The sequence below is a fragment of the Mycobacterium botniense genome (genome assembly GCF_010723305.1).
In the GTDB taxonomy this organism is placed as follows: Bacteria; Actinomycetota; Actinomycetes; order Mycobacteriales; family Mycobacteriaceae; genus Mycobacterium; species Mycobacterium botniense.
On the sequence record NZ_BLKW01000002.1, the window covers coordinates 572784 to 628083 of the forward strand.

Annotated in this window: 55 protein-coding genes, 1 tRNA gene and 10 pseudogenes (2 of these 66 only partly in view); 28 read left to right on the top strand and 38 right to left on the bottom strand. The window is 66.1% G+C overall.

The genetic code is table 11. The features are described 5' to 3' along the window. A pseudogene (locus G6N08_RS02905) lies at nt 1-94 on the bottom strand (SDR family NAD(P)-dependent oxidoreductase); its annotated part reaches 508 nt to the left of the window's first position; the annotation flags it as partial. Between the two features lie 78 nt (nt 95-172). On the opposite strand from G6N08_RS02905, the pseudogene G6N08_RS20480 reads away from it, so the two are divergent. After that, nucleotides 173-305 (top strand): annotated as a pseudogene (locus tag G6N08_RS20480) (AraC family transcriptional regulator); the annotation flags it as partial. A 136-nt stretch (nt 306-441) separates the two neighbouring features. Here the strand turns inward: G6N08_RS20480 and vapC are convergent. From vapC to G6N08_RS02940, 6 genes and pseudogenes are all read right to left on the bottom strand, one after another. Beyond that, the gene (gene vapC / locus G6N08_RS02915; RefSeq protein ID WP_163754089.1) at nt 442-840 is read right to left on the bottom strand and encodes a type II toxin-antitoxin system VapC family toxin; all 399 of its coding nucleotides are present in this window, start codon (nt 838-840) and stop codon (nt 442-444) included. After that, nucleotides 837-1034 carry a type II toxin-antitoxin system VapB family antitoxin gene (locus G6N08_RS02920; RefSeq protein ID WP_163754092.1) on the bottom strand — a complete coding sequence of 66 codons (198 nt, stop codon included), beginning with the start codon at nt 1032-1034 and terminating at the stop codon, nt 837-839. The genes vapC and G6N08_RS02920 overlap by 4 nt, the downstream gene beginning before the upstream one ends. 413 nt (nt 1035-1447) lie before the next feature. Beyond that, nucleotides 1448-1751: pseudogene (locus G6N08_RS20485) on the bottom strand (glycoside hydrolase domain-containing protein); the annotation flags it as partial. A gap of 47 nt (nt 1752-1798) precedes the next feature. Further along, a complete protein-coding gene (locus tag G6N08_RS02930; RefSeq protein WP_163754095.1) occupies nt 1799-2206 on the bottom strand; it encodes a type II toxin-antitoxin system VapC family toxin in 408 nt (135 codons plus the stop codon). After that, nucleotides 2203-2463 (bottom strand): type II toxin-antitoxin system Phd/YefM family antitoxin, encoded by a 261-nt coding sequence (locus G6N08_RS02935; protein ID WP_163754098.1) that lies wholly within the window; start codon nt 2461-2463, stop codon nt 2203-2205. Before G6N08_RS02935 ends, G6N08_RS02930 begins: the two co-directional genes overlap by 4 nt. 124 nt (nt 2464-2587) lie before the next feature. Beyond that, a pseudogene (locus tag G6N08_RS02940) lies at nt 2588-2827 on the bottom strand (type II toxin-antitoxin system antitoxin MazE5); the annotation flags it as partial. 141 nt (nt 2828-2968) lie between these two features. On the opposite strand from G6N08_RS02940, the gene G6N08_RS02945 reads away from it, so the two are divergent. The 5 genes from G6N08_RS02945 (at nt 2969) to G6N08_RS02965 (ending at nt 4570) form a co-directional block, all read left to right on the top strand. Then, nucleotides 2969-3223 (top strand): type II toxin-antitoxin system Phd/YefM family antitoxin, encoded by a 255-nt coding sequence (locus G6N08_RS02945; protein WP_163754104.1) that lies wholly within the window; start codon nt 2969-2971, stop codon nt 3221-3223. Further along, a complete protein-coding gene (locus tag G6N08_RS02950) occupies nt 3216-3629 on the top strand; it encodes a type II toxin-antitoxin system VapC family toxin (protein ID WP_163754107.1) in 414 nt (137 codons plus the stop codon). Before G6N08_RS02945 ends, G6N08_RS02950 begins: the two co-directional genes overlap by 8 nt. Nucleotides 3630-3835: 206 nt before the next feature. After that, nucleotides 3836-4030 carry a type II toxin-antitoxin system VapB family antitoxin gene (locus G6N08_RS02955; protein WP_163754111.1) on the top strand — a complete coding sequence of 65 codons (195 nt, stop codon included), beginning with the start codon at nt 3836-3838 and terminating at the stop codon, nt 4028-4030. Further along, nucleotides 4027-4398 (top strand): type II toxin-antitoxin system VapC family toxin, encoded by a 372-nt coding sequence (locus G6N08_RS02960; protein ID WP_163754113.1) that lies wholly within the window; start codon nt 4027-4029, stop codon nt 4396-4398. The genes G6N08_RS02955 and G6N08_RS02960 overlap by 4 nt, the downstream gene beginning before the upstream one ends. A 4-nt stretch (nt 4399-4402) precedes the next feature. Next, nucleotides 4403-4570 (top strand): hypothetical protein, encoded by a 168-nt coding sequence (locus G6N08_RS02965; RefSeq protein ID WP_163753144.1) that lies wholly within the window; start codon nt 4403-4405, stop codon nt 4568-4570. A gap of 79 nt (nt 4571-4649) precedes the next feature. On the opposite strand, the pseudogene G6N08_RS02970 reads toward G6N08_RS02965, so the two are convergent. Together G6N08_RS02970 and G6N08_RS02975 are read right to left on the bottom strand one after the other, a co-directional pair. After that, nucleotides 4650-4981 (bottom strand): annotated as a pseudogene (locus G6N08_RS02970) (type II toxin-antitoxin system PemK/MazF family toxin). Beyond that, nucleotides 4978-5229 (bottom strand): annotated as a pseudogene (locus tag G6N08_RS02975) (type II toxin-antitoxin system VapB family antitoxin); the annotation flags it as partial. The pseudogenes G6N08_RS02975 and G6N08_RS02970, both read right to left, overlap by 4 nt. Before the next feature lie 79 nt (nt 5230-5308). On the opposite strand from G6N08_RS02975, the gene G6N08_RS02980 reads away from it, so the two are divergent. After that, complete coding sequence (locus tag G6N08_RS02980) at nt 5309-6901, top strand: serine/threonine-protein kinase (protein WP_163754119.1); 1593 nt, start codon at nt 5309-5311, stop codon at nt 6899-6901. Nucleotides 6902-7244: 343 nt separating this feature from the next. Here the strand turns inward: G6N08_RS02980 and G6N08_RS20980 are convergent, their stop codons facing one another. From G6N08_RS20980 to ctaD, 4 genes and pseudogenes are all read right to left on the bottom strand, one after another. Continuing rightward, nucleotides 7245-7910, bottom strand: coding sequence for a glycoside hydrolase domain-containing protein (locus G6N08_RS20980; protein WP_281352725.1), 666 nt, complete (start codon nt 7908-7910; stop codon nt 7245-7247). Beyond that, nucleotides 7906-8784 (bottom strand): annotated as a pseudogene (locus G6N08_RS20985) (glycoside hydrolase domain-containing protein); the annotation flags it as partial. The pseudogene G6N08_RS20985 and the gene G6N08_RS20980, both read right to left, overlap by 5 nt. Nucleotides 8785-8934: 150 nt before the next feature. Next, nucleotides 8935-9660, bottom strand: coding sequence for a peroxiredoxin (locus tag G6N08_RS02990; RefSeq protein WP_246216585.1), 726 nt, complete (start codon nt 9658-9660; stop codon nt 8935-8937). 60 nt (nt 9661-9720) lie between these two features. Then, nucleotides 9721-11463, bottom strand: coding sequence for an aa3-type cytochrome oxidase subunit I (gene ctaD / locus G6N08_RS02995; RefSeq protein WP_163754121.1), 1743 nt, complete (start codon nt 11461-11463; stop codon nt 9721-9723). A gap of 227 nt (nt 11464-11690) precedes the next feature. On the opposite strand from ctaD, the gene G6N08_RS03000 reads away from it, so the two are divergent. From G6N08_RS03000 to G6N08_RS03025, 6 genes are read left to right on the top strand one after another with little or no spacing between them, the layout of a single operon-like run. Continuing rightward, a complete protein-coding gene (locus tag G6N08_RS03000) occupies nt 11691-12905 on the top strand; it encodes a YeeE/YedE thiosulfate transporter family protein (RefSeq protein WP_163754124.1) in 1215 nt (404 codons plus the stop codon). After that, a complete protein-coding gene (locus G6N08_RS03005; RefSeq protein WP_163754127.1) occupies nt 12902-13129 on the top strand; it encodes a hypothetical protein in 228 nt (75 codons plus the stop codon). Before G6N08_RS03000 ends, G6N08_RS03005 begins: the two co-directional genes overlap by 4 nt. Nucleotides 13130-13131: 2 nt before the next feature. After that, nucleotides 13132-13413: a YgaP family membrane protein gene (locus G6N08_RS03010; protein ID WP_308494696.1), complete on the top strand. Its 282-nt coding sequence runs from the start codon at nt 13132-13134 to the stop codon at nt 13411-13413. Beyond that, on the top strand, nt 13322-14269 hold the full coding sequence (locus G6N08_RS03015; RefSeq protein WP_163754130.1) for a sulfite exporter TauE/SafE family protein: 948 nt from the start codon (nt 13322-13324) through the stop codon (nt 14267-14269). Before G6N08_RS03010 ends, G6N08_RS03015 begins: the two co-directional genes overlap by 92 nt. Before the next feature lie 44 nt (nt 14270-14313). Then, nucleotides 14314-14670: a DsrE family protein gene (locus tag G6N08_RS03020; protein ID WP_163754133.1), complete on the top strand. Its 357-nt coding sequence runs from the start codon at nt 14314-14316 to the stop codon at nt 14668-14670. Between the two features lie 42 nt (nt 14671-14712). Beyond that, a complete protein-coding gene (locus G6N08_RS03025; protein WP_163754135.1) occupies nt 14713-15987 on the top strand; it encodes an NAD(P)/FAD-dependent oxidoreductase in 1275 nt (424 codons plus the stop codon). A gap of 29 nt (nt 15988-16016) precedes the next feature. On the opposite strand, the gene G6N08_RS03030 is transcribed toward G6N08_RS03025, so the two are convergent. The 4 genes and pseudogenes from G6N08_RS03030 to G6N08_RS21400 form a co-directional block, all read right to left on the bottom strand. Then, nucleotides 16017-17423, bottom strand: a complete 1407-nt coding sequence (locus G6N08_RS03030; protein WP_163754140.1) for a dihydrolipoyl dehydrogenase — start codon at nt 17421-17423, stop codon at nt 16017-16019. 85 nt (nt 17424-17508) lie between these two features. Beyond that, nucleotides 17509-18570 carry a metallophosphoesterase gene (locus tag G6N08_RS03035; RefSeq protein WP_246216586.1) on the bottom strand — a complete coding sequence of 354 codons (1062 nt, stop codon included), beginning with the start codon at nt 18568-18570 and terminating at the stop codon, nt 17509-17511. Between the two features lie 181 nt (nt 18571-18751). After that, nucleotides 18752-19717, bottom strand: a complete 966-nt coding sequence (locus G6N08_RS03040; RefSeq protein ID WP_163756591.1) for an Acg family FMN-binding oxidoreductase — start codon at nt 19715-19717, stop codon at nt 18752-18754. 182 nt (nt 19718-19899) lie between these two features. Beyond that, nucleotides 19900-20082 (bottom strand): annotated as a pseudogene (locus G6N08_RS21400) (transposase); the annotation flags it as partial. A gap of 2 nt (nt 20083-20084) precedes the next feature. Here G6N08_RS21400 and G6N08_RS03050 point away from each other — a divergent pair. Together G6N08_RS03050 and G6N08_RS03055 are read left to right on the top strand one after the other, a co-directional pair. Continuing rightward, the gene (locus G6N08_RS03050; protein WP_246216587.1) at nt 20085-20834 is read left to right on the top strand and encodes a transposase; all 750 of its coding nucleotides are present in this window, start codon (nt 20085-20087) and stop codon (nt 20832-20834) included. Further along, entirely contained in the window at nt 20831-21403 is a 573-nt protein-coding gene (locus G6N08_RS03055) for a DUF6262 family protein (RefSeq protein WP_246216588.1), read from the top strand. Before G6N08_RS03050 ends, G6N08_RS03055 begins: the two co-directional genes overlap by 4 nt. Before the next feature lie 1282 nt (nt 21404-22685). On the opposite strand, the gene G6N08_RS03060 is transcribed toward G6N08_RS03055, so the two are convergent. Beyond that, a complete protein-coding gene (locus G6N08_RS03060) occupies nt 22686-23564 on the bottom strand; it encodes a hypothetical protein (RefSeq protein WP_174813241.1) in 879 nt (292 codons plus the stop codon). Between the two features lie 248 nt (nt 23565-23812). Here G6N08_RS03060 and G6N08_RS03065 point away from each other — a divergent pair, with 248 nt between their 5' ends. Further along, a complete protein-coding gene (locus G6N08_RS03065) occupies nt 23813-23992 on the top strand; it encodes a hypothetical protein (protein ID WP_163753146.1) in 180 nt (59 codons plus the stop codon). Nucleotides 23993-23994: 2 nt separating this feature from the next. Here the strand turns inward: G6N08_RS03065 and G6N08_RS03070 are convergent, their stop codons facing one another. After that, a complete protein-coding gene (locus tag G6N08_RS03070; RefSeq protein WP_170301255.1) occupies nt 23995-25542 on the bottom strand; it encodes a molybdopterin-dependent oxidoreductase in 1548 nt (515 codons plus the stop codon). A gap of 519 nt (nt 25543-26061) precedes the next feature. Between G6N08_RS03070 and G6N08_RS03075 the strand changes: the two genes are divergently transcribed. The 5 genes from G6N08_RS03075 to G6N08_RS03100 all read left to right on the top strand — a co-directional run bounded on the left by G6N08_RS03075 (nt 26062) and on the right by G6N08_RS03100 (nt 30789). Further along, nucleotides 26062-27330, top strand: a complete 1269-nt coding sequence (locus tag G6N08_RS03075) for a DEAD/DEAH box helicase (protein ID WP_163756599.1) — start codon at nt 26062-26064, stop codon at nt 27328-27330. Nucleotides 27331-27538: 208 nt separating this feature from the next. Further along, a complete protein-coding gene (locus G6N08_RS20490) occupies nt 27539-27763 on the top strand; it encodes a hypothetical protein (RefSeq protein WP_163754146.1) in 225 nt (74 codons plus the stop codon). Nucleotides 27764-27837: 74 nt separating this feature from the next. Beyond that, complete coding sequence (locus G6N08_RS03085) at nt 27838-29400, top strand: alpha/beta hydrolase (protein ID WP_246216589.1); 1563 nt, start codon at nt 27838-27840, stop codon at nt 29398-29400. Further along, nucleotides 29397-30077, top strand: a complete 681-nt coding sequence (locus tag G6N08_RS03095; RefSeq protein ID WP_163754154.1) for an LppA family lipoprotein — start codon at nt 29397-29399, stop codon at nt 30075-30077. Before G6N08_RS03085 ends, G6N08_RS03095 begins: the two co-directional genes overlap by 4 nt. A gap of 31 nt (nt 30078-30108) precedes the next feature. After that, nucleotides 30109-30789, top strand: a complete 681-nt coding sequence (locus tag G6N08_RS03100; protein ID WP_371868946.1) for an LppA family lipoprotein — start codon at nt 30109-30111, stop codon at nt 30787-30789. Nucleotides 30790-31023: 234 nt separating this feature from the next. Here G6N08_RS03100 and G6N08_RS03105 read toward each other — a convergent pair whose 3' ends face one another. From G6N08_RS03105 to G6N08_RS03130, 6 genes and pseudogenes are all read right to left on the bottom strand, one after another. Beyond that, nucleotides 31024-31503: a DUF309 domain-containing protein gene (locus G6N08_RS03105; RefSeq protein ID WP_163754157.1), complete on the bottom strand. Its 480-nt coding sequence runs from the start codon at nt 31501-31503 to the stop codon at nt 31024-31026. Nucleotides 31504-31567: 64 nt separating this feature from the next. Next, complete coding sequence (locus tag G6N08_RS03110; RefSeq protein ID WP_163754161.1) at nt 31568-31957, bottom strand: hypothetical protein; 390 nt, start codon at nt 31955-31957, stop codon at nt 31568-31570. A 113-nt stretch (nt 31958-32070) separates the two neighbouring features. Continuing rightward, nucleotides 32071-33008 (bottom strand): annotated as a pseudogene (tnpB, locus tag G6N08_RS03115) (IS607 family element RNA-guided endonuclease TnpB); the annotation flags it as partial. Continuing rightward, nucleotides 33008-33118: pseudogene (locus tag G6N08_RS03120) on the bottom strand (IS607 family transposase); the annotation flags it as partial. The pseudogenes G6N08_RS03120 and tnpB, both read right to left, overlap by 1 nt. A 217-nt stretch (nt 33119-33335) precedes the next feature. Continuing rightward, nucleotides 33336-33737 (bottom strand): PIN domain-containing protein, encoded by a 402-nt coding sequence (locus G6N08_RS03125; protein WP_163754164.1) that lies wholly within the window; start codon nt 33735-33737, stop codon nt 33336-33338. Further along, nucleotides 33734-33961, bottom strand: coding sequence for a type II toxin-antitoxin system CcdA family antitoxin (locus G6N08_RS03130; RefSeq protein ID WP_163754167.1), 228 nt, complete (start codon nt 33959-33961; stop codon nt 33734-33736). Before G6N08_RS03130 ends, G6N08_RS03125 begins: the two co-directional genes overlap by 4 nt. A 547-nt stretch (nt 33962-34508) precedes the next feature. On the opposite strand from G6N08_RS03130, the gene G6N08_RS03135 reads away from it, so the two are divergent. Then, entirely contained in the window at nt 34509-36848 is a 2340-nt protein-coding gene (locus G6N08_RS03135) for a PGRS repeat-containing protein (protein WP_443093836.1), read from the top strand. A 63-nt stretch (nt 36849-36911) separates the two neighbouring features. Here the strand turns inward: G6N08_RS03135 and G6N08_RS03140 are convergent, their stop codons facing one another. Next, complete coding sequence (locus tag G6N08_RS03140; RefSeq protein ID WP_218033331.1) at nt 36912-37727, bottom strand: phytanoyl-CoA dioxygenase family protein; 816 nt, start codon at nt 37725-37727, stop codon at nt 36912-36914. Between the two features lie 243 nt (nt 37728-37970). On the opposite strand from G6N08_RS03140, the gene G6N08_RS03145 reads away from it, so the two are divergent. Beyond that, complete coding sequence (locus G6N08_RS03145) at nt 37971-40346, top strand: lysylphosphatidylglycerol synthase transmembrane domain-containing protein (RefSeq protein WP_163754176.1); 2376 nt, start codon at nt 37971-37973, stop codon at nt 40344-40346. 15 nt (nt 40347-40361) lie between these two features. Here the strand turns inward: G6N08_RS03145 and G6N08_RS03150 are convergent, their stop codons facing one another. The 5 genes from G6N08_RS03150 to G6N08_RS03170 form a co-directional block, all read right to left on the bottom strand. Further along, a complete protein-coding gene (locus tag G6N08_RS03150) occupies nt 40362-41303 on the bottom strand; it encodes a class I SAM-dependent methyltransferase (RefSeq protein ID WP_163754178.1) in 942 nt (313 codons plus the stop codon). Nucleotides 41304-41387: 84 nt separating this feature from the next. Beyond that, a complete protein-coding gene (locus G6N08_RS03155; RefSeq protein ID WP_163754182.1) occupies nt 41388-42134 on the bottom strand; it encodes a Mut7-C RNAse domain-containing protein in 747 nt (248 codons plus the stop codon). A gap of 47 nt (nt 42135-42181) precedes the next feature. After that, nucleotides 42182-43267, bottom strand: a complete 1086-nt coding sequence (locus tag G6N08_RS03160) for a galactokinase (protein WP_163754185.1) — start codon at nt 43265-43267, stop codon at nt 42182-42184. Beyond that, nucleotides 43264-44340, bottom strand: coding sequence for a galactose-1-phosphate uridylyltransferase (gene galT / locus G6N08_RS03165; protein WP_174813242.1), 1077 nt, complete (start codon nt 44338-44340; stop codon nt 43264-43266). Before galT ends, G6N08_RS03160 begins: the two co-directional genes overlap by 4 nt. Before the next feature lie 70 nt (nt 44341-44410). Beyond that, a tRNA-Tyr gene (locus G6N08_RS03170) sits at nt 44411-44496 on the bottom strand. Between the two features lie 71 nt (nt 44497-44567). On the opposite strand from G6N08_RS03170, the gene G6N08_RS03175 reads away from it, so the two are divergent. The 3 genes from G6N08_RS03175 (at nt 44568) to G6N08_RS03185 (ending at nt 47725) form a co-directional block, all read left to right on the top strand. Next, complete coding sequence (locus G6N08_RS03175; RefSeq protein WP_163754192.1) at nt 44568-45059, top strand: YajQ family cyclic di-GMP-binding protein; 492 nt, start codon at nt 44568-44570, stop codon at nt 45057-45059. Nucleotides 45060-45129: 70 nt separating this feature from the next. Beyond that, nucleotides 45130-46674: a flavin-containing monooxygenase gene (locus G6N08_RS03180; RefSeq protein ID WP_163754195.1), complete on the top strand. Its 1545-nt coding sequence runs from the start codon at nt 45130-45132 to the stop codon at nt 46672-46674. A gap of 25 nt (nt 46675-46699) precedes the next feature. Then, entirely contained in the window at nt 46700-47725 is a 1026-nt protein-coding gene (locus G6N08_RS03185) for an NAD(P)H-dependent glycerol-3-phosphate dehydrogenase (protein WP_163754199.1), read from the top strand. Here the strand turns inward: G6N08_RS03185 and G6N08_RS03190 are convergent. The 4 genes from G6N08_RS03190 to grcC1 form a co-directional block, all read right to left on the bottom strand. Continuing rightward, nucleotides 47722-48750, bottom strand: a complete 1029-nt coding sequence (locus G6N08_RS03190; protein ID WP_163754202.1) for an LLM class flavin-dependent oxidoreductase — start codon at nt 48748-48750, stop codon at nt 47722-47724. The two genes, G6N08_RS03185 and G6N08_RS03190, sit on opposite strands and share 4 nt — an antisense overlap. 144 nt (nt 48751-48894) lie before the next feature. Then, nucleotides 48895-49239 (bottom strand): type II toxin-antitoxin system HicB family antitoxin, encoded by a 345-nt coding sequence (locus G6N08_RS03195; RefSeq protein ID WP_163754207.1) that lies wholly within the window; start codon nt 49237-49239, stop codon nt 48895-48897. An 87-nt stretch (nt 49240-49326) separates the two neighbouring features. Next, complete coding sequence (gene htpX, locus G6N08_RS03200) at nt 49327-50190, bottom strand: zinc metalloprotease HtpX (protein WP_163754210.1); 864 nt, start codon at nt 50188-50190, stop codon at nt 49327-49329. Nucleotides 50191-50258: 68 nt separating this feature from the next. Further along, entirely contained in the window at nt 50259-51266 is a 1008-nt protein-coding gene (gene grcC1 / locus G6N08_RS03205) for a nonaprenyl/(2E,6E)-farnesyl/geranylgeranyl diphosphat synthase (RefSeq protein ID WP_163754214.1), read from the bottom strand. 15 nt (nt 51267-51281) lie between these two features. On the opposite strand from grcC1, the gene menJ reads away from it, so the two are divergent. Next, nucleotides 51282-52508, top strand: coding sequence for a menaquinone reductase MenJ (gene menJ, locus G6N08_RS03210; protein ID WP_246216590.1), 1227 nt, complete (start codon nt 51282-51284; stop codon nt 52506-52508). Between the two features lie 16 nt (nt 52509-52524). Beyond that, on the top strand, nt 52525-52866 hold the full coding sequence (locus tag G6N08_RS03215; protein ID WP_163754217.1) for a DUF732 domain-containing protein: 342 nt from the start codon (nt 52525-52527) through the stop codon (nt 52864-52866). Nucleotides 52867-52926: 60 nt separating this feature from the next. Here G6N08_RS03215 and G6N08_RS03220 read toward each other — a convergent pair whose 3' ends face one another. The 3 genes from G6N08_RS03220 to G6N08_RS03230 all read right to left on the bottom strand — a co-directional run. Beyond that, nucleotides 52927-53619 carry a demethylmenaquinone methyltransferase gene (locus G6N08_RS03220; protein ID WP_163754220.1) on the bottom strand — a complete coding sequence of 231 codons (693 nt, stop codon included), beginning with the start codon at nt 53617-53619 and terminating at the stop codon, nt 52927-52929. Nucleotides 53620-53636: 17 nt separating this feature from the next. After that, nucleotides 53637-54764: a glycosyltransferase family 4 protein gene (locus tag G6N08_RS03225; RefSeq protein WP_163754223.1), complete on the bottom strand. Its 1128-nt coding sequence runs from the start codon at nt 54762-54764 to the stop codon at nt 53637-53639. Nucleotides 54765-54853: 89 nt separating this feature from the next. Beyond that, a protein-coding gene (locus tag G6N08_RS03230) for a DUF3592 domain-containing protein (protein ID WP_246216591.1) crosses the window boundary here: on the bottom strand, nt 54854-55300 show its 3' portion. It continues 57 nt past the right edge of the window; only the last 447 of its 504 coding nucleotides appear in the window; the start codon falls outside the window, past its right edge — the gene reads right to left on this strand; its stop codon occupies nt 54854-54856.

Genomic DNA, 55300 nt, shown 5'->3' on the forward strand with positions numbered 1-55300 from the left:
CCTGGCCGAAGTGCGCGACGACGTCGTCGGCGTACGCCAACACCGCCGCCCGCGCGGCGACGTTGAGCCGGCCCGACTTCACCTGCGCGCCCAGCATCTACAAGTTCAGACCGGCCGCCGTGACAATGATGTCTGCCTCGAGCTCCCGCCCCAACTTCAGCAAAATTCCTGCGTCCGTTACCTCACCGAACCGGGATTGCATCAGCCAGATCGCCGGCCTGCTCGGCTACACCGAGCAGAGCGCGCTCAACCGTTCGTGTCGACGCTGGTTCGCAAAGACACTGCGGGGGTGCCGGGCGAGCGGGCTGAGCGACGTGTCTACCCGGGTGCCTCGAGACATGACACACGCAAGCTTTCCCATGGCGCGAGCAACCATGAACGCGGGCAAGGTTTTTCACTGGAAGACGGCACGACGACGTTCGGGAAAAGTGCGCGCCGCCGTCAGCCGGTCCAGATCCGAAGCGGTGTGCAGGTGGCGAGGCGGTCAAAGTCCTCGTCGGCGTGCAACAGTGGGGCACCGGTGCGCACGCAGGGAGCGGCGATCAAACAGTCGAGAGTCTTACGGACGGTGACGCCGGCGCGCCGCGCCGCGCGATACAGCGTGGCCGCGAGGACGAAATCATCAAGATTCTGCAGGCGAAGGATCGGGAAAGCGCGCAGATGCCGCTCCACCAGCGCCGCCTCCCGATCCGACCGCAGCCCTTGCAGGATTTCGGTGAGGACGATGTCGGTGAGCGCGATAGGTTCTCCGGATTCAATAAGCTCGACACAACGCTGGGCCTGCGGTGTGGGGGTGTCGTTCAGGACGTCGATCCACACACTCGTGTCAACGACGATCACGAGCGGCCGCGACGACTCTCGGCCAGGTTGCCCTCCCAGTGCACCTTCCCGCGCAGATCGAGAATGCCGATCTGGCGATGCCGGGCGACGAGTTCACGCAGCGCCAGGTTCACCGTGTCGCGCTTCGTCCGGGTGCCGACCAGGCGCTGCGCTTCGCGCAAGGCGTCGTCGTCGATGTCGATGTTCGTCCGCATACACATTAACTTACACCATGTTGTGTGTACCTTCCGGTCGCCGAGACCTGCGTGATGTCGTATGTGATAGCGAGTTGGGAGCCGGCCCTTACTCCCGCGCGGTGGCTGGTGTGACCGATGTGGCTGATGTGGGCTCGGGTCGCCGCGAGATCACCGGTGCCGTGCGTGGTTACCACGATGAGCTCACCGGATTGAACGATGGCGGCGCGGACGACACGGCTGTGCCCCACCCCGTGGCGGGGTGGCGGAGAGCGACAACATCAGGTCGCCGCCGGCGCGCAGGATCGACTCCGGAAGAAACGTCTGATCGATAGGCTTGCCGTCGACGCTGAGCCCATTGATGTACGTCAGACCGTTCGACGCGCCCGGCGCGAAGACCCTGATGGATGTCCCTGCGGGAAGCGCGATTTCGGTGCGATCGAACGCGGTGTGCCGTCGAACCCCAGATAGCGGCCGTCGGCGTCGTGAAACGTGTTGGGATGCAACAGCGAATGCAACAGCGCGGTGTAGAACGTCTTCACCTGGTCGCCACGGGCACCCGCCCCGACTGCGCGACAGCGCGGCGTGCCACGCGCTCGATGCGGCGGCGCGCACCGCGTCGAAACCCGCACCACCCTCGGCGGCCAGGTTGGCTCGCGCCCCCTCCACACTCACGGAAGACAACGCGGTACGCACCTCGAGCACCGAGCCGGGCGCAAACTCCACCCATCCCTTACTGCACACCCGCCACGCGCGTGGGCGTTTCGAGCCGCACCGGCAGGAGGCTAGACCTTGATGATCGTGAGACCGGCCGCGCCGTCGAGGGCGGCAAAGTCGTCGTCCCGGGTGATGACCGGCAGCGCCCGTGACGCAGCGACGGCGGCGATCCACAGATCGTTGATCCGGACTCGCCTGCCAGTTTCGGCCAGGTGGATGCGCAGCCGCGCCCACATCCGCGCCGCTTCATCGTCGACGGGCAGTGTTTCCATGTCGGCAACAAGCTGCAGGGTCGCGAGCCGTTGCGCTCGAATATCAGTCGTGCCGGCGGCCAGCACGCCGGCGGTGAGTTCGGCGAGGGTGACCACAGTCGTGGCCACCTCGGCGGGGATCAATCGCTCCTCGAGTTGACGACCCGTTTCGGTGGCAATGAACACCGACGTGTCGAGCACCCCCGCTGCGGGCGTCTCGCTCATCGGAGAGGGCCAAGATCGTCGGTGGTGTCACCGGCCAGCGCCGCGAGGTCGTCGCGCAAACCCGGATCGGCTTGTGCACGAGGTAATCGCTGCAGGAACTCGGTTTTGGTCAACCAGCGCCGCCCCGATGGCCGAGCCGCGCTGAGCACTGCGACGGGCCGGCCCTTGACAGTGATGGTGATGTCTTCGCCGGCTTGGACGCGGCGCAGCACTCCTGCCGTATCGTTGCGCAGGTCCCGGGACGCCACCTCCGTCATGCTACAAGTGTAGCACTTGCGTAGCATTCGCTGGCGCCCTCGCTCCCCCGCCACGTCCGATCACTCTCCAGCGCTTCACCGGCCAATCGCGGTCAGCACACTTCGCCGCGAACCGGCAGGGCACTCACGTCGCACCCGCCGCCCGAGGCCACGATGCCAGGTCGCCCCACTCGTCGGGCTCTTCAGCCGGATGCTCGTCATCGGTGGCGTAGCCGGCGTCGAACTCGGCGGAGCGGTGCCGAGCCAGCAATACCGCAAGGGCTTCGTCAATGAGGGCGGCGTCGGTGCTTCCCGCCCGCACGTGCCGCGCACTGCTGAGGAGTTCAGCGTCCACAGTCGTGCTCAGCCGTATGCGATTCATGCCATCGACGGTGGCCCAGCCACACGGGGTGACCCGCTGATCCGGCGGAAACTGTGTTGGTTACAGCGACGCAGCGATCCACTCGACGCCGATCCGGAGGCGGCTGAGATGTTCGACCTGTAGCACTGGTGCTACAGTAGCGTTGTGGCCAAGCAGATCACCCAGCGGGAGCTGCGTAATAACAGCGGCGAGATCATGCGCCAGCTTGATCAAGGCGAGTCGTTCGTCGTGACCAGGAACGGCGTCCCGGTCGGCGAGCTGTGCCCGCTGCGCCGGCATCGATTCGTCGCCGCCGAAGCGGCTGTCGCCGCGTTCAGGGGCGCTCCGCGGGTGGACTTCGACCGGTTCCGACAAGATCTCGATCGGGCAGCCAGCCAGGAGATCGCGCCTCGTGGCTGAGGCTGCGCGTGCGGCGCGGGGACTCATCGACACCTCGGTCGTGATCGATCTGGATCACCTCGACGCCGAGCAGCTCCCCAGGGAACTGGCCATCAGCGCCCTTACTATGGCTGAACTCGCCGCCGGTCCGCACGCAACGGCCGATGCCGGCGAGCGCGCACGACGTCAGGATCGCCTACAGCGAGCCGAGGCCAACTTCGATCCACTGCCGTTTGACAGCGACTCGGCGAGGGCCTATGGACGCGTCTACGCCGCGATCGCCGCGACGGGTCGAAAGGCACGTGGTCCCCGAGCCGTCGATCTGTTGATCGCCGCCACCGCCGTGGCCACCAACCTGCCGCTGTACACACGCAACGTCGATGACTTCCAGGGGCTCGAACGCGTACTGACCATCGTCGGCATCTGATTGCCGCGTGCTCGCGACTTCGGCGAGCGCCAATTCGCTGTCAGCCGCCGACTCGGAGTTGGTGTTCACCACCGCGCGGTGCCGCGACGCGGTGTTTCGACTGGGTTGGAATCACCGTCCGGCACTGGTGCGAGCCGCGTTGCGGCGCGCGCCAAAGCACGTATATTGTCATCATTCGATGCTGAAAAACGTGCCTGGAGGTAGGGATGCGGACGACGATCGCCTTGGATGATGACCTCGTCCGAGAAGCGCAGCGCTTGACGGGAACCACCGAAAAGAGCGCGTTGGTTCGTGAGGCCCTGCGAGCACTGATCGAGCGCGAAAGCGCCCGACGTCTAGCCAAACTGGCGGGCAGCGAACCCACGCTGGAAGCCGTCCCGAGACGGCAGACAACACGGTGATCCTCGTCGACACGTCGATTTGGGTTAAGCACCTGCGCGTCGGCGACCCACAGCTTGTCACCCTCCTGCAGGACGGACACGTGCTGACCCACCCGTGCGTCATCGGCGAACTCGCACTCGGCCAATTGTCTCGTCGCAGCGAGATTCTCGGGCTGCTCCACAACCTTCCGCACGCACAGACCGCAACCGACGCCGAGGTGCTGAACCTGGTCGAAAGCCGGCAGCTATTCGGGCTCGGCATCGGTTACGTCGATGCGCACCTACTGGCCGCGACGCTCCTAACCGCAGGAGCCCGCCTGTGGACAGGCGACAAGCGGCTCGCGACGGTCGCCGCACAGCTCAGACTTAGCGCGGAGCCGACGGCCTAAGCGAGTGAACGCCGCTCACGGCGTCGGTGGGTGGTCCTTAGCCAGTGGGCGCCACCCTTTGCTGGGGTTGTCGACGTGGGAGGAGTTCGGCGAACTGCCCCTCCGTCTTGAGCGTGCCGTCGTCGACGGCGAGCCGATGACGGATCTGGATTGGGCGCGAGTGCTGTTTTGACTGAAGTCACGTGTGCCAGCGACCTAATCGGGCCAGGCCTGGACTTCGCGAGGATGACCGAATGCGGCTGCTTTGTGGATCAGCCGGCGCAATCGACCGCGATCTCGAGGGCTGCGCAGATCTCGCGCATCCGGGCGTCGGCAAGCCGGCCAAGGCGGCTGACCAAGACCGCGACCGAGACGTTTTCCACCGAGTCCAGGTTGACCGCACAGTGGCGCGGGATCGGGTCGGAATCCGGTTCCAGGACGACCTCGCTGGCGAGTCCCCGGGGATGGTCGTGGTGCACGGCGCGACGAGGGCACGCCGGAGCCGAGGGATCGCCGCGTCACGGGACAGCACAACGACTGGGCGGCGGCCGGTCTCGGCCGGCTCACACCACCTCACCTCCCCGCGAGCGGGCAACACGCTCACGACGCGCCCGCCGCGCGCCGCCACGATGCCAGATCGCCCCACTCATCCGGCTCCTCGACCGGGTGCTTGTCATAGGCGGTATAGCCGGCGTCGACCTCGGCGGATCGGTGGCGAGCGAGCAATGCCGCGAGGGCCTCATCGATGAGGGCGGCGTCGGTGATTCCCGACCGCAGGCGCCGTGCACTGTCGAGGAGTTCGGCATCCACCGTCGTGCTGAGCCGTATGCGGCTCATGGCATGAGTATGCCACTAACACCACGGCCCGCTGCCGCGGCAAACCCGGCACGGATGTCGGTGCCACGATGCATACTGCCTCCTGTCGAAGGAGATGCAGGTGACTACGGCCAGTTCGCGGGTTGGCCGCAGATTCGGCAAGTACAGCCTGTGCCGGTTGCTGGGCCGGGGCGGGATGGGTGAGGTCTACGAGGCCTACGACACCGACAAGGGCAGAACCGTTGCCCTGAAAATCCTTGCCGAGCAGTACTCGCAGGACGAACGGTTCCGCACGCGCTTTCAGCGTGAGTCACACGCCGCGGCGATTCTACAAGAGCCACACGTCATTCCGATCCATGACTGGGGCGAAATCGACGGCAACCTCTACATCGATATGCGGCTGGCCAAGGGGCAAACACTGCACGAGTTGCTCAAGAAAGGGCCGCTGGAACCCGAGCGCGCAGCGGCCATCATCAACCAGGTCGCCTCGGCGTTGGACGCGGCGCACGCCGAGGGACTGATTCATCGCGACGTCAAGCCGCAAAACATCATCGTCACACCGGGCGATTTCGCCTACCTGGTCGACTTCGGTATCGCCGAGGCCAAGGGCGACACCCATCTGACGATGGACGGCTACCACATCGGCAGCCTCGACTACATGGCGCCCGAACGATTCACCGACCAGCCGACCACGCCCGCGGCCGATGTCTATTCGCTGGCCTGCGTGCTGCACCAGGCGCTGACCGGACAAAGTCCCTTCCCGAGTCGCAGCCTCGAGCAGGCCATGGCGGCGCACATCACCTCGCCGCCGCCGCGCCCCAGCGTCATCAACCCGCTGGTGCCTGCGTCGTTCGACGACGTCATTGCCCGCGGCATGGCCAAAGAACCCGACGACCGCTACGGCAGCGCGGGCGCGCTGGGGCGCGCCGCCCAACGCGCACTGAAAGGAAACGGACACACGCCGTCTCAGACCGATACGATGCCGGCCCCCGGCAATGTGGGTCCTGGATGGTTCGGCGCGCAACCAGGCGGTCCTGCAACGGCTCCCACGGTTGCCGCGCCTGCCGGGGCGATGCGCGGCGGCTCGGGGACGCGAACGCTATTGATCGTTGTCGCAGTTGCCTCGGCGCTGCTCTTGGGTGGCGTTGGTGTCGTCATCGGTCTTCTCGCCAACCAAAAGTCCGGACCCGAACCCAGCGCTGCACCCACGATCGCCTACCCCACCCAGCCGTTTTCCGCCGCTCCTGAACCCGCCACCACCACCGAAATGCCTTCGGCGCCAACAGCGCCCACGTCCACCCCCGAGTCGCCGCCGGCGGATCCCGAGGCGGCCGCTCTGCAACGGCTGCGCCAACGCGCGCGCTCGGACCGCCCCTTTGTCGCCGCCGAACTTGCCGATCATTGGGTGCCGCAACTCAGTTCCAAGCGCCCGGGGGTCGTCGACGAGGGCGTGGTGTGGAATAACGCAATGATCCTGCAGGAGCATCTTGACCTGCGCGAGCAGTATCGCGATGTCCGACTGCTGTGGTCGGGCGACTGGTCGACATTCTCCGCGCCGGATTATTGGGTCACCGTCGTCGGCATCACCTACCCCGACGCGTCGGGTGCGCTGGCGTGGTGCAGAAGCCACGGTTTTGACCGCGACCACTGCATCGCCAAGCTGATCAGCGCAACGCACCCGGTGGCGGGCAGCACCGCGTACAACTGACCGCAGAATCGCCGGGCACACTCACCCATTCACTCAAGCCCGGCCCGGCCGACTGCGACGATGAGCGTAAAGGTCCTGGCGCCCTCGCCGGCCGTTGTGGTGAGAACGACCGGGTAGTACCCGTCGAGCACGGATTTCGCCGCCGTGATCGTGGCGCTCTGGCTGGCTGATCCGTCGGCGGCGAATCGTCCGGACACCGGTGCCACCGCGATGGCCCCGCTGCTGTAGGAGCTGCCGGTGATGGCGTAGTCGGCACTGCCGTCGATCATCCGTTGCACATTGACGGTCACGGTACGCGCGGATCCGGGCGCGATCGCGACGATCGCCGGCGAGACGTTGATGGTCAGGGCCGAGTTGCCCCTGCCGAACGACGTTGGCGCGGAGGACTCGGCAGTACCCCAGAGCTTGCCGGGGACGGCGGAGAGTGTGAACGTGAGGTCGCCACCGGTGCGGATGATTGACTCCGGAAGAAACGTCTGATCGGTGGGCCGGCCGTCGATCCCGGATGCCCCCGGGGCGGAGATCCGGATGAATCTGCCTGCGGGAAGGGCGATTCGGATGCGATCAAAAGTGGTGTGTTCACGGTGAGGATCGGCGTTCCCGGGGTGACCGGGTACATGCCGAGCGCGGCCCACACGTACCAGCTCGACAGCGCACCCAGGTCATCGTTACCGGGCTCGCCGACCGGTGTCGGCCCGAACAGTTCGCTGCGCACCCGGGCCACCGTCTCCTGCGTCTTCCACGGTTGACCTAGATAGTTGTACAGCCACGGCACCGCGAAGCCTGGTTCGTTGCCGAGCCACAGATACGGCTCGTCCGGGCCGGCGTTGAGCTGCGTGGCGAAGCGGTCCAGCCGCTCGGCCGCCGCGTCGCGTCCACCGAGGGCGCCCACCAGGCCGGCGATGTTCTGCGGCACCATCCAGGTGTACTGCGCGGCGGTGCCCTCGTCGAATCCGTCCTTCCCCAAATCCGAAGTGGGCCCGCTGGATCTTGGCCATAGCACGAACATCTCCTCGGCGCTGCGGGGCGTGATGTAACCGGTCAGGGGGGTTGAACACGTTCCGCCAATACTGCGCCCTACTGTGGAATTCGGCTGCAATCACAGGCTCACCCAACGCGTCGACGAATCGAAAGATCGCGAAATCATCAACCGACCACTCCAGCGTGATCGAGGCGCCGTCGATGCCGTGATCACCGCGAAACGGCACGGTCTGCGGCGCATAACCATGCTCCAGACAGGTGGTGATCCCCGGCCGCTGCACATAGCCGCCCCGCTCGCCACCGCCGTCGCTCGCCGCCTTCAACATGTAATACAGCGCCCGCTTGACATCAAAGTCCTTGGCCCCGAATGTGTACAGGTTGACGATCAGCGGAACCACGCTGTCTTCGGTCATTTCCCCGCTCGCCGCATTGGTCAGCGCCCACCGCCGCAACGACCCGCTTTGCTCAGCGTCGTTGACCAGCGACTGGGCCATATCGCTGGCCCGTTGCGGAAATAGCAGCGCCTGCAGGGCGGCCAGGCAACGGTAGGTGTCCCAATCGGAGAAGTTCGCGTACTGGGTGTGCCCGCGCGCCACCGTGTGCACCACACCGTCGAACCCCAGATAGGCGCCGTCGGCGTCGTGAAACGTGTTGGGATGCAACCGCGAATGATACAGGGCGGTGTAGAACGTCTTCACCTGGTCGCCACGGGCAGCTGCCACCCGACTGCGCGACAGCGCGGCGTGCCACGCGCTCGATGCGGCGGCGCGCACCGCGTCGAAACCCGCACCACCCTCGGCGGCCAGGTTGGCTCGCGCCCCGTCCACACTCACGGAAGACAACGCGGTACGCACCTCGAGCACCGAGCCGGGCGCAAACTCCACCCATCCCTTACTGCACACCCGCCACGCGCGTGGGCGTTTCGACCCGCACCGGCAGGAGGCTAGACCGAAGTTGCGACGTGCTCGGATCGGGGATTAGCCGTTTGAGCTTTGGGCCCACAACGGGTCAGCCCTTAGAGACGGCTTGGGTCGCACCGACCCGAGCGACCGCTACTTGGCCCGGATGGCGGATTCAACCTCCTCGGCGGGTATTTCCTTAGTGCAAAAGTACCAGTCCTGGCACGTCATGCCCTCGGCGAGGGTTTCTTGTCGCTCTTTCATGCCGGTCATGTTTTCGGGAATGGGCAAGATGACGGGATCGCCGGGTTGCCAATCTGCCGGAGTGGCGACGCCGAAATGATCGGTGGTCTGCAAAGCCTTGATGACACGCAGCAACTCTGCGGAGTTGCGCCCGAGAATCAGCGGATAATAGATGATTGCGCGGATGACTCCTTTGGGGTCAATGAAAAAAACCGCTCGCACCGCTTTGGTGGAATCCTCGCCCGGCATGATCATCCCGTATTTCCGCGCGACCTGCTGAGACGCATCGTCGATCACCGGAAAAGTGACATCGACATTCTTGTGATCACGGAAGGTGATCTTGTCTTTGATCTGCTGAAGCCAGGCGAGGTGGCTGGCGATCCCATCGACTGAGAGGCCCAATAGCTCTGTGTTGTAAGCCGCCAATTGTTGCTGCATCGAGGCAAAAGTCACAAATTCTGAGGTGCAGACCGGGGTGAAATCTCCCGGGTGCGAGAAAAAGATCACCCACTTACCTTTATAGTCTGCGGGAAAATGGATCTTACCCTGGGTGGTGACTGCAGTGAATTCCGGAGCCGGGTCACCGATACGCGGCATAGTTGTGGTGGCGCCCGATCCCTCGGCGGTGGTGGTCATGGCGAACTATCCTTTCCAGTCTTGGGAAAACACAGCAGGTATGACAATTTTAGTGTTTCTTTAGTGTTTCGCGCTGAGTTCCGGGGCTCGCTCGTCAGCATCGGAGCGTCTGTTGCGACGACCGATATGGGCTTCGGCGCGTAACCGGGGGATCATGTGGGGGTAGTGCAGCTCGAACGCCGGGCGCTCGGAGCGGATTCTGGGCAGTTCGTAGAAGTTGTGCCGCGGGGGTGGGCAGGTGGTCGCCCACTCCAGGGAGTTGCCGTAGCCCCACGGGTCGTCGACGGTGACCGGTTCGCCGTAGCGCCAGCTTGTGAACACGTTCCACACGAACGGCAGCATCGACGCCCCCAGGATGAACGCCCCGATTGTGGAGACCACGTTAAGCGGCTGGAAGCCGTCGCTGGGCAGATAGTCGGCGTAGCGGCGTGGCATGCCCATGTCACCGAGCCAGTGCTGCACCAAAAACGTGGTGTTAAACCCGATCAGCGTCAACCAGAAATGCAGTTTGCCCAGCCGCTCGTCCAGCAGCCGTCCGGTCATCTTCGGAAACCAGAAATAGATCCCGGCGAAGGTGGAGAACACGATGGTGCCGAACAGCGTGTAGTGGAAATGCGCGACCACGAAATAGCTGTCGGTGACGTGAAAGTCCAGCGGCGGGCTGGCCAACAGCACCCCGGAGAGCCCGCCGAGCAGGAAGGTGACCAAAAAACCGAACGCCCACAGCATCGGTGTTTCGAAGGTCAGCTGGCCCTTCCACATGGTGCCAGCCCAGTTGAAGAACTTCATTCCGGTCGGCACCGCAATCAGATACGAGGTCAAGCTGAAAAACGACAGCAGCACCGCGCCCGTGGCGAACATGTGATGCGCCCACACCGTGATCGACAGCCCGGCGATGCCCAGGGTGGCATAGACCAGGGTGGTGTAGCCGAAGACGGGTTTGCGGCTAAATACCGGGAAGATCTCGGTGACGACCCCGAAGAACGGCAGCGCCACGATGTAGACCTCGGGGTGGCCGAAAAACCAGAACAGGTGCTGCCAGAGGATCGGACCGCCGTTGGCCGGGTCGTAGATATGCCCCCCGAGATGGCGGTCGTAGGCCAGCGCGAACAGCGCGGCGGTCAGCACCGGGAAAGCGATGAGCACGATGATCGAGGTCACCAAGATGTCCCAAGTAAAAATCGGCATCCGAAACATCGTCATCCCGGGTGCGCGCATGCACACCACGGTGGTGATCATGTTGACCGCGCCCAGGATGGTGCCCAAACCGGCCACAATCAGACCCATGACCCACAGGTCGGCGCCAGCACCCGGGTTGTGGACGGCGTCGGACAGCGGGGTGTAGGCGGTCCAGCCGAAATCGGCCGCCCCGCCGGGGGTGATGAAACCCGCGAGTGCGATCAAAGCGCCAAACAAAAACAACCAGAACGACAACGCGTTCAGCCGGGGAAACGCCACATCCGGGGCGCCGATTTGCAGCGGCAGCACCAGGTTGGCGAAGCCGAACACGATCGGGGTGGCATACAGCAGCAGCATGATGGTGCCGTGCATGGTGAACAGCTGGTTGTACTGCTCATTGGACAAAAACTGCAAACCGGGTGCTGCCAACTCGGTGCGCATCAGCAGCGCCATCAGACCGCCGATGAAAAAAAGGCTCATGCAGGTGACCACATACATGATGCCGATCATCTTGTGGTCGGTGGTGGTGATCAGCTTGTAGATCAACGCGCCCTTGGGGCCCAATCGGGCCGGAAATGGACGGCGCGCTTGCAGCTCGGTAGCAGGCGGCGCTTCTGCAGTCATAACCCCTCCATCGTCAGACGTTCCCGACGTCGGGGAACCTCAAACCCGAGATCGATCGTTTCTACCCTAATACCTCGGGGGGTATTATGCGAGGGAGTCGTTTCGTCGGTGAAATGGAGTCGCCCGGAGGACGGTGTGGCGTCTGATGAGATCGGTCGAGCCCGCAACGCACCGCAAGGACGCAGCCGGCTGATGATTGGCCGATCGTGGTGGGGGCCGGCGAACCGATGATCGCAGTCACCGCTCCGTTATGGGTTGGTCTGGTTGTCGGGATGCTCTTTGGCGGCATCGGCGAGCTGTGGGGCATCGGAAACCCCGAGACCCTGATCCGGCTGGCGCGTTGGCAGGACCGACTGGTGGTGGGTTGCATCGCCATCGTGTGCGCTATTGGTGCGGTGAGCGTCTATGGCCTGTACGCTCTGGGGTTCTCAATGCATTTTTCACCGAAGCCGATATATGTTGTCGGTGTGGTCATCGGTGGACTTCTCTTCGGTGCTGGAATGGCTATTTCCGGGTATGTGCCGGGGTCTGAATTGATGGCTCTTGGAGAAGGACGACAGGATGCGTTCTATGCCTTTCCCGGCGGCCTCCTCGGTGCCGCGGCCTGGACAGTCTTATATCAAACCGGACTCGGCGATTGGCTAGTGCACACAGCCGATTACGGCGATCTCGTTGTTTCCGGGTCGATCCACCAGATTCGTCCGGCGTTCACGTTGCTCGTCGCGATTGCCTACGCCATCGCCCTTCTCGCCGTGGCGGCATTGCTGCCGCGTTATCGTGGTGGCACTAACTTTGTGACTCAAATGCTGCGGGGGAAAACCAATCAGCAGGATCGGGAATGGACGGCGGATACGGCGACATACTTGGCGGAAGGCGGTTTGGGCCAGCCGACATCCGGCTGGCTGCAGAACATAGTTGCCGATGTTCCTACGAGTAATTTTTATTCGCGGGTAAAACTGGGGACCAATATTTTCGTCGGCATCGTGATAACATTGGCGATTTTCCTGCATCAAATTTTTGGCGAATCGACGACATATTCGTGGTTCGCGGGTCATTTATTTCTTTCTGATTTCGCGTACAGTAAATTAGTGTTCCGGGAGATCGGCTGGGAGCCTTTTTCGGATATCGGAACTTTTCTGGGCGCCTTGATCTCAGCCCTGTTTGTGAGTCGGTATTTTCAGAATTTCAGACCGGTCATCCCGCCGTCGTGGCGTAACCGGTTCGGGCCGAGTCAATCAAAGCGAGCTGTGGGCAGCTTCGCTGGTTTTTTCCTCCTGATGTTCGGTGCCCGGATGGCGGACGGCTGTACCAGTGGGCATATCCTCAGCGGGGGAGTGCAGATGGCCGTCAGCGCCTGGGTGTTCGCGATCGCCGTCTTCATCGCGATGATTGGGACCGCTCGCATCGTCTATGGGAACGCCAGCGTCAAGGTGTCCGGATGACAAAACAGGAGATACGGCTACTGGTCGTCGTCATGTGCGGTGCGGCAGCGACGTGTCTGGTAGCAGGATTGGTGACCCACAACCGCGCGTCGACTCCGCTGACGCTGGCTGAGGTGCTGATTCCAGCCCTGATTCCGGCCGGGCTCCTCGGCTACGTCACGGTCTACTACCGGTCGGGTACCTCAGACGGGCGCCGAAGCCGGTCGACAACCGAAGGGAGATGATCATGCAGGATCAGCAGCAGGCGCCGATACCCCGCGGGGCGTTCGGGATGCCCAAGCCCCAGGGGTGGACGATTGAGCGAGTGGTCAACCTGATGGCCGGTGTCATGGTGCTGCTTACCCTGGCCCTGGGGCGGGTAGTTTCTGGCCGCTGGCGCATTCTTACCGCGTTCGTCGGCGCAAATCTCATTTTCGATGCAGCGGTGGGGTGGTGCCCAGCCAGTGTGCTGCTGCATCGACTGGGGATTCCCACCGTCATCGAGCGCGCCCAGACCCGTGATAGGTGATCCAACCGCCGGTCTTATCGCTGCGCTGCCGTTAGGTTTTGTGATCGGGCTCGCATTGGGCGGTCTCGGCGGGGGTGGCTCGATTTTGGCGGTTCCGGCTCTGGTGTATGGGGTGGGCGAATCCGCCCACACGGCGACGACGACGTCGCTGGTGGCGGTGGGAGCCACCTCGCTGGTCGGAATGATGAGCTATTGGCGCGCGGGCCGGGTGCGGGTCGTCGCGGGGCTCACCTTCGGACTGCTCGGGCTGGGCGGATCGCTGCTCGGCTCCCTGACGAGCAGATCGATTCCCAACAACGTTTTACTGCTGGCGTTTTCGGGTTTGATCCTGGTCGCCGGGTGGCGAATGCACATCCGCTACGCAGAGACGCCCTGCTGCGCGAAGCAGCTGGCTGCCGTCAGCGCGGGGCAGGACTCGGCAACCGGCGTGGGGGGTCCCGCGTTGACAGCGACGGATAAATCCGCCAGGCATAAGTCCTCGCGCTTCGCCGCCGCGGGCAAAGTGGTGATCGCCGGCAGCATCGTGGGTTTTCTTACCGGGTTGTTCGGTGTGGGTGGCGGTTTCGTGATCGTGCCCGCACTGGTCTTGGCGCTGGGCTATGAGATGCCCGTCGCCGTCGGGACTTCACTGCTGGTCATCGCCATCAGTTCGGGTGAAAGTCTGCTGTTTCGTCTCTCGAGCGAAGAGATCGACTGGCAGGTGGCGATCCCGTTCACGGCGGCTGGACTGGTCGGTGTGCTCGTCGGGGGTGCGACCGCCACGCGGGTGCCGGCCGAGCGACTCACCCGGTGGTTCGTGTGGTTGCTCATCGCAGTCGCCACGTACACCGCAGTCCAGTCCCTGATGACCATGTGAGCAAATGATTTCTCAAGAGTTACTAACGAGAGGAGCACCACATCATGGCAGCATCCGAGCAGTCGACTCTGGTGGTGCTCACGACCGGCAAGGAGGCCTTCGTCCGGGCTAACGCGGTGTTGCAGATGACGTTGATGGTGCGCAAGACCGGCGGGATGGCGGTGGAGTTGCTGCTGCTGGGTCCCGGTGTGGAGATTTTGCGTTCGAACCAAAAGAATTCTGCGCAGTTCGAGCAGCAGTTGGGCGAGCTGCGTCGGGCGGGTGTGCGGATCAGTGTCTGTGAGGTATCCCTGGCAAACCTGGGGCTCACTCGAGATCAGATGTTTGATGCTGATGTGGTGAAGGGTGGAGTGGAGGTGGGTACCCGGGTTGGGCAGGGCTGGAATGTTCTGACGTTTTAAAAGATCTGGTCATCTGAGGAAACCGACAGAAAGGACCTGCCGATGGGCACGGCCAAACCGAAGGTGGTGGTGCTGGGCAGCAGCTTCGCCGGGCTGACCACGGCCCGTTTCATCCGGCAGCACGCCGGGGACCGGGTCGATCTCGTGGTCGTCGACCGTAACCCCTATCTGACGTTCGTGCCGAATATCCAGATGGAGGTCCTCGCCGGGCACGACCCGCTGGAGACGATGCTGCTCGACACCCCGGCTATCCACGTCAAGGACGGCAACACGTTTTTAAACGCCGAGGTCGTAGCGCTGGACCCGGATGCCCGCCGGGTGCAGATCGTGCCCAGCGACCGGCCCGGCTCGGCGGTGGAGAGCCTGGCCTATGACTATGTGGTGATCGCGCTGGGCAATCGGTTGGCCTACGACCGGATCGCCGGGTTCGGTGAGCACGGCGACGCGGTGTCCAGCGGCTTTTACGGCAACAAGCTGCGCCGGCGGCTGGCGGCCTACAGAGGGGGTCCGATCGCGATCGGTTCGGCCCGATTCCATCAAGGCCTGCAGGGTAAGCCCGACTGGCTGCCGGTGGGCCTGGCGGCTTGTGAGGGCCCGCCGCTGGAGCTGGGCCTGGCGATGGCGCACTGGCTTGAATCCCACCGTCTCGGCGATGCGCACAAGATCACGTTGTTCACCCCAGCGCAGATGATCGCCGAGGACGCCGGCGAGGCGATCGTCACCTCGTTTTTGCAGATGGCCGCCAAGAAGGGGTTCGGTTATCTCAACAACACCGTCGACGTGACCCGCCTGCACGCCGAGGGGATCGAGTTCGAATCCGGAGCCAGCCTGGAGGCCGAGATCAAGATCGTCATCCCCGACTGGGTGCCCCACCAGTTCCTGGTGGAACTGCCGATCACCGACGAACGCGGTTTCGTGCTGACCGACCGGCGCATGCGCAACCCCACCCATCCGGAGATCTTGGCAGTCGGCGACGCCGCCGCCCTGACCGTCCCCAAGCTGGGCAGCCTGGGGCATCAGCAGGCCGAGATCGCCGCGCGTCAGATCGCGATCGCCGTTGGGGCGCTCGGCCACGACGACGCCGGCCCCGAATATCACCCCGAAATCCTGTGCTTCGGCGACATCGGCGGCCACCAGGGCTTCTATATCCACTCCGACACCTGGTACGGCGGCACCACCAGCGTGTTCAAGATGGGCCACGCGCCCTACGCAATGAAGCTCGCCTTCAAAGAGATGTACTTCCGCACCGGCGGCAAACCCCCGGCCTTCGGGGTACCCGCCACCCACCTGCTGATGGACCACTTCCCCGGCGAATAATCCGGTCGCAACACCAGCCGAGCCGCGTCTCAGCCGACCAGGGTCCGGGCCGCTTTTCCGATGCCCTCTGCTGCGGTGGGATGCTGGTCGGCGAACCGGGCCAGGTCATAAGCGGTCAGTCCCGCTGCCACCGACTCGCCGATCTGACCGATGAGCTGCGCTGCGTCAGCACCGACCACCCAACCACCGACCAGCCGCAAGCTCTGAGCGTCACAAAACAGCCGGATCTCCCCGTAGGTATCCCCGAGGATCTGGGCCCGCGAGTCATCGGCCATCGGGTAAGCGGCCTCCACCACCTGCCGTGCCTGCTCGGCGGCTTTAGCCCGGGTCAGCCCCACGTAGGCGCCCTGGGGAGCGGTGAAAATGGTGGCCGGCACGGAATCGAAATCCATCCGGTCGACCACCCGATTGCCCGCCAAGATGTTGTGGGCGGCCACCAGGGACTGGCGCACCGCCGAGTGAAAGAGCATGGATCGGCCGTTCACGTCGCCGGGCGCATACAGGTGGGGGTAGCCCGGTACCTGCATCGACACGTCCACCGCCAAACCGTGACCGGCCCTCGGAAGACCCAGCTCTGTTGCCCCGTCGGGGATCACCGGTCGCCGGCCCACGGCCATCAGCACCAGGTCCGCGTCGACCGTGGAGTCGGCATCGCCGATGCGGTAGTGCACCGTGAAGCCGCCGCCGTCGCCCTTCGTGACAGCGGTGACCGACGCGGACAACTGGATGCTGATGGTGGGGTCGATTCCCGCGGCGAGCAACGTGACGAAATCCGGATCCATGCCGGCCAGCAACCCCGGCAGGGCCTCAATCACCGTGACCTGGCTGCCCAAAGCACGCAGCATGCAGGCCACCTCCAAGCCGACGTAGCCGCCGCCTATCACCGCGAGACGGGCAGGCAAGCTGGTGACCGTCGGCTCGAGCGCGAACAGATCGCGGCTGGTGACACACAGCTGCGCGCCGGGGATGGGTGGCACGAACACATCGGCCCCGCTGGCGATGATGATCTGGGCCGCCTGAAACCGCTTAGCCGACCCGGTGGTGTTCACCTCGACGGTGTGGGAATCGATCAGTCGCCCGGTGCCGGGCACCAGACGCAGGTTGGCACTTGCCGCCTGCAGTTCCCCGTCATGCTGGCGATAGCGATCCTTTTGTACCTGGTCTTTCCAGGCGACCACCTGTGCGTAGTCGGGGGGCCCGGTGAGCGCCCCGAGCGCCCGACTCATCGGCGCGGCGGTGACTCGCCGGTACAGCTCGGCGACTTCATAGACGGCCTTAGACGGTACGCACCCCTCGGCCAGGCAATTACCGCTCATCACGCCCTTCGGGTCGACCATCACCACCTGCTGACCGGCCCGGGCCAGCGCGAACGCGGCCGGGTAAGCGGCGCCCCCGGCGCCCAACGTGATCGTGTCGACCTTTTCGGGTTCGGTCATCGCAGTCACCAGTTCTCGGTAGTTCACGGTTCGTCGAGATCACAGGAAGGCTAGCCGCCACGGTCGGCCCCGCGTCAACCATCGTCTACCAGCGGAAGGGCCTGTCGAGAATGATCGTCTTTTCCGCTTTCGGATACCAGCCTTGGGGTGCATATTGACTGGTGTGCAGATAGCACTGCACACGGACACCCGGGCTACCCGGGGTGAACGTCAGTAATCGGCTCATCGGTAGCGTTGTCAGCGGCGCGTGATAGCGGCTCAACGATGCCGCGTTGATGAACCAAGTCCCCCACCGCTGCTCGATATGAGTCTTTCCGCCGTAAGCATCGCCGGGATTAGTGTGAGTGTGACCTGCGATCCACATCTGCACCCGAGTTGGATGCTCGCTCAAGAAATCTTCGAATGCGCGCGAATCTGGTTTGCCGTCCACCCAATACAGATATGATGCGCCCTGCGGCGTACCTTGCTGGAAGTACCGGTGATAACGCTCCTGCCACTGCCCGTTTGCGCTTTTGCGCACGCCTTCCCACTCGCCGGACGCAACTGTGGTGTCTTTCAGGACATAATGATGAACCGAGATGATGACGGCCTCGGGATTATTGAGGACCATCGTCTTCCACCACTGGAAGGTTTCACCGCTCACCACTCCGCCAGGGTTACCGCCAAGTGTTCCCCGGCCGATTTGCTGTGTCGGTTCGTTGCGATCGCTCATCATCAAAAAAAGAAGATTCCCGATCCGGAATGAATACCGCTCCCACCTCCCCTCGATCGGGTACCGGCGGGCTGTCGCGTCAACACCCGAGTAATAGGTGTGCTCACCGAGCGGATCGACCCACTTCTGCCACCACCAGGCCTCGGGTTCTGAGAGCCCGCTTCGGTCGTGATTTCCGCAGACGCTGTAGATATCCTCACGCCGGTGCGTGCGAAGAACAGAGAATTGTTTTCTGATCTCTTCGCCCTCGGCATCGTCGGGCAAACTATGCTGGGCGCCGGACATGTCACCCACGTCGATCGCGATGTCCCACGGAAACGAAGGCCCACCCTCCGATCCGCCGAATTCCGACTGCGAAATAGCGTCGGCCAGGCTACACCTGCCGAAGCGTTTGTCGGTCCCGACATGCGCATCACCGAATGCCCACAAACGCAACGGTCTTGACGCTGATTTGGTTGACATCGTTTCGTGGAACCTCCGGTGAGTCCGCCTCGTCATCAGCCACGGTGCCGTTGACGTGAAAGGTGAGCTAAGACAACCATAATCGTACGTGCGCGGACCTATTGGTCGGCATCGGCGCCGCGGTATCGAACCATGCCGTTGACCGCGCGCTCCGTTAATTTTCGATATGCAACACCTCATCAAGGGGTCGCCGGGGTGTCGGCGGAGGGACTTCTTCGTGGGTGGGTACCACACCCACCCGCACCAACACTTGGGGCAGCGCCTCACGGTCGAGGAGCGTTGCGACGAGCTCACGGCTGGCCCGGACCTCGGTTACGTGGGTCACCGGGCAGGTGGCCAGACCGGCCATCGTGCATTCCAGCAAGACCGCAGAAAGCGCTTCACCGGTCGCTAACGCAGCCGTGCGCCCGTCGTCGTCGGTGGACAACACCAGAATCGTCGCATGGTCCTTGGAGATTTCCAGACGTCTTTCACTGTGATGTGGACGGGGGAACACTCGCTCGATATCGACGCGATGGCTCTCAGCCTCTGATGGTAAGGAACTATAGGGGATGCCTTCTGCCGCTTCGAATGACCCAGTCCACCAGTCTATTTCGTCATGATAAGATGAATCGTAAAGTCGTAGTGACTCCGCGAGCCGGGATGCCTCCACCAGTTGCGGGCGCGCATCGTCGGATATGACGTCCAGGTGCACGGCACCGGCGCCGATCACGTTGCGCAGCGCCGGTTCCAACAATTCCCAATCCGTTGGAGAAGCAAACGGCAACCTATCGGTTCGGCGTAGCAAGATCGCGTCGGCTCGGCGGCGGAAAACCTCGGTCACATCGATCGGGGTGAAACCGATGGAGGCCAGATGGGTCGGATCGTTCGGGTCGGGGAACCGGTCGACAACGGTCTGCCAACCGGCCGCAGCCATCGCTACTCGAAGATGATCGAGCACCGCGCCGCAACTGATGAGAACCTCACGCCCCGACGGGTCACCGAGCATTGACCGGTTTGGATCGACGAATAGCCGCAGCTCGCCGCCACCAAACTGCCACTGCCACGGCTGACTGTTGTGTAGCGATGGGGCTCGGCACGCCAGGCCCACCGCTTTTTTGATGAGTTCGGTATCTGGCATTGGCATCACAGCCTCCACTATCGCGTGTGCCGGGGGTCCGAGCCTGCTAAGAGCAACACTAAACGGGGCCTCTCTGTGTCAAGAGACTAGGGCTGGCCGGTTGTATGGTGGCTGGTGATAGATCCGGGAAATGACTTGTCCGAAGCGTCAGTGTGCGGGGTTTGCGCTGGCCGCGCTGGACGGTTGAGTTGGCGGTCTCCGGCGCGGGAGAGCCGTTGGCGGACAACGTCTCCGGAGGACAGGTCGATCGGTGCGGTACCGGTGTAGGTGGCGAACGCGGCGGCGGAACGGAATCGATCGATGGTGCCAACCCGGCCGAGAATCTTGCCCGCGGCCAAGGCACCGATGCCGCACAGCTCGGTCAGAGGTGCTCGCGTTTGCCCACTGCAGCTGTGTCGATGCCATGCTGGTGCTGCGCATCGCCGACGGTATCGAATACGACAAAGCCAAGGTCGTGCTCTACGCCTACCGGCACAGCTACGCTCAACGTCACGCCGACGCCGGTGTTCCCGTGGAGGTGCTGCGTGAACTGCTGTCGCACCGCAAGCTCGAAACCACCAGCGGCTACTACCGGGTCGGCGAAACCCGCCGCCGTGAAGCCGTCGACCGTGTCACCGCGATGCAGTTCGACCGGCACGGCAACCGCATCTGGCGGCAGGCCAAAGCGTTGTTGGACTGCGAGCACGCCCGCCGCGTCGTCGGCGAGGTCGCCGTTCCGTTCGGCGTGTGTGCCGAACCGTCCAACGTCAAGGCCGGGGGCGGTGCCTGCCCGTTCCGGTTCCGCTGCGCCGGCTGCGACCACTTCCGCACCGACGTCTCCTGCCTGCCCGACCTGCATGCCTACCTCGACGACCTGCTGCGCACCCGCGAACGGCTGCTCGCCACCACCGACCTTGATGAGTGGGCTCGCGGCGAGGCGATGCCATCGGACGAAGAGATCCGCCGCATCCGCCGCCTGATCGCCCAGATCACCAACGGGCTCGACGAGCTCGAACCCGAACAGCGACAACAACTTCAACAAGCCATCACCGTCGTGCGCCGCCACCGCAACGTCATGCTCGGCATGCCCAGCACCCGCCAACCCCTGCCCGACCTGCGCCCGGAGAGAACCCCATGACCACCAACACCACCCCTGCCGTCGACGCGATGATCGACGCACGACGAGCCGACTCCACCAGACGCCGCCAACGCGTTCTTTCCGCCCTCGACAACGCCATCAAAGACGGCGCAGAACTCAGCGTCACCGGCATCGCTCGCCGCGCCGGGGTCGACCGCACATTCCTCTACCGCCACCGCGACCTGCTCGAACGAATCCACGCCGCCGAAAACCAGCCACCCGACAAACCCGAAATCGGCCCCGGGGTCACCCGCGCCTCACTGCAAGCCGACCTGCTCGCCGCTCAGCAACGCTGCACCCGCATGGCCGCACGCACCCAACAACTCGAGACCCGCCTATCGGAACTGCTCGGCGAACAAGCCTGGCGCGCAACCGGACTGGGCGCATCCACCGATATCGACCAACTTCAGCAACGCATCGTCATGCTCGAACAACAAATCGTCGGGCTACGGCTGCAGCTGGAAGAACGCGACCAAGACCTCGCCGCCGCCCGCGCCGCGCGAACTCATGGCCCAGCCCAACGTCTCCCAGCCGACCGGCTGACACACCAGTGCCTGCACCACACCTGATGCGCACCATATTCTTCACCAGCCAGCCGCGTGAACTGCGGAAACACACAGACACCACAGCAGCTCAGGCCGCGACCCCAAGAGAAACGACCTCGTTCTGGCTCCCAACCCCCGGCTCGCTACGCTGCCAGCCGCACCCACCGGTGAACGGCTCTCACCCAACATGCACCAATTCATGGGGCCCGGTCACGATTTCGGTTTCGACAAACTCATTGGACTAACCTAAGACTAATCCAAAGATTCCTGCTTACTTCCTTTAAGTGAGCGCGATCTTCTCGCCTTTTTCAGTGAGATTCAACCAGCATTCCCATGGCCACCACAGCTGATCGTCGAAATGGGTGGCATAGAGATCGTATATCCGTTGTATCGATTCGTCGGGTGGCGTGTTCCATACAACAAAACGTCCGCCCTCACCCAATAGGTCACCTAATTCAACCAATCCGTCTCGTACCAGGGACCGAATCGTTAACAAGGTCTCTTGCCGCACGTCAGACCTAGACGCTCAAGGATTTTCCTGAGAGACATACCAGTGAACTTGACCCAAATCTACTCAGTCATCAAGGCCCTCGATGAGAATTTTCTCGCGCGCACTCATCATTCACTAATACCCTTGCTCGATGCGCTTGAATTACCCTTACAGGGTACGGTACATCAGCGCGCAGCCTCAGTGGTAATGTCAAGGCGGATTCCAGTGAACGTCGCAACGGGACGGTTGCAACACTACTGGAGTTCTGCGACCCGACGCATCGCTCCTGGTCATTAGTTTGTGATCTCCGGCAGCTTGGGACTCACGCACTTGAGATGCTCGCCGCCATGGTCACCGCCCAAAATCCTCGTGTCGGCTCGGTGATTGACACGCTTGGCCGGTAGACGCTGCGTGGCGATTCAAACATTGCGGCTAGCGCCATCCGATTGCCGATCCGCAGTTCTGACCCAGTTGTCGCCGCCGTTTCTTAACAATCTGCGGGTGACCGCATCCGCAGGCCACCTGGATCATCGACGTGCGGCTGCGCCAAAGCGTCCTCGATGATATCCCACAGGTCGGGGCGAGTCTCGGCCATTGCAGGACTCCCGTTGCCGAGCCGGCCGCAGCGGGCACTCTTTCCGGCACCGGTTGGTGTTCGCCGCTTCGTCATCCGAGCCACCTACAAGGGTGGGGTTGGCGCCGCGGGGCACCGACACCGAAGTGTCTTTAACGGCAGGCGGATTCATACCCGCGGGCACAAATTTGAAAACTCTGCGCTGGGCGCGCACCAGACGGATGTCCGAAAGCGCAGGTGCTTTAAGCGGTATTCGACTGCCGCAGCGGTGTTTTCGTCGGTTCGGGATCGGCTGCTTCACCGAATCGGGCCAGCGCCAGTGTTCCAGCGACCGCTATGGCGAATCCCGTGACGACCATCCAGCCCAAGCCGTCGCGGGTGCGGTCACCGAGCCATCCCACTCCGACGAGCGCAGGCCCGATCGTTTCCCCGACCACCATTCCGGCGACAGCCGTGGTCACCGAGCCGCGACCCAGCGCAGACGTGAGCAACACATACCCGGCGACCCCGCCCGCGGCCACCGCGTACAAGGCCGGGTTGATGTACCACGCGGCGCTGGTGGGATCGATTACATCGATCAGGCGCACGCCGACCTCCACCACACCAAAGCCGCCGCCGGCCGCTAAGCCCAGCACGAGAGCCCGCCAGCGGTCGCCCAATCGGCCGGCCGCCGCACCGGCGAGGAATACCGCCGCAACCATACCCAATAGCGCCCAGCCCAGTCCAGTCGGGCCGTGGCGGGAACCCTCTGGGCCGGCAGCAAGCCCGAGCATCGCAAGGCCCACGCAGACCACGCCCACTGCGACCCGCTCGACCGGCGCCAGCCGCGCCGAAAGCACCCACGCGGCCCCGACGGCGGTGACCGCGAGCGAGGCGGCTAACGCCGCAGCGACAACGTAGATCGGCACCAAGCGCAGCGCCACCACTTGCAGCAGAAAGCCGAGCCCGTCAAGACCAAGCCCCGCAAGATAGCGCCACTGGCGAACAGCGCGCACCAGCAACATGGCGTCGACACCCGAGCCGCTGCCGGCGTTGACCGATCGTGTCGCGGCAGCCTGCCACACCGACGCCGTGCCGTAACACAGCGAGCAGCCCAGCGCCAGCAGCAACCCAATGAGCACACACCGACCATACGAGCCGAAACCACGATGATGTGCATCAACAAGCGCGTTGAAATCATCAAGTTCACGACACCGGCGGTGGCGATACTGCGGCCACGGGGTCTGTCGTCCGGGAATCGTCGTCGGCGAAGGCCTCAGATCTCGCCGCAGCGATCACACCCATCCGCCGGTAAACCGATTGTCTGCTGTCACCACATATCTTCGGGCGCAACCGAATTCAGCATGTGTCCCGGTGCTTCTGCTCGGTGATGAGCGGCGAGATCGTGCCGACGCTTTATGGGGCCGATTTGCGTGCGGGTGCACTGCCGGAGACGTGTCAAGTGCTGGGAGGGCGGGCCACCACCACCTGGTCCATCATTGGTCCCATCACGGTGCTGATCGGCGTCGTGATTGCGGTATTCAGTTGGCGGAAACTCTCGGCGAAATAGCTTCAGGTCTGCGCCACGCTGAAGTCCACCGTGTGCCAGCCGGTGGCGCCGTCGGGGAAAGAACCAACCCGAGCCGGCGTCTGCACAGCCCCGGTGTTGTCGACGGCGCGCACCGTGATGGTATGTCTTCCAGGGCTTTTCGCCTGCCAGGAAAAGCTCCACAACCGCCACGTCTGGTTGGAATAGTGCGCGCCCAGTTGCGCGGGCTGCCACACCCCGTCGTCGATGCGGACCTGCACAGCGCGCACGCCACGATTTTGTGCCCACGCGACACCGCCGAACACCACGGGCCCCGTCGGCACCGTCTGACCCGCTTTCGGCACGTCGATCCGCGACTCGGTCTTGACGGGTCCGCGCGGTGCCCAGCCCTGCCGCGTCCAGTAGGCCCGTGCTTTGTCGAAGCGGGTCAGCTCCATGTCGACGACCCACTTGGTGGCCGACACGTACCCGTAGAGCCCGGGCACTACCAGCCGGGCCGGGTAGCCATGCTCGATCGGCAGCGGCTGACCGTTGAGGCCGATGGCCACAAGCGCGTCGCGGCCATCGGTGAGCGTCTCCACCGGGGTGCCGGCGGTGAACCCATCGATCGACGTCGAGAGCAGCATATCGGCGTCCGGGTGCACACCGGCCGCCGCCAGCAGATCAGCCACCCGGTACCCCGTCCAGATTCCCGTCGAAATCAATTTGCCCCCAACGGGGTTGGATACACAAGTTAGCGTTATTACCGTTTCGACGACGTCGAAGCCGGCGAGATCGTCGAAGCTGTAGGTGACGTCGCGGTCCACCATGCCGTGGATGCGCAGCCGCCAGTCGCCGTGGCTGAGTTGGGGGACACTGAGCGCGGTGTCCACCCGGTAAAAGTCGGCGCTGGCGGTGATAAAGCTCGGTAGCGCAACGCCCTTCGGTTGCACGGCGGCAGGTATCGGTGGCGCTGATATGCGCGGACGGGGAAGTGTGAAGCCGTTGCGGTCAGCGGCCACCGAATGCGCCCGCCGCGTGATGAGCGCACCCAGCGCGCCACTGACGACGCCGAATCCGAGCAACCCGAACATGACCACCCTGCGCCTGCCGGCATCCGGCTGGTCGTGGCCGGCGCCGCCTTCCGGCGCTCCCGGGCCGGGCCGGAACCGAGGAGTGAGCAAACGTAGGGTCGCCACGCCGCAGGCGGCGCCCGCGACGGTGGGGATCGTGTCGAGTGCTGTCGCACCAGGCCGCGACAGCACTGCGAGACCTCCGAGCAGGCACGCCGCGGCGATCACGACGCTGCCGAGCGGGCGGTGCTGAGTCTCGAGGGTCCCGGCGATGGCGGCGATGGCAGCGATCACCACAAGCAGCACAACGGCCAGAAAAGGTTTGTCCACAAAACCCAGGGTCGAAATCGCCCACTCTTTGACGGGCCCCGGTGTCAGGTCGATGACCACTGCGCCGATCGCAGCACGCGCATCGGCCCGCGCACCGAACGGGATGCCCACCAGTTGGGCCACCCCCAACGCGACGGACGCGGCGGCGACCCCGGCGATCATCCGCTCATTCGACGGGGTGACAGCCATCGCAGCTACTCTACTCGCGTTCCCCGCAACCAGCGTAGACCCCTTGCGGGGCAGGCGAATACATCGGCATGCCGGGAGCAGGGCACGTGCACGTCGAAAAACGCTGTGCATGAAGCTATGTCGTCGATGAGCACCGGCGTGCGCAGCCGTCGGGACCAGCAGCAGATGGGACGACACGTCGCCGTCTTCGGGCCGCCCAGCTGCTCAGCTGAGCACAGCCCCAGCAACCACGGGCGCCGACCCAAGGCGGTGACACATCTCACCTCATGCGGCCGGTGAACGGTTCATCAGTTAGGCTGTAGGCAACGTTGGTGTCAGCACCGCAGATGCCGACACGTCGTGGAACGCTCCGTCATCCACCGGCACCCACCGGGTCCCGATGGTTCGTGCATCCAGCACAAGCTTTTCTCACGGCGATTCGATTTTGCCCACCGGCAATCTCGCCACCTTGTGCTCACCGCCGCACGACAACGCGGTCGCGGCAACACAGCACACCCGATGCTGAGAGGCACCGAAAACGTGACCACCCAAACAACTTTCGCCGATCTCGGCGTCCCCGAACCACTGATCAACGTGCTCGCGGCACGTGCGATCACCACCCCGTTCCCGATCCAAATCGACACCCTGCCCGACGCCCTGGCCGGCCGTGACGTGCTCGGGCGCGGCAAAACGGGCAGCGGCAAGACGCTGGCCTTTTCCATTCCGCTGGTTGCCCGGCTCGCCTCGGGCAAGCGGCGGCCCTCGCGCCCGTCGGGCCTGGTGCTCGCGCCCACCCGTGAGCTGGCGACGCAAATCGCCGCTGTGCTTGCCCCATTGGCCGGCGCCGCCGACCTGAAGGTCGCCACGATCTTCGGCGGAGTGTCGCAAACCCGTCAGGTGGCCGCGCTGAGATCAGGGATCGACATTGTCGTCGCCTGTCCGGGCCGGTTGGAGGATTTACTGCGGCAACGCCTGATCAGCCTGGACTTCGTGCGGATCACCGTGCTCGACGAAGCCGATCACATGGCGGATCTGGGTTTTCTGCCGGGTGTGACCCGCATCCTGGCCGCCACCCCGGCCGGCGGTCAGCGGCTGCTGTTCTCCGCGACGCTCGACAACGGCGTCGACACGCTGGTCGGGCGGTTCCTCCGCAACGACGCGGTGTCGCACTCCGTCGACGAGGCGCACTCGCCGGTGGCTGAGATGACCCATCACGTCTTCCAGGTCGCCAGTGCCCACGCCAAAAAGGAGCTGATACACCGGCTCGCTTCCGGCACCGGCCGCCGAATCCTGTTTATGCGCACCAAGCATCAGGCTCGCAAACTGGCCCGCCAGCTCACCGAGGCCGGTGTGCCCTCAGTTGACCTGCACGGCAACCTGTCTCAGCCCGCGCGTGACCGCAACCTCGCCGCGTTCAGCGCCGGCGCTGCACGCGTGCTGGTGGCCACCGACATCGCCGCGCGCGGGGTGCACGTCGACGAGGTCGAGCTGGTGGTGCACGTCGATCCCCCGGCCGAGCACAAGGCCTATCTGCACCGCTCCGGGCGCACCGCGCGCGCCGGCAGGGCCGGCGCCGTCGTCACCGTGGTGCTCCCCGAGCAGCGCAAAGACTTCTCAGCGCTGATGCGCAAGGCCGGCATCAACGTCCGCCCGCAACAGGTGACAGCCCACTGCGAACCGGTCACCACGCTGGTCGGCGATGTCGCCGCCTACCAGGCGCCCGCTCCCAAGGCCACACCGGGGTCACGCGCCGGGGCCATCAGGGCGCGGGGGCGCCGATCCGCGCGCGGGCCGCAGCGGCGCAAGTAGGGTCAGGTGTCGCGAATCTGGCCTTGACATACGCGCTGGCGTACCCGATCTCGGCACGACACGACATCGATAACCCACTCGCCATGCCCCACGACGGTCACCGTTTCGCGGGCATTCTGACCTGAGGCACCGCAGCTGTTTCGCGGGCAGTTTTCGTCAGTCAAGTCGCCGGTTACACCCGAGCCTGGTTTCCGGTTAGGCTTCCCCCATGCCCGCGCTGCTGGCCTTCGACCCTGCTGAGCTGCGGTGGCGGGCGTCGCGATGCGAGGCGTTGGCCGCCGAGGTGGGCAGCTGCGGCGAGACCCCGCCCGGCCAGCTGCCCACCGGACAGCCGAGCGCGGCGGCGGCGCACACCGCCCGATTGGCGGCCCACCATGCCACGACGGCGATGGCGGACTGGCTGCGGGCCGCCGCCAGCGGGGTCAGCGGCTAAACCGACCGGATGCTGGCCAACGAGGCCCTGTCCGCCGCCACCCTGCGCGCGGTGGACCCGAAGGCGGGGTAGGCGTGCCCGCGGTGCCGGGCGGTCTGCCGCCGCTTCCGGAGGTGCGGTTCTGGTCGGTCTCCCCCCTGCTCTCGCTTGCCGCGGATGTGCAGGCGAAGGCAGAGCGCTGCCAGGCGTGCTTTTCTGAGGCCTACACGGTGCTGTCGGCGCCCGGCTGGAAGGGCGCCTTCCGCGACACCACCGTCGAGCGCGCGGCGATCGCCAAGACGCGGGTGGACGGGGCGGCTGATCAGCTGCGGGAGACCGCGAACACGGCCCGCCGTGGCGCGGAGCGCATCAGGGCAGCCAAGAAGTACGCGCTGGAAAAGGTCAGCGAGGCGGAGCGCGAAGGCTTCGAAGTCGGTGAGGATTACAGCGTCACCGACACCCACCGTGGCGGCACCGAGCAGCAGCGCGCGGCCCGGGCGCAACAGGGCGCGGTGCTGCGGGCCGACATCCGCCACCGGGTGGCGCTGTTGGTGGCCGCCGACCGGGAGGTCGGTGAGCAGGTCACCGCGGCGTCGGCCGGGCTGGCCGAATTCGGCTTCCCCGAAGACATACCCGGCACCGGCGGGAACGAGCACGCAGACCCGGCGTCCGGCGCGACCGACATGTCTTCGGGTGACATCACCGCCATCGATAAGGCCAACCGCGGCCTGCTCGACCAACTCGAGCGGGAATACCGGGCGCTGCCCGACGGCCAAATCAAAACCGACCGGTTGGCCGACATCGCGGGCATCCGCTCGGCACTTCAGGTGCCCGACTCGCACCTACTGTATCTGGCCCGCCCCGACGACCCCTCGCAGATGATCCCGGCGGCTGTCGCCATCGGCGACCCGTTCACCGCCGACCATGTGTCGGTGACCGTGCCCGGGGTGTCGGGCACCACCCGGGAAGCCCTCCCCACCATGACGCAGGAAGCCCGTGACCTGAGACGGGAAGCGCAGGATATCGCAGGTAAAGTCGGCGAAAAATATCCAAGTGTCTCGACGATCGCGTGGACCGGATATCAGCCCCCGCCGACGCTGGTCTCGGGGGACACCCCCTTCGCCGATTTGGCGCACGCCGGGGCGCTCAGGCTGGAGTCGTTCCTGGCGAACCTGAACGCGGCGTCGCACAACCCGAACCACACCACGGCGTTGTTCGGGCACTCTTACGGGTCGCTGGTCTCGGGGATCGCGCTGAAAGACGGCGCCAGCTCGGCGGTGACCAACGCGGTGATGTACGGTTCGCCGGGCTTTGAGGCGACCTCCCCGGCCAAGCTGGGCATGACCGACCACAACTTTTTCGTCATGACCGCCCCCGACGACCCGATCCGGCTCATCGCGGCCACCGCCCCGTTGCACGGCTGGGGCGCCGACCCCAACGACATCATCGACGGCCCGCCCGTGCCGCGCTACCGATTCACGCACCTGCAGACCGAGGCGGGCTGGGTGCGCCTGGGCGGTGAGGACATCTACGAAAGCGCCTCCCATGGGCACGGCGGATATCCCCACGACCCGATGCACCAGATGACCGGCTTCAACCTGGCGGCGGTGCTGTTGAACCGGCCCGACCTCACCGTGCAGGTGCAACCCCACCAATGAGGGCCCGGTCGGTGCGTGCGCGGGCGGCTGCGGCCCTCGCCCCGGTCCTCGCTGTCGCCCTGCTAGGGCTGTTGGGTGGCTGCGCGCTGTATGAGAAGGCAAGAAAGGCAGGCAAGGAGTTGAGCAACCCCTATGAGACCCAGCACCTGACCGAGCAGCAGGAGATCGCGCTGATCGACAGCATGCGCGCCAAGGGCTCCTACGAGGCCGCGCGCCAGCGCCTCAACAACACCGCGCGTGTGATCGGCGAGCGGATCAGCGCCGCCGTGCCCGGGCAGACCTGGAAATTCGACGACGACCCCAACTTGATCGAGTCCGCCCGGGCCGGATTATCGTGCTACAAGCTTAGCGATGACATCGCCACTCGTCCGATCGCTGACACGGTCAGATTCGGGCGCACGTTCACAGCGAACGAGTTCACCACCGCCGCCGGCATCGTGCGTGAGGAAGCCGCCAAGTACGGCGCCACCGACCAGTCCTCGCTGTTCAATGAGGCGTCCAAACGCGACTACACCGTGTCGGGCAACGGCTACGACTTCAACCTGGGGCAGATCAATTTCGCCACACTGAACATCTACGGCGCCTGTTTCCTGCATCAGAGAGTCCTTGACTCGCCGCCCGGTCGGCTGCCCCCGCCGACAACCACCGCGCCGGGCGCCCCCACACCATCCCCCTAAGCGATTCCGCAACGCGGGAAGCGGTGAGCCGGTGAGGGCCCAGTCGGTGCGTGCGCGGGCGGCTGCGTCCCTCGCCCCGGTCCTCGCTGTCGCCCTGATAGGGCTGCTGAGCGGCTGCGCGCTGTATGAGAAGGCAAGAAAGGCAGGCAAGGAGTTGAGCAACCCCTATGAGACCCAGCACCTGACCGAGCAGCAAGAGATCGCGCTGATCGACAGCATGCGCGCCAAGGGCTCCTACGAGGCCGCGCGCCAGCGCCTCAACAACACCGCCCGCGTGATCGGCGAGCGGATCAGCGCCGCCGTGCCCGGCCAGACCTGGAAATTCGACGACGACCCCAATGAGCTGGAGTCCGCTCAGCAAGGCGGGCTGTGTGACAAACTCGAGGCCGACATTGCGCGTCGTCCCATCGCTGACACGGTCAGATTCGGGCGCACGTTCACAGCGAACGAGTTCACCACCGCCGCCGGCATCGTGCGTAAGGAAGCCGCCAAGTACGGCGCCACCAACCAGTCCTCGCTGTTCAACGAGGCGTCCAAACGCGACTACACCGTGTCGGGCAACGGCTACGACTTCAACCTGGGGCAGATCAATTTCGCCACGCTAAACGTCGAGGGCGACTGTTTCCTTTTGCAGCGGGTGCTTGACTCGCCGCCCGGTCGGCTGCCCCCGCCGACCACCACCGCGCCCGACGCACCCACACCATCCCCCTAAGCGATTCCGCAACGCGGGAAGCGGTGAGCCGGTGAGGGCCGGTGAGAATAGCGACTCATATTGACTGACAGAGCAATTCGCACGCCACAGCCGTGCGGCATTGCGCCAAATTGGCTGTTTCCGAACGGTGGCCGGCCCCGCTCCGCGGGGGGAATCGACGAAATCGAACGGTGGGGGCAGAAGAAGCCGAGCTGGTTCGGTGAGGTGCCCGACTCGTAACCAATCCGGCGACCGCTAGCCGGGGCGGACCAGACGTGGTCGCAGCCGCTCCGAGGTGATTTCGGCACCCGCCTTCAGGTCATCGATCAACGCGTCGGCGAAGGCCACCAAACCGGCGACGTCGACGCCGTAACGTGCCGGGCGGTCGCCATGAGCAAGGCGGGTTGATGCGTTGCGCAGCAGACTCATCGCACCCTTGACGTTGCCGCGCTGGATGTGAGTGATACCAACCGCAAGTTGTGTCAGCCCCTGCCACAGCATCCGCTCGTCGGGCGGACCGTGCTTCCACGCGGCCTCGAGCACCTCGTGCGCGTTGAACGCCAGGCCCCGGTCGAGCAGCTGCTGAGCATAGGCCAGGGTTTCGGCCGGCGCCAGCTCAAGGTCGTCCGGGATCGGTGGGATACCTGCACTGCCACGGGCAAGCGGTCGCCCAAGCGAATCGCGCGGGCGCGCACTGCGGGGGCGGCCGGACTCGTCGCGATCACGGTTGACCATGCACCCATCATGGCAACCTGCAGCGGCGCGGCACACCGAAGCCACCCGCAGCGGCGGCGCATGCTCAGCGGATCGTGCGTTTTGCCACCTGCTCGTAGGCTTGCGTCGCCCCCGGGGACACCGCCGCGGAAAACACCAGCACCACATCCTCTATTTGGAACATGCGCGGCACCGAGGCGGCATACAGTTCTGCTTCGCCGGTGCTGGGAAACTTCAGGATCGACACGGTGTCGGTGTCCACGGCGTCAACACAGCCGATACGCGGACATTTCTGCGGCCCAACATCGTGGGCGTTGGGCACCGCGAGCCCGGCATGGGTGAAGGCCGCCAGGAGATCCGCGGGGGTCGTCGTATTGAGGATCGCCGCACCGCTGGGGTGACCGGTCTGGTGGTCACCGCCGGAAGTTTGCGCGCCGCAGTCCCCAACCACCAGACCGGCCGCCGAAACCACCATGGCCACAAGCCAACTGGCAGTGTGTGACTGTGCTTTGGCGCGGCGCCACGGCCCTGGCGCCCCCCTCGCCGCGCCATCATCGCCACCCGTTGCAAGTGAGTGGTCTTTAGTGGTCACGCGACTTGCACCCCGTCTCGGGGTTGTTCGGCAGCCTTGCGGCTGCGTCCCTTCCGCGCTTCACGGCCACCCGCCGGGCGAGGCCCGGTCTTAGGGTCGGCTCCACGCTTGACGGCGGCCCCGACTGGGCCGACGACGCTAATGGTTTCCTGGTAGCGCGCGAGGGTCACGGCGGCGTTGTCATCACGCTGATGCGACGCCAAGCAAGCGTCGCATAGCCAATGGTCGTCCCAGCCGATGTCTCGCACATGCCCGCAGGCGTGGCAGGTTTTCGATGACGGGAACCAGCGATCGGCGACCACGAGTTGTGATCCGTACCAGACCGTCGTGTAGGACAGGTGCCGACGCGGGTGCCCAAGGCGGCATCGGACAGTCCGCGCCGCCTGGCGCGGGCACCCGGCAGGCCCTTTTGCCGCAGCATCCCCGCCGCGTCCAAACCTTCGACAACGATGCGGCCGTGGGTTTTGGCCAATCGTGTTGTCAGGACGTGCAGGTGATGGGTGCGGACATCGGTGACCCGGCGATGCAGCCGGGACATCTCGGTGGTGCGCTCACGATATTGTCGTGAACCTTTCACGCAGCGCGACCGGGCACAGCAGACATGCCGCAACTCGCCCAGCGCGGCATCAAGCCGGCGCGGGTTGGGCACTCGCTCGATCACCGTGCCGTCCACGGTAGCCACCGTGGCCAGTCGGCGGACCCCGACATCAACACCCACCCGTGAGTCGGGCTGCGCAACCTTGGGTTGCTGGGGGCGGTGGACAACAACTCGCACGCTGGCATCGATCCGGGTGCCGTTACGGCGCACACTGATCGCCAGCACCCGCGCCCGGCCTGTGGTGATCAGCCGCTCAACCCGGCGGGTGTTCTCATGGGTGCGCACCGTGCCGATCACCGGCAGCGTCAGGTGTCGCCGGTCTGGTTCAACCCGCCTAACAGAGTAAGAAACTTGCGGCGATGCCCGCCCAGCGCAGAACCAACCTCGGTCACCCCCTTGTCGACGGCGACCTGCTGGGTCGTGGCGCACGCGCTCACCCGCGCCACACCGTTTCGCTCCGCCCACGCCGCCAGATTCATGCTTCTGTTCCTCCAGCACACCACCGACAACTACCGACCACTCAACCCGCCACAGCTAGCAACCCCTAATCTTTCCAGTGACGCCACAGCGCTGCCGGACCGCACTTCGACGTGATGTAGCGATCTCGGAGGGAAGGATTCGCGCCGCCGGATCGCTCACGGCGCCAGTAGATAGCCCGCGATATCACCGGTCAAGCAGAAGTTCTTGTGCATGAAAGCCGGGCCGCACGGCGGCGATGCGCTGGTAATCGCGGTCGTGGTGCAACACGCCGGCGCGGTGGTGGATCGCGGTTTCGGCGATAAACAGATCGGGAAGTGGTGTCCGATGCCACATGCCACGGTGGTGGGCCAGGTCGCGCTGAAGACGGCGAACGCGTTCGAAGATATCGCTAGGCGCATGAAGTATCCGGTACGCGCGCAGCGACTCTTGTTGATCGTCGTAATCGGATGCCGAGCGCGCCGAATAGAGCCATTCGAGTTCACCGATATCGCATATCGCGAGGTCGGTGAGATCGATGTTCGGCGGCGGTGTGGCACCGGCGAGAAGTCGGACGTGGGCGCTTTTATCCAGAATCCAGGTGCTCATCGCCACGCGTGGTCCGACAACAGCACGTCCGCGTCGATGTGAGCGCCGGCACGGGCGAGGTGGTCGGCGATCTGCTGTCGGCGAGTGGCAGCTTGCTCGCCCGCGCCCGCCACTAGTTCACGAAGCGCACGTTCGACCGTTGCTCGCAGCGTGCCCCCGGTAACCGCTCGGGCCGCCCGCACCAGATCCTCGTCCAACTCGATAGTGGTCCGTCTCAGCGCCATATGTACATACTATTTCGCTGTACATAAAACTCGGCGTTGCTCACCGTCCGGCTAATAGGTACGTTACAGCTACCTAAAAGCAGCCTGAGAAATAGTGGGACGCTCTCAGGAAGGTCGGGCGATGGCTCATCAGCACTGCAGCAGGCGAAATACCAAGCCGCGCACCACCAAGAACCGCCGTCGCCGGGTGAGCGGCCTGGGTTCGGGTGCCGCTGCGGTCCTGGCCGCGGGGATCAGCCCCCTGGCCTGCGCGCCCACCGCCCGCGCCGACATCATCGACCTGATCGTCGACCCCATGATCGACGCGGCCAGCGCCGCGGCCGGTGCGGTACCCCTCACCGATCCCCTCACCGGGGTCGATCCCCTCGCGGGTGTGAATCTGGGCAGTCTTGTTGACCTCAGCGGTCTTGGCCTGGGTTCGGGTGACCCGGCGCTGGCTGTGCCGTCCTTGCCGGCCGATGCCCTGGCCGGTCTCGCGGCGCCGCTCGATCCGGCGGCCAGTGCCGATTCCGTCGCCGCCAATCTGGTCCAGGCGATCTGGCTCCCGCTGCACGGGATCGGCGAAGCGTACATCACCAGCCCGGTCGGTCAGTTTGCCGACCAGTTCATCAATTTCCCGTTCCTCCTTCTGTTCCACCGTGATCTGATCGGCAACGGCGTCGCCGGGACACTGTCCGACCCCAACGGCGGTCCTGGCGGGTTCCTGTTCGGTGACGGCGGAGCCGGTTACGACGCCGCCGGTCACGCCGGTATGGCCGGCGGTGACGGCGGGCCGGCCGGGCTGATCGGCAACGGCGGTGCCGGCGGTAATGGGGGTGACGGCGCGGCCGGCCAGGCCGGGGGCGCCGGTGGAGCCGGCGGCACCGGTGGATTCCTGATCGGCAACGGTGGCCCCGGCGGCAACGGCGGCGACGGCGGGGTTGGCGGCAACGGCGGCGACGGCGGGGCCGGCGGGGCTGCCGGTCACTTCATCTTCGGCTTCGGCAACTTCTTCGGCAACGCCGGCGCCGGCGGCAACGGCGGCAACGGCGGAGCCGGCGTCCCCGGTATGGACGGCACGGCCACCAGTCCCGGCGCCACCGGCGGCGGCGCGGGCGGCGCCGGTGGGGCCGGGGGTGCCGGTGGCGCTGCCGGGTTGCTGTTCAGCCTTGGCGGCAACGGCGGCCACGGCGGTGACGGCGGGGCCGGCGGCGCCGGCGGCGACGGCTTCGATGCCAGCACCGTCGCGGGCATGAACGGCGGCAACGGCGGCAATGGCGGCAACGGGGGCAACGCCGGGGCGGGCGGGGCCGGTGGTGTGGGCGGCCTGTCGGGCGGGGGAGGTGACGGCGGGGCCGGTGGCACCGGCGGCGCCGGCGGGATAGCCGGCACCGGCGGCGACGCCGGGGCCGGCGCGGTCGGCGGCAATGGTGGCAACGGCGGGGCCGGCGGTAACGGCGGCGCCGGCGGGAATGCCGGCCCAACCGGCTATACCCACCCCGTGGGTGTCAACGGTGACGGCGGCGACGGTGGCGATGGCGGGGCCGGCGGGGCACCCGGAACCGGGACCACCCCCGGCATTGGCGGAGCGGCCGGCAACGGCGGGGCCGGCGGGGCGGCCGGCACCACTCCCGGCGGCGGCGGAACCGCGGGCGCTCCAGGCACCCCCGGCGCCGCATCCCGCACGGGTGTGGGTCTCAGCGGTGTTGGCGCGGGGTCAGCTGATCCGGTGTTGGCTGCGCCATCCCTGCCCTCCGATACCCCGGCCAGCCTTGCGGCGCCGACCGACCCAGCGGCCCTCGGTTCCCTCGTCAGCAGGGTGGTCCAGGGCATCTACCTCCCGTTGCACGGGCTCGGCGAGGCATATATCGCCAGTCCGCTCGGCAAGCTGATCGACCCGATTATCAATGCGCCCACCCAGTTGCTGTACGGCCGTGGCCTGATCGACAACGGTGCAGCCGGAATCGCGGGCGGAACGCTGGCACAAGCCAACGGCGCTCCCGGCGGGTTCATCTTCGGCGATGGCGGGGCCGGGGCGACCGATGCGGCCGGTGTGGGCGGCGCCGGCGGGGGTGCCGGGCTGATCGGCAACGGCGGCGCCGGCGGTGCCGGGGCCGACGGCGGGGCCGGCGGCGCCGGCGGCACCGGCGGGTTCCTGATCGGCAACGGTGGCCCCGGCGGCAACGGCGGTGACGGCGGCATTGGGATGAACGGCGGGGCCGGCGGCGCTGGCGGCAACAGCGGGTTCTTCTTCGGCTTGGGCGGCACCGGCGGTGACGGCGGGGCCGGCGGGGCCGGCACGGTCGGCGCACCGGGCACCGCAGACTTTCCGGGCACCGCCGGCGGCAACGGTGGTCTGGGCGGGCCCGGCGGCGCCGGTGGCAACGCCGCGCATCTGTTCAGTGTCGGCGGCAACGGCGGCGATGGTGGCGCCGGCGGGGCCGGCGGGGCCGGCGGCGACGGCTTCGACGCCAGCACCGTCGCGGGTATGAACGGCGGTAACGGCGGGGCCGGCGGTAACGGCGGCACCGGCGGTGCCGGTGGGGTCGGCGGCGAAGGCGGCCTGTTGAGCCTGGGCGGCAACGGCGGGGCCGGCGGTAACGGCGGCACCGCCGGCATGGCCGGCAGCGGCGGCGACGCCGGGGCCGGCGCGGTCGGCGGCAACGGCGGCAACGGCGGGGCCGGCGGTAACGGCGGCACGGGCGGAAATGCCGGCGAACTCGGCCTTTTGGGCAACCCGGGCGGCAACGGCAACGGCGGCGACGGCGGGGTCGGCGGGGCCGGCGGCGCACCCGGGACCGGGACCATCACCGGCAGCAGCGGGGCGGCGGGTGCCGGCGGGACCGGCGGGCCGGCCGGTGCCGGGGGCAGCGGCGGCACCCCCGGCACCCCCGGCACGCCCGGCTGAAATCCGGCTACGCCCCATCAGCGCCCACGGCCGGCTCGCCCGCTGCAGACCCCGCGCGCGGTGCTAGGTACCGGGGCCATCCGGAGTCGGCGCGGTAGCCGCGGGGTTGCCGCCACCGGCCGAATCGATGAGCTGCACGGGACGCCCGAGGACGCCCAGGGGATGCGCGTGGTCGACGAGCCCGTAGATGTTGAGGAACGCGTCGTAGCCGATGAGCCGCAGAATGTCGTCGGGGAGTTCTCGTGCCGTTTCCCGGGGGATCGCCAGGTATTGGTTCTCCTGCTGTCGCAGCCAGGCACAGTTGTAGTTCACGTTGAGGCCCAGCCGGGCATGCACGGAGTGGTTCGCACCGCCACCGTGAAACAGCCCGCCGTTCCAGAGCAGCACCGAGCCCGGGTCCATTTCGGCGCTGACGCTCTGATACGTCTCGGGCAGCGCGGCGAGGTCTTGGCTCTTGGGGACCAGCACCGTGGCACCGTTCTCCCGGGTGAACTCGGTGATCGCCCACATCGTGTTCACGATGAGCGGCGGATGCGGGCGGGCGATGGGAAACAGCACATCGTCTTGGTGAAACGGCTGCGCCGTCTCACCGGGGTGGATCTCGATCGCATTGACGATCGAGACCTGGGGATGGCCCAGCACGGCGCGCACCAGCTCGACAACCGCCGGATGGTTGACCAGGTCATCGGTTGCGCGAGTTTTCGCCAGGACGTTGTGCAGCCGGCGGGTCCGGGAGCCGAAGAACTCACCTCGCGCCCACGGCTGTCGGGCGAGCAGCGGAGTGAGGGCGCCCTTGATCTGTTCGACCTGCGACGAAGAAAGCAACCCTGGCAGGATCACGTAGCCGTCGATGTGCAATTGCCGAAGCGCCTCGCTCATCGTCATCGCCTTTGCTCCTCTGCCGGCGCGCCGATCCGGGCGTGTCCTTGGCTCCATCATTCCCGGCGCTGGGCGCGGGTTGGTCGCCACCACGTCTCTTTCTGCCACCGAGGGGCGCGTAGTCGTCACCTCCGGCGGCCCTCACCCCACCCAGACGATCATGGCGGTCGCACGGCGCATCGCCCTTGGCCAGCATCTCCGGTTAAGTTGTGGGCGGGCTGAGACACACGATCGGGTTGGACCATGCGGGTTGACGGGCGTGAAATCACCGTTTCCGGCAGCTTGCTGCAGCCGCTGACCCGACGGACCAACGACATCCTGCGGCTCATGCTGGCGGCGGTGTTCCTGGCGACGGTGATCGCCAGTTCGGTGATCACCCGGCCGCGGTGGGTCGCGCTCGAAAAATCCATCTCACAAATCGTCGGGGTGCTCTCCCCCGCCCAATCCGATCTGGTCTACCTCATCTACGGCATCGCCATTCTGGGGTTGCCGTTCGTGATCCTGATCGGGCTGATCCTCGCCCGGCAATGGAGACTGCTCGGCGCCTACGCCGCCGCGGGGCTCATCGCGATTCTCCCGCTGTCGATCAGCGGCAAACGTCTCGCGGCGCCCCGATGGCACTTCGATCTGTCCGACCGGCTCGGCACGCTGCCGTCCCAGTTCCTCGACGACCCACGGTGGATCGCGATGCTCGCCGCGGTGCTGACGGTGTCGGGCCCCTGGCTGCCCGCGCGCTGGCGACGCTGGTGGTGGGCCCTGTTGCTGGCCTTCGTGCCGATCCACCTGGTTGTCAGCGCCGTGGTCCCGGCCCGCTCACTGCTGGGGCTGGCGGTCGGGTGGTTCGTCGGCGCGCTGGTGGTGCTCGTTGTCGGGACGCCGGCTCTGGAGGTCCCGCTCGACGGGGCGGTGCGGGCGATGGCCCGGCGCGGGTTCGTGGTGTCGGGGCTCACGGTGATCCGCCCGGCCGGGCCGGGGCCGCTGGTTCTTTCGGCCACCTGCCCGGATCCGGGCGCCACCGCGGTGATCGAGCTCTACGGCCCGCACCAGCGCAGCGGCGGCGCACTGCGCCAACTGTGGGGCAAGCTGCGGCTGCGCGACACCGAGACCGCGCCACTGCAGACCTCCATGCGCCGCGCTGTCGAGCACCGCGCCCTGATGGCCATCGCCATCGGCGATCTCGGTGTCGCCAACACCTCAACACTGACCGTCGCTGCGCTGGACCGGGGCTGGACGTTGTACGCGCACCGGCCCGTTCGCGGAGTTCCGATCACCGAGTGCGCGACGACGACCCCGGTCACCCGGGTGTGGGAAGCGCTGCGGCTGCTGCACGATCACCGGATCTCGCACGGTGATCTGCGCCAGGCGAAGATCACCGTCACCGACGGCAGCGTGCTGTTCGGTGGTTTCGGCAGCGCCGAATACGGCGCGACCGACGCCCAACTGCAATCCGACATTGCCCAGCTGCTGGTGACGACGTCGGCGCTTTACGGCGCGCCGTCCGCGGTGGGTGCGGCGATCGGCACGCTCGGGAAGGACACCGTGCTGGCCGCGTCTCGTCGGCTCACCAAATCCGCTGTGCCGAAACGTATCCGGGACTCAGTACCCGACTCGAGTGCCGTCATCGCCAGCAGCCGTGAGGAGGTGAAGCGGCAAACCGGCACCGATCAGATCCGGACCGAAACGATCAGCCGGTTCAGCACCGCCCAGCTCATCCGACTGGTGCTGCTGGTGGCGCTGGTCTATGTCGCCTACCCGTTCATCAGCACCGTGCCGACGTTCTTCTCCGAGCTGAGACACGCCAACTGGTGGTGGGCGCTGCTGGGGCTGACGGTGTCGGTGTTGACGTATCTCGGTGCGGCAGCCGCGCTGTGGGCCTGCGCCGACGGGGTGGTGAGTTTTCGCAACCTGTCGATCCTGCAGGTGGCCAACACGTTCGCCGCAACCACCACCCCGGCCGGTGTGGGCGGGCTCGCGCTCAGCACGCGTTTCCTGCAGAAGGCCGGGCTGAGCCCGATGCGCGCCACCGCGGCGGTGGCGCTGCAGCAGTCAGTGCAGGTAATCGTCCACATCGTGTTGCTGATCGTGTTCAGCACCGCTGCGGGCGCCGGCACCGACCTGTCGCACTTCGTCCCCAGCGCCACCCTGCTCTACCTGATCGCGGGTGTGGCGCTGGGCATCGTCGGCACAGTCATTTTCGTGCCCAGGCTGCGACGCTGGCTGGCCACGGAGGTGCGCCCGAAGTTGCAGGAGGTGACGCGCGACCTCGCCGAGCTGGTCCGCGAACCACAACGGCTGGCGTTGATCGTCCTCGGCTGCGCCGGAACGACTCTCGGTGCGGCGTTGGCGTTGTGGGCCAGCGTCGAATCCTTCGACGGGCACGCCACGTTCGTCGCTGTCACCGTGGTGACCATGGTGGGCGGCACCCTCGCCTCGGCGGCCCCTACTCCCGGCGGTGTGGGGGCCGTGGAAGCGGCGCTGATCGGTGGGCTGGCCGCCTTCGGCGTCCCGGCGGCCGTCGGGGTGCCTTCAGTGCTGCTGTATCGGGTGCTCACCTGCTGGCTGCCGGTGTTCATCGGGTGGCCGGTCATGCGGTGGCTCACCGCGAACGGCATGGTCTAACAGCGTCTGGCGCGGTTATGACCGGCGCGCCGACACGAACAGGCTGGGCGGTGCCGCGTCCTGGACGCCTTCCGGCGGCCTGCGCTCGTAGCGGGCCATCAACTCCTCAGCCGGGACGACCGACACCGTCCAGCCGTGGCCGCGCAACCAGTCACCGACATCGGTGCGCTCCTCGAGGTACCACAGATCCTGCACATCGGGGATCTCGCGCTGCTGGCCGAGTCTGGCCATGATGGCGCGGACCCGCTGCATCTGCTCGCGCCGACGGGCATGGGCCTCGTGGTCGGGGAAACCCGGGCCGGGCGCCTCGACAGCGATCCGGCTGCCGGTCGCGGCCAGCGTCTGCACCCGCTCGAACAGCAGATCCTGGGCGGCCGCCGGCAGAAACGGCAACAGCCCCTCAACCGACCACACACTCGGCGCAGACACGTCAAAACCGTTCTGCCGCAACGCTGCCGGCCAGTCCTGGCGCAGGTCGACGGGAACGTCAACCAGTGAACATCTGGGATAGACACCGCGCTGTTTCAGTGTCGACGATTTGAACTCCAGCACCTTGGGCTGGTCGAGTTCGTAGACTGTCGTGCCGCCCAGCCACGGCAACCGCCACGCGCGTGCGTCCAGGCCCGCCGCCAAGATCACCACCTGCCGGATGCCGGCGTTGTTCGCGTCAAGAAAAAATTCATCGAAAAACGCTGTGCGGCAAGCCATATAGTCGATCATGGAGCGCATCCGCGGTTGCAGTTCCGGTTCGGCTTCGATCAGCTCGGCGGGCAGTTCGCCGGGCGAGAACCAGTTCCACATGCCCTCGCCGGCGGCGTCGAGAAACACCCGGGCGAACGGGTCGGAGATCAGCGGGCTTTCGCTTTCGGTTTCCGCGGCCCGGGCCGCCGCGACACCCAGCGCCGTCGCGCCCACACTCTCGGTGATCTCCCACGTGTCGTCATCGGTTCTCGCCACGATTTGTCCCTCCTGTTTTCCCTGCTGCACGCTCACTTTCCCTGGACGGTACGCGAGCATCCTGAAAAAACGGTGGACAGCCGTTCAGAGCTGCTCGCGGAGCCGTTCGACGAGACGCATCAACCGTGTGTAATGCGAACCTGCCCAATAGATTTGCTTGCACTGGCTGCATCGGCTGAACTGGTTGTAGTAGCGGCGGGTCAACGGCTCCAGCTGCGCGATCACCTCGTCTTTGGTGACGGTGGCCAGGCTGCCGTTGCACCGCACGCAGCGCGTCAACGGCGCCAACCGTTGCCGCAGGTCCAGCCGCCGGATCACCTCGAGAGTCTGCTGCTCGGGGTGTTCGGCGTGCACGAACAGGCCATGTGTGAGCACACGCCGCTTGAGCAGCCCGCGGTCGCGGGTCAGCAGGATCCGCTGCTGCGAAAGGCTGATGTCCACCAGGGTCTGATCGTCGGCGGTATTGGACCACCACACGTCGAATCCGAGCAGCCGCAGCAGCCGCGCCAGCCGGCCCAGGTTGATGTCGACGACGAAACGCGGATCGCGCAGCGGTACCGGGCGCAGCCTGGCCGTCGCACCGATGTCCAGCGCCTCGAATACCGGGTAGGCCGCGATGCGGTCGCCGATGGCCGGGCGGTGGGCGAAGTGCACCGGATCCCCGTTCACCAGGATCAGGTCGACTTCGGTGTGCGGGATGCCCATCGCCTCCAGGACGTCTTTTACCGTCTGATGGGTCCGGAACGGCTGGCGTACGGTCATTCCCCGCCACTCGGGTTGCAGGAAGTCGTTGAGCTCGGCATATGCCCGCACGTCCACATAGCCGGCCATGCCCCATACTCTCGCGCGGGCTTGACGCCGGCAATTGCCGGCCGGCGTCAACCCAGCACGCCCGCTCCCACGGCCGCATGTGTGCGGGTGAGCACCGGCTGCTGGTAACCGGCCGCGCGCACCGCCTGGCGCACCGCCTGCCCGACGACCTGTGCGTGCGCGGCCGGTACCAGCGCGATCACGCAGCCGCCGAAGCCGCCCCCGGTCATCCGGGCGCCCAGCGCGCCGGCGCGCACGGCGGTCTCGGCGATCAGGTCGATGTGGGCGGTGGTGATCTCGAAGTCGTCGCGCATGGAGCGGTGTGAGGCGCTCATAATGTGGCCAGCTTCGGCGAAGTCCGTGTTAGTCAGTGCGGCAACGAAATCCAGCACTCGTGTGTTCTCGGTCAGCACGTGGCGGGCGCGGCGCGCGGTGATCGGGTCACCGAGCGCATCCAGGGCCGTGAGATCGTGCACATCCCGCAGTGACGGCACACCCAAAGCGGCCGCCGCCCGGTCGCAGGACGCGCGGCGGGCCGCGTAGTCGCCGCCGGCATGGGTGTGCCGGGCCCGCGAGTCGATCAGCAGCAGCGCCACGCCGCAGGCGTCCGGGTCGAACGGCACCGGCCGCACGCTCAGGTCGGCGAAGTCGATCAGCAGCGCGGTCGCGGGCTGGCCGCACAGCGCGGCCAGCTGGTCGAGCAAACCCGTTGGGGCGCCGACGTAGTCGTTCTCGGCGCGCTGCGCGAGCCGGGCATGCTCGAGGCGGTCGAGGTGCACCTCCGCGGCCGAGGTGATCGCGCCCAGCACCGCGCAGGTCAACGCCGCCGACGACGCCAGGCCCGACCCCTGCTCGACATCGCTGCTGATCGAGAGCGCACCGCCGGGCACCGGGTGCCCGGCGGTGCGCAACGCCCAGATCACCCCGGCCACATAACCGGCCCAGCCGGTCACCTCACCGGGCGTGGTGTCCAGCGGAATGCGGGCGGCGCCGTTGACCTGGTCGCTGCGCACGGTAATGGCGTCGGTGCACGCGGGGGTGAATGTCGCCACGGTGCGCTGCGGCAGCGCGATCGGCAGCGCCAACCCGAGGTTGTAGTCGGTGTGCTCACCGATCAGGTTGATCCGGCCCGGGGCGGCGTAGCGCACCGTCATCGCAGTTCTCGCAGCCGGTGGGCCACACTTTCGGGCGTGACGTCGCTGATGAACGCGTCCATCGCCGACTCGGAGGCCGCCAAATACTTGAGCGCGCCGGCGCTGCGCCGGATCGACATCAGCTCGACGTGGAAGTAGCCCTCCTGCTGGGGTTCGGTGTCGGCGAACTGGTGCAGCGCCGAAATGTAGGGCAGCGGCGCCGAATACATTCGGTCGAAACGGCGCAACACGTCGAGGTAGATCCGCGCGAACCCGTCGAGCTCGGCTGTGTCGAACTCAACAAGGTTGCGCACGAACCTATTCGGATAGATGTGCACCTCAACCGGCCAGCGCGCGGCGAACGGCACAAACGCTGTGAACAGCTCGTTGCGTGCGATCACCCGGCTGCCCTCGGCCACCTCCCACTCGAGAAGATCTTGAAAGAGGTTGCTGCCATGCCTTTTTCGATGCGAGCGTGCCTGGTGAAGCATGGCGACGGTGCGCGGGGTCAGATACGGGTAGGCGTAAATCTGGCCGTGCGGGTGTGTGAGCGTCACGCCGATCTCCTCGCCGCGGTTCTCAAAGCAGAACACCTGCTCGACCCCGGGCCGGGCCATCAGCTCCGCGGTGCGGTGCCGCCACGCCTCCACCACCAGCCGGGCATGCGCCGCTGTCAACTCGGCAAACGAACCGGTGTGGTTGCTGGAAAAGCAGATCACCTCGCAGCGGCCATAGGCCGGCGCCGACACGAAACCCTCGGGGACGGGTCGCAGTTCACCGGTGCCGGACAGGGCCGGGAAGCGATTCTCGAACACCACGACGTCGTAGTCGGGTGCGGGCACCTCGCTGGTGAGCCCGGTCGGCCCCGGGCATAGCGGGCACTGATCCGGTGGCGGTTTGTAGGTGCGGTCTTGGCGCTGCGCCGCGATGATGACCCACTGCCCGGTCGAGCGGTCGAAGCGTAACTGCGGGGGATTGGTGTCGCGTGGCGGCAGCGGCCGCCGGTCGGCGACAGGTGCCGGGCAGTGCCCGGGCAAACCAAAAAACAGCAGGTCACGGCCGTCGGCCAGGTTCACCCGCGTCGGCGCTGTCACGATGTCGAACACTAACGGACACCCGCATTGTCAGCGGCTGCCCCGGTGGAGTCCACGCGGACTGAGGCCCTGGTGGCAGGTGCAGGATTCGAACCTGCGTAGGCATACGCCGACGGATTTACAGTCCGCTCCCATTGGCCGCTCGGGCAACCTGCCGTGTAGCAGACTACAACGAGAAGCCGGCCCGGCCACACATGGCCAACACCGACGGGAAGGGGACGAATCCAATGGCGGATTCATCGTTTGACATCGTCAGCAAGGTTGACCGCCAAGAGGTCGACAACGCCCTCAACCAGGCCGCCAAGGAGCTGGCCACCCGGTTCGACTTCCGCGGCACCGACACCACGATCGCCTGGAAAGGTCACGAGACCATCGAGCTGACCAGCTCCACCGAGGAACGGGTGAAGGCCGCCGTCGACGTGTTCAAGGAAAAGCTGGTGCGGCGAGATATCAGCCTGAAAGCCTTCGCTGCCGGCGAACCCACTCAGTCCGGCAAAACCTTCAAGGTCACCGGCACACTGAAGCAGGGCATCAGCGCCGAGAACGCCAAAAAGATCACCAAACTCATCCGTGACGAGGGCCCCAAGACCGTCAAAACCCAGATCCAAGGCGACGAGGTCCGCGTCTTCAGCAAAAAAAAGGACGATCTGCAGGCCGTCATCGCGATGCTGAAGACCGCCGACCTGGACGTCGCGCTGCAGTTCGTCAACTACCGGTAACGCGCTGGCCCGTTCACCCTGTGGTTGCCTAGGGTGGTGAGCATCACATCCACCCTGAAGTGAGGTTGCCATGACCGTGATGCCGCAGGATGCCGCCGACACCGCCGTGACGCCCGAGGACGCCGGCTACTTCGACGTCGTCATCATCGGCGCCGGCATCTCCGGGCTGGGCGCGGCCTACCGGATCACCGAGCGCAACCCCGGCACCAGTTACGTGATCCTGGAGCGGCGCGGGCAGATTGGCGGCACCTGGGACCTGTTCCGCTACCCGGGTGTGCGCTCCGACAGCAGCATCTTCACGCTGTGCTTCCCCTACGAACCGTGGACCCGCAAAGAAGGCGTGGCCGACGGTGTGCACATCCGCGAATACCTGATCGCCACCGCACACAAATACGGTATCGACCGTCACATCCGTTTCAACAGTCACGTCCGCTCGGCGGACTGGGATTCGTCGACCGACACCTGGACGCTTTCCGTCGAACAGGGCGGCACGACACGGGTTTACCGGTGCCGGTTCGTGTTCTTCGGCTCCGGCTACTACAACTACGACGAGGGTTACACTCCCGACTTCCCCGGCATCGACCAGTACCGCGGCACGCTGGTGCACCCCCAGCACTGGCCCGAGGACCTCGACTATGCCGGCAAGAAAATCGTGGTGATCGGCAGTGGCGCAACGGCGATCTCGCTGATCCCGTCGCTCACCGAAAAGGCTTCGAAAGTCACCATGCTGCAACGCTCGCCGACGTATTTGTTCTCGGCGTCGCGCTACAGCCCGTTCGCCGATATGCTGCGAAAAGTGTTGCCCAACAGGGTTGCTCACCCGATTATTCGGCTGCGCAACGCCTTGTTGGAAGGGGCAATCTGGTTTTTGGCCCGCAAGACACCGGGCTTCATGAGGTGGTGGATCCGCCAGATCGCGATCCGCAACCTGCCGCGCGGATACGACGTCGACACCCATTTCAAGCCGCGCTACAAACCATGGGATCAGCGGCTGTGCCTGATTCCCGACGCCGACCTCTACATTGCGATCAGCGAGGGCCGCGCCGAGGTGGTCACCGATCACATCGACCACTTCGACGACACCGGCATCGTTCTGAAATCCGGTGGGCACCTGGACGCCGATATCGTCGTCACCGCCACCGGATTGCAGTTGCAGGCGCTCGGCGGCGTGCGGATCAGCTTGGACGGCACCGAGATCAAACCGCAGGACCGCTTCGTGTACAAGGCGCACATGCTCGAAGATGTGCCCAACCTGTTCTGGTGTGTCGGCTACACCAACGCGTCCTGGACGCTGCGGGCGGATATGACGGCCCGCGCGACCGCGAAACTGCTGGCGTATATGAAATCGCATGGCTACACCCACGCCTATCCCCATCGCGGTGACGAGCCGATGCCCGAGAAACCCTCCTGGGACATCCAGGCCGGCTATGTGCTGCGCGCGCTGCATGCACTGCCCAAGTCGGGGACCAAGCGGCCCTGGAATGTCCGGCAGAACTACTTCGCCGACGCCATCGACTACCGGTTCGACCGGATCACCGAGGCGATGGTGTTCGGGCGCGCTTGCTCGCCGGCCGCCGCGACGCTGCGGCATGTTCGTCAACTGCCAGTGAACTAGCCGTCGCGGCAATACGCTGATCGCCATGTCAGCTGCTACGCGCGAACCGAAAGTCGTCGTGCTCGGCGGAGGCTCCTGGGGTACTACCGTGGCGTCCATTTGTGCGCGCCGCGGGCCCACGCTGCAATGGGTGCGTTCGACGGCAACCGCCAACGACATCAACAACAACCACCGCAACACCCGCTATCTCGGCCACGATGTCGTCCTCAGCGACACCTTACGGGCCACCACCGACTTCGCCGAGGCAGCCGGCTGCGCCGACGTGGTGGTGATGGGCGTGCCGTCGCACGGATTCCGCCAGGTGCTCACCGAGCTGGCGGCCGAGCTGCGGCCCTGGGTGCCGGTGGTGTCCCTGGTCAAAGGTCTCGAGCAAGGCACCAATATGCGGATGACCCAGATCGTCGAGGAGGTCTTGCCCGGTCACCCCGCGGGCATCTTGGCCGGGCCGAACATCGCCCGCGAGGTGGCCGAAGGCTACGCGGCCGCAGCCGTGCTTGCCATGCCCGACCAGCATTTGGCCGCCCGGCTCGCACAACTGTTCCGCACCCGGCGCTTCCGCGTGTACACCACCGACGACGTGCTCGGCGTGGAAATGGCCGGGGCGCTGAAAAATGTGTACGCGATCGCCGTCGGCATGGGTTACTCCCTGGGTATCGGCGAAAACACCCGCGCCATGGTGATGGCACGCTCGGTGCGCGAGATGTCCAAACTCGGCGAGGCGATGGGCGGGCAGCGCGACACTTTCGCCGGTTTGGCCGGCATGGGCGACCTGATCGTCACCTGCACCAGTCAGCGCAGCCGCAACCGGTATGTGGGTGAACAACTGGGAGCGGGCAAGCCGATCGACGAGATCATCGCGTCGATGAACCAGGTCGCCGAGGGCGTGCGCGCCGCCAGCGTGGTGATGGAGTTCGCCGATAAATACGGGCTGAGCATGCCGATCGCCCGCGAAGTCGACGCCGTGATCAATCACGGCTCCACCGTGGAGCAGGCCTACCGCGGGCTGATGGTGGAGGCCCCTGGGCACGAGGTCCACGGGCCGGGCTTCTAGCGTGCGTTCATCAGACCGGGCGAGCATTCGGTGATCAGCGCGTTCAGGTTTTCCTGAACGCGTTGGGGCGCAATGCCGATCGACGGGGCGTACAGCATGATGTGATCCAGGACGCCCGTGTACCGGCGCAGCCCGTCACGGACCTGCGCGGCTGTGCCGGCCACTCCCATGGTGTCGATCATCTCGTCGGAGACGGCGTCGAACATCGCCGCAAAGTCGCGCCGGGCGAAAGCCTCGCGAATGGCTTGCCCTTCTTTGGTGAAGCCGTTCACGTCAAGCACCAGATCGTAGGTCTTCACCGAAGCGTAAAAGGCGATCTGCTGGGCGAGTTCGCGGCGAGCCACCTCCGGGTCGTCGTGGATGGAGCACATCACCATGGAGATGATCTCGATATCGTTTGGGTCCCGCCCGGCGTGCGCGGCCCCTTTGGCGATGGCGGGCTTGACGATTTCCTCGACGTAGGTCGTCGTGAACAGCGGGTGACCGGCCAGGCCGTCGGCGACCCGGCCGGCGGCTTCGCACATGCGGGGGCGCACACCGGCGGTGACGATCGGGATGTTGCGTGCCGGAGGTTTGACCGCCTCGGTGGGCACCAGGTTCATCCGGTAGAAACGACCCTCGTGCCGGATCGGCCCCTCGTGCAGGTTCCAGATGCGGCGCACCAGCGGAACAAGTTCCTCCATCCGCAGCGCCGGAGCGGACGTGTCGGCCACACCGTGCCAGTCGCTCATCATGCGTTTGGTTCCGTTGCCGATACCGAGCACCACCCGGCCGCCGGACAGCTCGTCGAGGTCGCGGGCTTCGGTGGCCAGCACCAGTGGGCTGCGGCCGATGCCGTAGAGAATCGACGAGCCCACCCGGCAGGTGCGCGTCGCGGCGGCCATCGCGGCCATCGAAATGGTGCCCGACCGGGAATAGAATTCGGAGGCCCACACGGCGTCGAAGCCGGCCCGGTCGGCGGCCTCGGCGGTCTCGGCCAGTGCTCTGAGGTGCGGGCTCAGGATCGCTACACCATACGTGCTCATCGCCCCATTACAACCCGCTGCGTCGCGCGGATGGTGCGCGGGTCACGCCAATGTGTGATCCCAGCAGAAACAGAAGTTACTTCACCCACACCAGCACCTGGACGGGGCCTGACACCGTGCTGCGAAGCGATGGCGTATCCGATATCACCAGTCGAGGAGACTGCTTGGCTGCCGGCCTGCCAGTTTCTGGATTACCAACTGGTTCATCGACACACCCTGTTCGGCGGCCTCGACGGCGAGGCGCGCGTGCAGCGCGGGTGAGGTCCTGACCACGAACGTGCCGCTGTATTTGCGTTCGGTCAGTGGTGCGGGCACCTCGTCCCCGGCTGCTTGCCTCTCGGCGATCACCTCGTCGACGGCTTGCTCGATGGCGGCAATCGCTTCCCTTAGGGTCGGCGCCCACCGGGACAACCGTGGGAACTCCAGGCAGCGTCCCGCGTATTCGCCGTGCTCAGGCCACCATTCAGCACGATAGGTGTAGTGATTCATAGCGGAGTGATATCACATCCGACATCGTATTGGCGGAGATCGTGCCCGCCCTCCCAGAGATTCACGAGGCTGCTGGGGCTGGTGAGACTAGCCGCGCGCCATCGCCTCAAGTCTGCGGATCCGGTCGGCGATCGGCGGGTGTGTCGAAAACAGCGAGCCGATCCGCTCGCCGGCACGGAACGGGTTGGCGATCATCAAATGGGCCTGGCTGGCCAGCTGCGGCTCCGGCGGCAGCGGAGCCGCTTGGACGCCGGCCGAGATCTTGCGCAGCGCCGACGCCAGCGCCAGCGGGTCGCCGGTCAAAACCGCACCCGACTCATCGGCCTGGTATTCGCGCGAACGCGAAACCGCCAGCCGCACCACCGTCGCCGCGATCGGTCCCAGCAGCGAAACAAGGAGTAGCGCAAAGGGATTCCCGCCTTCGCGGTTGTTTCCGCCGACCATCCCGGCGAACATGGCCATGTTGGCCAGTGCGGTGATCACCGACGCCATCGCGCCGGCGACACAGGAGATCAAAATGTCACGGTTGTACACGTGCGACAGCTCGTGGCCCAGCACGGCGCGCAGCTCCCGTTCATTGAGGATTTGCAGGATGCCGCTGGTACAGCACACCGCAGCGTTGCGGGGGTTGCGGCCGGTGGCAAATGCGTTGGGCGCGTTGGTGTCACTGATGTACAGCCGCGGCATAGGCTGATGCGCGGCGGTGGCCAGTTCGCGCACGATCCGATACATCGCCGGGGCCTGCACTTCCGAGACCGGCTGCGCGTGCATCGCCCGCAACGCCAGCTTGTCGCTGTTGTAGTAGGTGTAGACGTTCATCCCCACGGCCAGCAGCACCGCTATCCACAACGCTGTCCTGCCGAACAGCCCCCCGACAAACACAATCAGCGCCGACATGCCGACCAACAGCGCGAACGTCTTGAACCTGTTGGCGTGCGGATGCCAGGTCATCAGTTCCTCCTGCGAAGTCACGGGTACTGCTGATTAAACGCCCACGACGACCGTACGGGTTCCGGGGCTTAACCATGCCGATTGATGGTGTAGTCAACCAACGTTTCCAGGGCCTGTCTCCCGGCGACATCGGGCAGCGCGGCCAGCTCCGCGCGCGCCTGAGCCGCGTAGCGGGCCACGATATCTTTCGCCTTGGCCACCCCCGCCGATGCCCGCAACAGCCGCAGCGCCTCGGCCAGCACGGCGTCGTCGTCGACCGGACCGGTCAGCAGCTGGCGCAACCGCTCGGCGTCGGGCCCGGTTTCCCGCAGCGCGTAGAGCACCGGCAGCGTGTGCACTCCCTCCCGCAGGTCGGTGCCGGGGAGCTTGCCGGACTCGTCGGGGTCGCTGTCGATGTCGATGATGTCGTCGGAAATCTGAAACGCGGTGCCGACGATGCCGCCGAGCCGGCTCAGCCGTTCGATCTGATCGTGGTCAGCACCGGAAAACATCGCACCAAAGCGGCCCGCCGCGCCGATCAGGCAGGCCGTCTTCTCGTGCACCACCCGCAGGTAGTGCTCGATGGCATCCACGCCCTCGGCCGCACCGCGGGTTTCGCGCATCTGGCCGATCACCAGCTGGGCGAAGGTTTCGGCGATCACGCGCACCGCCTCCGGGCCCAGCCGAGACACCAGCCGTGAGGCCGTGGCGAACAAGTAATCGCCCGCGAGGATCGCGATGTTATTGCTCCAGCGGACATTGGCGCTGGGGGCGCCACGGCGAACCTGTGCCTCGTCCATCACGTCGTCGTGATACAGCGTCGCCAGGTGCACCAGCTCGATGACCGCGCCGGCGATGGTCACCTCATGGGCGTCCGGCTGCGGGCCGAGCTGGGCGGACAGCACGGTGAAAAGCGGCCGAAACCGTTTACCGCCGGCCTCGAACAGGTACAACACCGACTCGGCCATCAGCTCGTCGGCGTTGCGCAGCTCGTTTTCCATCAGCTGCTCGATGCGTGCCACACCGTCCCGCACAGCCGCGGCGAAGGCGGTGTCGCCGAAATCGACACCTGCCACCACAGTCGCCGGAGTTCCCACCCGACCAACATACTGGTGAAGGTGGACACCGGAGCCGACGTGGTGGTGGTGGGCGCCGGGCCGGCCGGGTCGGCGGCGGCGGCCTGGGCCGCCCGGGCCGGACGCGATGTGCTCGTCATCGACTCGGCGAGTTTTCCGCGCGACAAAGCCTGCGGCGACGGGCTGACCCCGCGTGCGGTGACCGAGCTGAAGCGGCTGGGACTGGGTGAGTGGCTAAAGACCCGCATCCAGCACCGGGGTTTGACGATGAGCGGATTCGGTGGCGAGGTGCAGGTGCACTGGCCCGGCCCGTCGTTTCCGTCGACCGGCAGCGCGGTCGCCCGCGTCGAGCTGGACGAGCGAATCCGCACAGTCGCCGAGGACTCCGGCGCACGAATGTTGTTAGGTGTCAAAGCTGTTGGCGTGAACCATGATTCGACCGGACGAGTGGTGTCGGTGGTGCTCGCCGACGGCAGCGAGATCGGTTGCGGGGCACTGATCGTCGCCGACGGAGCGCGCTCGTCGCTGGGGCGCAAACTGGGCCGGCGCTGGCATCAGGAGACGGTGTACGGTGTCGCCGCGCGCGGATATCTGTCGTCGCCGCGCGCCGACGAACCGTGGCTGACTTCGCATGTGGAATTGCGCTCTCCGGACGGCGCAATACTGCCTGGCTATGGCTGGATTTTTCCGCTGGGCAATCACCAGGTGAACATCGGTGTGGGGGCGTTGTCGACCGCAAAACGGCCCGCCGAGCTGGCGCTGCGACCGCTGATCTGCGACTACGCCAAGCTGCGCCGCGACGAGTGGGGGTTCACCGAAACGCCCAGGGCGATCTCGTCGGCACTGCTGCCGATGGGCGGTGCGGTGACACGTGTGGCCGGGCCGAACTGGATGCTGATCGGTGACGCCGCGGCCTGCGTCAACCCGCTCAACGGCGAAGGCATCGACTACGGCCTGGAGGGCGGGCGGCTGGCCGTGGAACTGCTGGGTTCCCCGGACCTGTCGCGGGCCTGGCCGGCGGTGCTGCAACACCACTACGGGCGCGCGTTTTCGGTGGGCCGGCGGCTGGCGTTATTGCTGACGTTCCCGCGGTTCTTACCGGCAACCGGCCCGGTCGCGATGCGCTCGGCGACAGTGATGAGCATCGCGGTGCGGGTGATGGCCAACCTGGTCACCGACGAGGACGCCGATTGGGTGGCGCGGCTGTGGCGCGGCGGCGGGCGGGCCTCGCAGCTACTCGATCACCGCCCGCCGTTCACGTAGGGGTACTATCCAGCCTATGAAACTCACGGCGCTGCTGGCAGGAATCCTCGCCGCTACCGGAATCAGCCTGGCCGCGCCGGCGGACGCCGACGATTACGACACCCAGTTCATGCAGCAGATCCACACCTTCGGCATCTACGGCCCCCAGGACTACGATGCGTGGCTGGCCAAGATCGCCTGTGACCGGCTGGGTAAGGGTGTGGACGCGAACGCCTATCAATCGGCGACATTTCTGCAGCGCAATCTCCCCAGGGGTACTACTCAGGCCCAGTCGTTCCAATTCCTCGGCGCCGCTATCGGCCACTACTGCCCGGAACTGGCGCCCCGGCTGCAGGAAGTCGGGGTCCAGCACGGCTGAGGCCCGGTTGGGCGGCCGCGCATGCCGACGCATACCGGTCGCAAACCGGTGTGGTCATCGTCAACGGTGTGGTTTATCGCCGCTATGCACGGCGACGATGCCGCCGGTCAGGTTGCGCCACCGCACCCCCGACCAGCCGGCCCCGGCAATCATCTCGGCCAGCGCGGCCTGGTCGGGCCAGGCTCTGATCGACTCGGCAAGGTAGACATAGGCTTCCGGGTTGCTGGAAACCGCGCGGGCCACCCGCGGCAGCGCCCGCATGAGGTACTGCTTGTAGAGCGTGGCGATCACTGGCCGGGTCGGCGTGGAGAATTCGCACACCACCAGGCGGCCGCCGGGCCGGGTGACGCGGGCCATTTCGCGCAGGCCGGCCACCGGCTCGGCCAGGTTGCGCAGCCCAAAGCTGATGGTGACCGCGTCGAAGACCCCGTCAGCAAACGGCAGCCGGGTCGCATCACCGGCGACCTTCGGGACGTAGCGGGCCGCGCCGGCGGCGAGCATGCCCACCGAGAAATCCACGGCCACGCACCACGCCCCGGATTTGGCCAGCTCCACCGTCGACACAGCCGTGCCCGCGGCGAGGTCCAGCACCTTGTCCCCGGACGACACCGGCAGCGCTAACCGGGTGGCGCGTCGCCAGTAGCGGTCCCGGCCGAGTGAGAGCACGGTGTTGGTCAGGTCGTAGCGGCGCGCGACGGCGTCGAACATCGACGCCACCGCATCAGGATCCTTGTTGAGGGCCGCCCGACTCACAACGCCGACGCTACCGTTCAGGCGGCCACGGCGCGCGGCCTCCCCCGCACCGCCTCGTAGTGGCCCAGCAACTCCTCGCAGATGGCCGGCCAGCCGCGGTGCAGCACACTGCGCCGTGCTGCCGGTGAGTAGCGCGGCCGTTGGTCGATCAGATGGGCCACGGCGGTGAGCAACCGGGTTTCGAACTCGTCGACAGGCAGCAACAATCCGGTGCGATACGACATCACCAGGTCGCGTGGGCCGCCGGCGTCGGGGGCGATCACCGGCAGCCCCGACGCCAGCGCTTCTTGCACGACCTGACCGAACGTCTCGTGTTCGCCGGGATGCACGAAGACGTCCATGCTGGCGTACGCCGCGGCGAGCTCGTCGCCGTACAGCGGGCCGGTGAAAACAGCTGTGGGCATTGCAGATTGCAGCTTGGCGCGGTCGATGCCATCACCGACGATCACGAGCTGGACGGTGTCGCTGCGGGCCAGCGCTGCCAGGCGGTCGACATGCTTCTCCGGTGCCAGCCGCCCCACAAAACCGACGATCGGTTTGCCGTCCGGCGACCACCGCCGCCGCAGCGCCGGGTCGCGCGCCGACGGTGTGAACCGCAGCACGTCAACACCGCGCGCCCATCGATACACACGGGGAATGCCATGGGCTGCAAGGCTTTCCATCGACGCGGTTGACGGCGCCAGGGTGCGGTCAGCGCGGCTGTGCAGATGGCGAAGCCATGCCCACACCGCCCGCGACGCGATCCCCGCACCGTAGCTGGGCGCGAAACCCGCGACGTCAGTCTGGAAGACCGCCACCGTCGGCACCCCGAGGCGGCGCGCGGCACATAGGCCGCCGTAACCGAGCAGGGCCGGCGATGCCAGATGCATGACGTCCGGTGCGAACCCGCGAAGTACGCGCACCAGCCGGGGCGTCGGCACACCAAGCGGCAAGGTGGTCACCTTCGGGAACATCCGCGACGGTACGCGGTGCACCCGCACACCGTCGTGAAGCCGCTCGGCGCGGGGCTGACCCGGCGGGGTGTCGGGCGCGACGACAAGGGCTTCATGACCGGTGCGGCGCAGATGCTCGAGCACCCGCACGACCGAGTTGCTGACGCCGTTGACGTAGGGGAGAAACGACTCGGCGACGATCACGACGCGCACAACACCAGGGTGTCAGCGGCGGCTGTCGACGAGGTTGCCGACGGGCATACGGCACGCGAAATCTCGGGGCGCGCCCCGCGCAAACCATCTCAGCCGGTGCGGCCCAACCGTTTTTCGATCAGCGCCACGCCCACCAGCACCACCCCGGCGACCAGCCAGCCCACCACCGCGACGGAGCCGGCCGGGATGATCGCCAGTTTGGCGTTGCGGTGCTGCACCCGCACCAGATTGGGGTCGTTTTTGTCGTACTCCACGTAAATGCGCATGCCCGTTGCTAATTCGGACGGATACAACACACCCAGCTCGGGCCGATAGGTGATGCGGTCGGGTGTGACGAACTCGATGGTGGAACGCCGCGGGCCGGCGCTGAGCACCTCGGCCTGCGCGACGCCCATATTGTTTTCGATGGCCAGGTCGTTGCGCCAGGCGCCGGCCACCAACAGCACCGACTGCAGCGTGACCAGACCTGCCGCGATCAGCACGCCGATTCGCACCCACCGCAGGACGCGCCGTGCCCGGGTTTGCGGAGCATTGCC

What these genes read in the sequence shown, in the direction of transcription:
- G6N08_RS03155 (WP_163754182.1), bottom strand. Translation starts at nt 42,134, where the DNA reads ATGGCCGGCTATGTGGACGTGCGGGCATATGCCGAGCTCAACGACTTC.
- G6N08_RS03160 (WP_163754185.1), bottom strand. Translation starts at nt 43,267, where the DNA reads ATGACGGTGCGCTACGCCGCCCCGGGCCGGATCAACCTGATCGGTGAG.
- htpX (WP_163754210.1), bottom strand. Translation starts at nt 50,190, where the DNA reads ATGACCTGGCATCCGCACGCCAACAGGTTCAAGACGTTCGCGCTGTTG.
- G6N08_RS02990 (WP_246216585.1), bottom strand. Translation starts at nt 9,660, where the DNA reads ATGACCACCACCGCCGAGGGATCGGGCGCCACCACAACTATGCCGCGT.
- G6N08_RS03195 (WP_163754207.1), bottom strand. Translation starts at nt 49,239, where the DNA reads ATGAATCACTACACCTATCGTGCTGAATGGTGGCCTGAGCACGGCGAA.
- G6N08_RS03095 (WP_163754154.1), top strand. Translation starts at nt 29,397, where the DNA reads ATGAGGGCCCGGTCGGTGCGTGCGCGGGCGGCTGCGGCCCTCGCCCCG.
- G6N08_RS03185 (WP_163754199.1), top strand. Translation starts at nt 46,700, where the DNA reads ATGTCAGCTGCTACGCGCGAACCGAAAGTCGTCGTGCTCGGCGGAGGC.
- G6N08_RS03215 (WP_163754217.1), top strand. Translation starts at nt 52,525, where the DNA reads ATGAAACTCACGGCGCTGCTGGCAGGAATCCTCGCCGCTACCGGAATC.
- G6N08_RS02955 (WP_163754111.1), top strand. Translation starts at nt 3,836, where the DNA reads ATGCGGACGACGATCGCCTTGGATGATGACCTCGTCCGAGAAGCGCAG.
- G6N08_RS03000 (WP_163754124.1), top strand. Translation starts at nt 11,691, where the DNA reads ATGATCGCAGTCACCGCTCCGTTATGGGTTGGTCTGGTTGTCGGGATG.
- G6N08_RS03005 (WP_163754127.1), top strand. Translation starts at nt 12,902, where the DNA reads ATGACAAAACAGGAGATACGGCTACTGGTCGTCGTCATGTGCGGTGCG.
- G6N08_RS03175 (WP_163754192.1), top strand. Translation starts at nt 44,568, where the DNA reads ATGGCGGATTCATCGTTTGACATCGTCAGCAAGGTTGACCGCCAAGAG.
- G6N08_RS03125 (WP_163754164.1), bottom strand. Translation starts at nt 33,737, where the DNA reads ATGAGCACCTGGATTCTGGATAAAAGCGCCCACGTCCGACTTCTCGCC.
- G6N08_RS03145 (WP_163754176.1), top strand. Translation starts at nt 37,971, where the DNA reads ATGCGGGTTGACGGGCGTGAAATCACCGTTTCCGGCAGCTTGCTGCAG.
- G6N08_RS03015 (WP_163754130.1), top strand. Translation starts at nt 13,322, where the DNA reads ATGCAGCGGTGGGGTGGTGCCCAGCCAGTGTGCTGCTGCATCGACTGG.
- G6N08_RS03010 (WP_308494696.1), top strand. Translation starts at nt 13,132, where the DNA reads ATGCAGGATCAGCAGCAGGCGCCGATACCCCGCGGGGCGTTCGGGATG.
- G6N08_RS02980 (WP_163754119.1), top strand. Translation starts at nt 5,309, where the DNA reads ATGCAGGTGACTACGGCCAGTTCGCGGGTTGGCCGCAGATTCGGCAAG.
- G6N08_RS03140 (WP_218033331.1), bottom strand. Translation starts at nt 37,727, where the DNA reads ATGAGCGAGGCGCTTCGGCAATTGCACATCGACGGCTACGTGATCCTG.
- G6N08_RS02930 (WP_163754095.1), bottom strand. Translation starts at nt 2,206, where the DNA reads ATGAGCGAGACGCCCGCAGCGGGGGTGCTCGACACGTCGGTGTTCATT.
- G6N08_RS03065 (WP_163753146.1), top strand. Translation starts at nt 23,813, where the DNA reads ATGAGCGGCGAGATCGTGCCGACGCTTTATGGGGCCGATTTGCGTGCG.
- G6N08_RS03020 (WP_163754133.1), top strand. Translation starts at nt 14,314, where the DNA reads ATGGCAGCATCCGAGCAGTCGACTCTGGTGGTGCTCACGACCGGCAAG.
- G6N08_RS03040 (WP_163756591.1), bottom strand. Translation starts at nt 19,717, where the DNA reads ATGCCAGATACCGAACTCATCAAAAAAGCGGTGGGCCTGGCGTGCCGA.
- G6N08_RS03105 (WP_163754157.1), bottom strand. Translation starts at nt 31,503, where the DNA reads ATGGTCAACCGTGATCGCGACGAGTCCGGCCGCCCCCGCAGTGCGCGC.
- G6N08_RS03070 (WP_170301255.1), bottom strand. Translation starts at nt 25,542, where the DNA reads ATGGCTGTCACCCCGTCGAATGAGCGGATGATCGCCGGGGTCGCCGCC.
- G6N08_RS03180 (WP_163754195.1), top strand. Translation starts at nt 45,130, where the DNA reads ATGACCGTGATGCCGCAGGATGCCGCCGACACCGCCGTGACGCCCGAG.
- ctaD (WP_163754121.1), bottom strand. Translation starts at nt 11,463, where the DNA reads ATGACTGCAGAAGCGCCGCCTGCTACCGAGCTGCAAGCGCGCCGTCCA.
- G6N08_RS02920 (WP_163754092.1), bottom strand. Translation starts at nt 1,034, where the DNA reads ATGCGGACGAACATCGACATCGACGACGACGCCTTGCGCGAAGCGCAG.
- G6N08_RS03030 (WP_163754140.1), bottom strand. Translation starts at nt 17,423, where the DNA reads ATGACCGAACCCGAAAAGGTCGACACGATCACGTTGGGCGCCGGGGGC.
- G6N08_RS20490 (WP_163754146.1), top strand. Translation starts at nt 27,539, where the DNA reads ATGCCCGCGCTGCTGGCCTTCGACCCTGCTGAGCTGCGGTGGCGGGCG.
- G6N08_RS03130 (WP_163754167.1), bottom strand. Translation starts at nt 33,961, where the DNA reads ATGGCGCTGAGACGGACCACTATCGAGTTGGACGAGGATCTGGTGCGG.
- G6N08_RS03025 (WP_163754135.1), top strand. Translation starts at nt 14,713, where the DNA reads ATGGGCACGGCCAAACCGAAGGTGGTGGTGCTGGGCAGCAGCTTCGCC.
- G6N08_RS03190 (WP_163754202.1), bottom strand. Translation starts at nt 48,750, where the DNA reads ATGAGCACGTATGGTGTAGCGATCCTGAGCCCGCACCTCAGAGCACTG.
- G6N08_RS03055 (WP_246216588.1), top strand. Translation starts at nt 20,831, where the DNA reads ATGACCACCAACACCACCCCTGCCGTCGACGCGATGATCGACGCACGA.
- G6N08_RS03110 (WP_163754161.1), bottom strand. Translation starts at nt 31,957, where the DNA reads ATGGTGGTTTCGGCGGCCGGTCTGGTGGTTGGGGACTGCGGCGCGCAA.
- G6N08_RS02935 (WP_163754098.1), bottom strand. Translation starts at nt 2,463, where the DNA reads ATGACGGAGGTGGCGTCCCGGGACCTGCGCAACGATACGGCAGGAGTG.
- G6N08_RS20980 (WP_281352725.1), bottom strand. Translation starts at nt 7,910, where the DNA reads ATGTTCGTGCTATGGCCAAGATCCAGCGGGCCCACTTCGGATTTGGGG.